Here is a 57,671-nt window from a genome sequence, read left to right on the forward strand (position 1 = left end):
AGCTCATAGTTTTTCCTCGGGTTCTGTTTGTGTGAATACTTACAGTTTACCCCAATGAAACGCTATGAGTTTTTTTGTTGCACTATATTTTACAATTTATCATGAAAAAAGGAGATAAAACAATGAAAAAAGTTTTATTATCATCAGTAGCAGCTCTTTCACTTTTTGCAGCAGCAGCACCTGTATTTGCACAAGGTGAAAACCCAAATGCATCTAACCAATTGATCCAAAAGAAATATGTTTCTGAACGTGACGTTGCTGATGAAGCAAATGCACAAGTGGCAGCACACGATGCAGAAATTCGTGCAGAAGTTGCAAAACAACCTTCAGTAGTAGCAGCTCAAGCAGCTCTTGATGCGGCTAAAGATTACACTGGTCATGACCATGATGTAAAACTTGCTCGCGCTCAAGAAGACTTTGATCGTGTTTACAACGAAGCTTACAATACTGTTCGCAACCGTTACATCCAAGTTCTTCAACAAAAATATCGTGAAGCAGCTCAAAGCCAAGGTAACTACTGGAACGATCCAACTGGTGTAGAAGATAACAAACCTAACCTTACTCGTATTGCAGAAGACATCAAAGCTCAAACTGGTAAAGATGTTACTGTTACTACAGATGAAAATGGTAACGTTGTAGTTAAAGACGAAAAAGGTAACGTTATTGGTACTGTTGACAATAACGGTAACCTAGTTAAAGCTGATGCTAAAGCTGGTAAAACTCTTCCAAAAACAAGCGCAGTTAAATAATTTGATTATTAATTAGCTCGAAACGAATATCACTGAGTCCTAGGGCTCAGTGATATTTTTTAGAGAAAAAATCGTCATAAGGAGATCAACGAAATGAAAAGAGCTGAGAAAAAAGCTTCAAATAAATTGGTTGGAATCATTATTGCTCTTACTGCAGTCGTCGTGATTGTTGCTGGTTTTATTTTCTTCAATCCATTTGGGGGAGGAAAATCTTCTAGCACAGCTAAAAAGTCAACTAGTACAAGCTCAACCAAACAAGCAGCTAAATATGAACCAAGTCAAGAAGAAAAAGATTATTTAAAAAATCGTTTTGCCCAATTAACTGCGGTTAATCCAGAAACAATTGGTTATGTTTATGCACCAGGAACTGAGTTAGATGAGCCTGTTGTTCAAACAGGGGACAATGCTACTTATTTGGATAAAACTTTTGATGGTGGAAACGAACCTCTTATGGGAACTGTTTTCATGGATACAGATAACAAAAAGGACTTTAGCGATCGTTTGACTTGGCTCTTTGGTCATGCACGTGGCAGTAAAGTTGCAGATCATCGCATGTTTAATGATGTTAATTTCTATGATAACCAAGAGTACTTTAATCAGCACCCTTACGTAGTTATTGAAACACCTGAGCGCAAGTATTATTATGAAGCAATGGGCTTGGTCATTGTTCCTGAAACAACAGCTTTCTATCGTACCAGCTTTTCAGATGATGAAGATTTCACTACCCAGTTGAAAAACATCTATGAGTCAGCGCGTACAAAAAATCCAAATATTAAAATCAATGCTTCTGATAAGTACCTAGTCTTGTCTACTTGTCGCGAAGAAGATGAAACGATCCGTTCCAATCTCTACCTTCGTCAAATTCCGGATTCGGAAATGAAGGATTTCTTGGCGAAACATGGTGATCAGTTGAATTATGTTGCAACACGTGGTCAAGAATAGAAAAGATTTGGTAAAATTTATTCAATGAGAGGATTTAGCATGTGCTAAGTCCTTTTTTGATGAGAAAGGCCATTATTGTATCATTTTAGTTGGGACTAGCCCCTTTTTTGCGATGCTTTTCCATTTATAGTATAATGGTGATAGAACTTTTTTGGAGGTGGCTATGGATTTAACAAAACGGTTTAATCAAAATTTGAATCGAATCGAGATTTCTTTGATTCGTCAGTTTGACCAAGCCATTTCTTCTATTCCAGGTGTTTTACGCTTAACCTTGGGTGAACCAGATTTTACAACGCCAGATCATGTAAAGGAAGCAGCAAAAGCAGCTATTGACGCCAACCAGAGTCATTATACGGGGATGAGTGGCTTGCTAGCTCTACGTGAAGCTGCTAGTCAGTTTGTAGCTGAAAAATATAACCTACAGTATCGACCAGAGGATGAAATTTTGGTCACGATTGGGGCAACGGAGGCCCTTTCTGCGACCTTGACCGCTATATTGGAACCGGGAGATGTAGTGCTCTTACCAGCACCAGCTTATCCTGGTTACGAACCTATTATTAAACTGATGGGGGCTAGTGTCGTCGAAATCGATACGACAGACAATCGCTTTATCCTCAGTCCAGAGGCTTTAGAAAAGGCCATAGAAGAGCAAGGAGATCGCATCAAGGCGGTTATTCTCAACTACCCAGCTAATCCGACAGGTGTCACCTACTCTAAGGAGCAGATGCAGGAGTTGGCTAGAGTCTTGAAGAAATATGAAATCTTTGTCGTTTGTGACGAAGTTTATTCAGAGCTAACCTATACAGGTCAGTCTCACGTTTCCTTGGGATCCTATCTACGGGACCAAGCCATTATTATCAATGGCTTATCTAAGTCTCATGCCATGACAGGCTGGAGACTCGGTTTTATCTTTGCGTCGGCTCCCTTGACAGCTCACTTAATCAAGAGTCATCAGTACTTGGTGACTGCGGCGGGGACCATGAACCAGTATGCAGCCATTGAAGCCTTAACGGTTGGTAAAGACGACGCAGAGCCGATGAAACGGGAATACATAGAGCGTCGAGATTATATCATCAAAGAAATGTCTGCCATGGGCTTTGATATCATCCGCCCAGATGGGGCCTTCTATATCTTTGCTAAGATCCCACAAGGATATAACCAAGACTCCTTCGATTTTTTGAAGCTCCTAGCCCAAGAAAAGGCTGTTGCCTTTATCCCAGGAATGGCTTTTGGCCCTTACGGCGAAGGATATGTGCGCTTGTCTTATGCAGTAAGTATGGAAGTGATCCAAGAAGCGATGAGTCGGTTGAAGGAGTTTATGAAAGAACATGCTGGAGAGCATTGAGAGTCGTGGCATTGTCCTCTACCATCGGGATTACCGAGAGGACGATAAGCTGGTTAAAATCTTTACAGAGCAAGCTGGCAAGCTCATGTTTTTCGTGAAACATGCCAATCGTTCTCGGTTGAATTCTATGATCCAACCGTTGACTTTAGCGGATATGTATCTGAAAATCAATGATGACGGACTCAGCTATATCGAAGATATTCATGAGGTTCAAAGTTTCCAAGGGATTAATCAAGATCTTTTTCGTCTTTCCTACGCAACCTATATACTGGCCTTGGCAGATGCTAGTATACAGGATCGTCAACCTGATCCAGCTTTATTTGCTTTTTTAGAGCAGACCTTGCAATTGATGGATCGGGGCTTGGATTATGAAATCTTGACCAATATTTTTGAAATGCAGATTTTATCCCGATTTGGTGTTGCCTTAAACGTCCATGAGTGTTGTGTCTGTCATCGAGTGGGGTTGCCTTTTGATTTTTCATTCCGCTTGGGTGGTGTCCTTTGCCCAGATCATTATAATCGTGACGAAAGACGAGCGCACTGGGATCCAAACGCCCTCTATTTGTTGGATCGTTTTCAAGCTGTGAAATTTAGTGAGTTAGAGACGATTTCCATCCATGATGAGATGAAGAAAGAGTTGAGAAAGTGCCTAGACCAACTCTATGATGAATATGTAGGCATTCATCTAAAATCTAAGAAATTTATTGATTCCCTAGGAAGCTGGGGAGAGATCTTAAAAGATCAGTCTGGAGGTAAGAAATGAAAAAAATTGCAGTTGATGCAATGGGTGGAGATCATGCTCCACAGGCCCTGGTAGAAGGGGTCAATCAAGCCATACAAGAATTTAAGGATATTGAAGTCATTTTGTATGGGGATGAGGCTAAAATTAAGCAATACCTGACAGCAACTGAGCGGGTATCGATCGTCCATACGGATGAGAAAATCAACTCAGATGATGAGCCAACTCGTGCGATTCGTCGGAAAAAGCAAGCCAGCATGGTCTTAGCAGCGCATGCAGTTAAGAATGGAGAAGCGGATGCGATGCTTTCTGCAGGAAATACAGGGGCTCTTCTTGCCTCTGGTTACTTCATCGTCGGTCGGATCAAGGTCATCGATCGTCCAGGTTTGATGTCGACTCTTCCTACCCTTGATGGGAAGGGCTATGATATGTTGGATCTGGGGGCAAATGCTGAAAATACGCCAACACACTTGCACCAATATGCGATTATGGGAGCCTATTATGCAGAGAATGTCCGTGGCATTAAGCGGCCTCGTATCGGTCTCTTAAATAACGGAACAGAGGAAAGCAAGGGTGATCCCCTACGCAAGGAGACCTATCAATTATTAGCAGCAGATCCTTCTCTCAATTTTGTAGGAAATGTGGAAGCGCGTGACTTGATGGATGGAGTTGCTGACGTCATTGTTACAGATGGATTTACAGGTAATGCTGTCCTTAAGACTATGGAAGGAACTGCTCTGGGCCTCTTTAAACAGTTGAAAACGGTCCTTAGTGGTGGTGGGTTGAAAGCCAAGATTGGAGCCTTCCTCTTGAAGAATGATCTACGAGGTTTGAAAAAGACCTTGGATTATTCAGATGTTGGAGGTGCGGTCTTGTTTGGCTTGCAAGCCCCTGTCGTGAAAACCCATGGTTCTAGTGATGCCAAGGCAGTCTATAGCACGATCCGCCAGATCCGGACCATGTTGGAAACAGATGTTATTCGTAAATCTGTGGTTGAATTATCAGAATTGGAGGAAGAGAAATGAGTCGTCATCAAGAAATTTTTAAACTAGTTGAAGGGTTGATTCAAGATAATAAGGGATCTGACTATGAGGTCTCTTTGGATTTGGATTTACGAAAAGACTTGGAAGTGGATTCCGTTGATCTCATGGAATACATTATTTATTTGGAAGAAGCCTATCAAATTAATATCCCAGATAAAGACATTGATGCCATGGCAACTGTTGGAGATATGGTAGACTACGTTTTGAAGAAAACAAGCAAATAAGGTTCGGATTTTACGAACAAACAAGCATCTAAAAATAAGAGGTTGAATCTTTTTGATTCAATCTCTTATTATTTTTGTGTTACAAGCGAACAAGATACGGATTTAACTTGAAAAAACAACCTCTCTGTGATACACTGAAAAGGATAAAAGATGAAAGGCGAACAAGAAGATGTCCGATCAATTAATTTATACGGGGAAAGCAAAAGATATTTATAGTACAGAAGACGAACATGTGATTAAGTCCGTTTATAAGGACCAGGCCACCATGCTGAATGGAGCTCGCAAAGAGACCATTGAGGGGAAAGGTGTGCTCAACAATCAGATTTCGTCTCTTATTTTTGAAAAATTGAATGCTGCGGGTGTGGCTACTCACTTTATCGAACGTATTTCTGACACAGAACAACTCAACAAGAAGGTGACAATCATTCCTTTGGAAATTGTGCTTCGTAATGTGACGGCGGGTTCTTTTTCTAAACGCTTTGGCGTTGAAGAAGGTTTGGACTTGGAGACTCCAATCGTTGAATTTTACTACAAAAATGATGAGTTGGACGATCCATTCATCAATGATGAGCATGTGAAGTTCTTGGATATTGCCAATGATGAGCAAATTGCTTATATCAAGGAAGAAACGCGTCGTATCAATGAATTGTTGAAAGATTGGTTTGCACAAATTGGTCTTCGCTTGATTGACTTCAAATTGGAATTTGGTTTTGATAAGGATGGCAAGATTATCTTGGCAGATGAATTCTCACCAGACAACTGCCGCCTTTGGGATGCTGAAGGGCACCATATGGACAAGGATGTCTTCCGTCGTGATCTTGGTAGCTTGACAGATGTTTACAAGGTCGTTTTAGAAAAATTGCAGGGCTTGAAGTAATCTGTTTGAAAGGGAAAGCCTTCGTCTTCAAGAGCCTATTTGAATAGAAATAAAGGAACTAAAATGGATAAACGTATTTTCGTTGAGAAAAAAGCTGATTTTCGTGTGAAATCGGACTCATTAGTAAAAGAATTACAGCATAATCTTCAGTTGAAAACCTTGAAAGATCTTCGGATTGTTCAGGTTTACGATGTCTTTAATTTGGCAGAAGATTTGTTTGCGCGTGCGGAAAAACACATCTTTTCTGAGCAGGTGACCGATACTGTTTTGGATGAAGCTGCGGTTCAGGCTGATCTTGAGAAGCATGCTTTCTTTGCCATTGAAAGCTTGCCTGGTCAATTTGACCAACGGGCGGCATCTTCACAAGAAGCTTTGCTGTTGTTGGGTAGTTCAAATGATGTAACAGTGAATACAGCACAATTGTACTTGGTTAACAAGGATATTGATGCGAATGAGTTGGAAGCTGTCAAAAACTACCTCTTGAACCCAGTGGATTCTCGTTTCAAAGATATCACTGTTGGCATCGCGAAACAGGATTTCTCTGAGTCTGACAAGACCATTCCAAGCTTGGATTTCTTTGAAACATATACGGCAGAAGATTTTGCACAGTATAAAGCTGAGCAAGGATTGGCCATGGAAGTGGATGACCTTCTCTTCATTCAAGATTACTTTAAGTCCATTGGACGGGTACCAACTGAGACTGAGCTTAAGGTGTTGGATACTTACTGGTCTGACCACTGCCGTCACACAACTTTCGAGACTGAGTTGAAACACATCGATTTCTCAGCTTCTAAATTCCAAAAACAATTGCAGGCGACTTATGACAAGTATATTGCCATGCGTGATGAGTTGGGACGTACTGAAAAACCTCAAACCTTGATGGATATGGCGACTATTTTTGGCCGTTATGAGCGTGCTAATGGTCGTTTGGATGACATGGAAGTGTCTGATGAAATCAATGCCTGCTCAGTTGAAATTGAAGTGGATGTCAATGGTGTCAAAGAACCATGGCTTCTCATGTTCAAGAATGAAACCCACAACCACCCAACGGAAATTGAACCATTTGGTGGAGCGGCTACTTGTATCGGTGGTGCCATTCGCGACCCATTGTCAGGGCGTTCCTACGTTTACCAAGCCATGCGTATCTCAGGTGCTGGTGATATTACAGCTCCAATTTCAGCAACCCGTGCTGGTAAATTGCCACAACAAGTGATCTCTAAAACAGCGGCTCACGGTTATTCTTCATACGGTAACCAAATTGGTTTGGCGACAACTTATGTTCGTGAATACTTCCACCCAGGTTTCGTTGCTAAGCGTATGGAGCTAGGTGCAGTTGTCGGTGCGGCTCCTAAGGAAAATGTTGTCCGTGAAAAACCTGAAGCAGGCGATGTGATCATTTTACTCGGTGGTAAGACTGGACGTGACGGTGTCGGTGGTGCGACAGGTTCATCTAAAGTTCAAACAGTTGAATCTGTTGAAACAGCTGGTGCTGAGGTTCAAAAAGGGAATGCCATCGAAGAACGTAAGATTCAACGTCTTTTCCGTAATGGGGAAGTGACCCGTCTGATCAAGAAATCAAATGACTTTGGTGCTGGTGGTGTCTGTGTGGCTATCGGTGAATTGGCTGATGGTCTTGAAATTGATCTAGACAAAGTGCCATTGAAATACCAAGGCTTGAATGGTACAGAAATTGCTATCTCTGAATCTCAAGAGCGGATGGCTGTAGTGGTTCGTCCAGAAGATGTAGATGCCTTCGTTGCAGCATGTAACAAAGAAAATATTGATGCTGTTGTCGTTGCGACAGTGACGGAGAAACCAAATCTTGTCATGCACTGGAATGGTGAAACCATCGTTGATTTGGAACGTCGTTTCCTTGATACAAACGGTGTACGTGTGGTTGTAGATGCTAAGGTGGTTGACAAGGATGTCAAGCTTCCAGAAGAACGTCAAACATCTGCTGAAACCCTTGAAGCGGATACGCTTGAAGTCTTGGCTGACCTGAACCATGCCAGTCAAAAAGGGTTACAAACTATCTTTGATAGTTCAGTTGGTCGTTCAACAGTCAATCACCCACTCGGTGGTCGCTACCAAATCACACCAACGGAAGCTTCTGTACAGAAATTGCCAGTCCAACATGGTGTGACAACAACTGCTTCTGTTATGGCGCAAGGGTTTAACCCTTATATCGCCGAATGGTCTCCATATCATGGTGCTGCTTATGCGGTCATCGAAGCAACTGCCCGTTTGGTTGCTGCTGGTGCCAACTGGTCTAAGGCTCGTTTCTCTTATCAAGAATATTTCGAACGGATGGATAAACAGGCAGAGCGTTTTGGTCAACCAGTAGCAGCTCTTCTTGGATCCATTGAAGCTCAGATTCAACTTGGTTTGCCATCTATCGGTGGGAAGGACTCGATGTCTGGTACCTTTGAAGAATTGACAGTACCACCAACCTTGGTAGCCTTTGGGGTGACAACAGCAGATAGCCGTAAGGTTCTTTCTCCAGAATTTAAAGCTTCTGGTGAAAATATCTATTACATCCCAGGTCAAGCTTTGGCCCAAGAAATTGATTTTGATCTTATCAAGTCTAACTTTGCTCAATTTGAAGCTATCCAAGCTGCCCATAAAGTGACAGCAGCATCAGCTGTCAAATATGGTGGTGTCCTTGAAGCCCTTGCCCTTGCAACATTTGGGAACCATATCGGTGCCACTGTTGAATTAGCTGCCCTTGACAGCAGCTTGACAGCCCAATTGGGTGGATTCATCTTCACTTCACCAGAAGAGATTGAAGGTGTTGAGAAGATTGGACAAACAGTTGGAGACTTTACACTGCTTGTCAACGGTGTAATGCTCGATGGACACAAACTTGACAATGCCTTCCAAGGTAAGTTGGAAGAAGTTTACCCTACTGAGTTTGAACAGGCTACTGAACTAGAAGAAGTACCTGCAGTGGCATCAGATATCGTGATTAAAGCCAAAGAAATAGTTGAGACACCAGTAGTTTACATTCCGGTGTTCCCAGGTACCAACTCGGAGTATGACTCCGCTAAGGCCTTTGAAAAAGAAGGGGCCAAAGTCAACTTGGTACCATTTGTCACACTGAATGAAGAAGCCATTGTCAAGTCTGTTGACACCATGGTTGACAACATTGAAAAAGCAAACATTATCTTCTTTGCCGGTGGCTTCTCAGCTGCGGATGAACCAGATGGATCTGCTAAATTTATCGTTAACATCTTGCTCAATGAAAAAGTACGTGCGGCCATCGATAGCTTCATCGAAGGTGGTGGTTTGATCATCGGTATCTGTAATGGATTCCAAGCTCTTGTTAAATCAGGTCTTCTTCCATACGGTAACTTTGAAGATGCAAGCAGTACGAGTCCAACTCTCTTCTACAATGATGCCAACCAACACGTGGCTAAGATGGTGGAAACAAGGATTTCCAATACCAACTCACCATGGCTTGCCGGAGTAGAAGTTGGTGACATCCATGCCATCCCAGTATCACACGGTGAAGGTAAATTTGTCGTGACAGCTGAGGAATTCGCAGAGCTTCGTGACAATGGTCAAATCTTTAGCCAATACGTTGACTTCGAAGGTAAGCCAAGCATGGATTCTAAATACAATCCTAACGGATCTGTCCATGCGATTGAAGGGATTACCAGCAAGAACGGTCAAATCATTGGGAAGATGGGTCACTCAGAACGTTTTGAAGACGGTCTCTTCCAAAATATTCCAGGAAATAAAGACCAGCATCTTTTTGCATCAGCGGTTCAATATTTTACTGGAAAATAAAAGGTATACAACATGACATACGAAGTAAAATCTCTTAATGAAGAGTGTGGAGTCTTTGGGATTTGGGGACATCCAGATGCTGCGAAACTCACTTATTTTGGGCTTCACAGTCTCCAACACCGGGGACAAGAAGGAGCAGGAATCCTGGCTAATGACCAAGGAACCCTGAGACGCCATCGAGACACAGGCCTTCTTTCAGAAGTCTTTCGGAATCCATTAAATTTGGAAAAATTAACAGGAAGCTCTGCTATCGGGCATGTTCGCTATGCGACAGCGGGGGAAGCGTCTGTGGATAACATCCAACCCTTCCTCTTCCGCTTTCAAGATACGCAGTTTGGTCTGGCCCATAATGGGAATTTGACCAATGCCCAATCGCTCAAATCTGAATTAGAAAAAAATGGAGCCATCTTTAGCTCAACCTCTGACTCAGAAATACTGGCCCACTTGATTCGACGGAGTCACAACCCTTCCTTTATGGGGAAAATCAAGGAAGCTCTTAATACAGTCAAAGGTGGTTTTGCTTATCTGATGCTGTTTGAAGATAAGCTAATTGCAGCCTTAGACCCCAATGGCTTCCGTCCTCTTTCTATCGGGAAAATGGCTAATGGAGCCTTGGTTGTTTCTTCTGAAACCTGTGCTTTTGAGGTTATTGGAGCGGAATGGATCCGAGATGTGCACCCTGGTGAGCTCGTTATCTTTGATGAAAATGGCATTACTTATGATCGCTATACGGATGATACGCAACTGGCGATTTGTTCCATGGAGTATATCTATTTTGCTCGTCCTGATTCCAATATCCAAGGGGTCAACGTCCATACGGCTCGAAAGCGGATGGGAGCTCAGTTGGCACGAGAATTTAAGAACCAGGCAGATATTGTGGTGGGGGTTCCCAACTCCTCTCTCAGTGCTGCCATGGGCTTTGCGGAAGAATCTGGTTTGCCAAATGAAATGGGCTTGATCAAGAATCAGTATATCCAACGGACCTTTATCCAACCGACTCAGGAATTGCGGGAACAAGGAGTGCGAATGAAACTCTCTGCCGTATCTGGTGTCGTGAAAGGCAAACGGGTTGTCATGATTGATGACTCTATCGTGCGTGGAACCACCTCTCGTCGAATTGTGAAATTGTTGAAAGAAGCAGGTGCTACAGAAGTCCATGTGGCAATTGCCAGCCCAGCTTTGGCTTATCCGTGTTTCTATGGAATTGATATTCAGAGCCGTGAGGAGCTGATCGCAGCCAATCATACAGTGGAGGAAACTTGTGAGATTATCGGTGCGGATAGCTTGACTTACTTGTCCATTGATGGCTTGATTGATTCTATTGGCATTGATACCGATGCACCAAACGGTGGTCTTTGTGTTGCTTACTTCGATGGGAAATACCCAACGCCTTTATATGACTACGAAGAACGCTATGTAGAAAGTTTGAAAGAACACACTTCTTTCTATTAAGAACAGTGCAAAAGAAAAGGAATGAATAAAATGACGAATAAAAATGCTTATGCGCAGTCTGGTGTGGATGTTGAAGCGGGTTATGAAGTTGTTGAACGGATCAAAAAACACGTAGCACGTACAGAGCGTGCAGGTGTCATGGGAGCTCTTGGTGGATTCGGTGGCATGTTTGACCTTTCAAAAACAGGTGTTAAAGAGCCCGTTTTGATCTCAGGAACTGACGGTGTTGGAACCAAGCTCATGTTAGCCATCAAGTATGACAAGCACGATACCATCGGTCAAGACTGTGTGGCTATGTGTGTCAACGACATCATCGCTGCAGGCGCGGAGCCCCTCTACTTCCTAGACTATGTGGCAACTGGTAAAAATGAACCAGCTAAGCTAGAACAAGTGGTTGCTGGTGTGGCTGAAGGTTGTGTACAAGCAGGTGCGGCCCTCATCGGTGGGGAAACTGCTGAAATGCCTGGTATGTATGGCGAAGACGACTATGATTTGGCTGGATTTGCTGTCGGTGTTGCAGAAAAATCTCAAATCATCGACGGTTCAAAAGTAGCAGAGGGAGACGTCCTTCTCGGACTTGCTTCAAGCGGTATCCACTCAAATGGTTACTCACTCGTGCGTCGTGTCTTTGCGGATTACACAGGTGAAGAAGTTCTCCCAGAACTTGAAGGAAAAAAACTTAAAGACGTTCTTTTGGAGCCAACTCGTATCTATGTTAAAGCAGCTTTGCCACTCATCAAAGAAGAATTGGTTAACGGTGTTGCCCACATCACAGGTGGTGGTTTCATCGAAAATGTCCCACGGATGTTCTCAGATGACTTGGCTGCTGAAATTGACGAAAGCAAGGTTCCAGTTCTTCCAATTTTCAAAGCCCTTGAAAAATATGGCCAAATCAAACATGAAGAAATGTTTGAAATCTTCAACATGGGTGTAGGGCTTATGCTTGCAGTGAAACCAGAACATGTTGAACGTGTCAAAGAACTTCTCTACGAACCTGTTTATGAAATCGGTCGGATCGTCAAGAAAGAAAACGAAAGTGTTATCATCAAATGAAAAAAATAGCGGTTTTTGCCTCTGGTAATGGCTCAAATTTTCAGGTGATTGCTGAAGAATTTCCAGTGGAGTTTGTCTTTTCAGACCATCGTGATGCCTATGTGCTCGAGCGTGCCGAAAAGCTTGGAGTTCCTTCCTATGCTTTTGAACTCAAGGAATTTGAGAGCAAAGCAGACTACGAAGGAGCCATTGTCGAGCTCTTGGATGAGCACGAGATTGACCTAGTCTGTTTGGCGGGTTATATGAAAATCGTCGGCCCAACCTTGCTAGCAGCTTATGAAGGCCGTATTATCAATATTCACCCGGCTTATCTCCCTGAATTTCCAGGGGCTCATGGTATTGAAGATGCTTGGAATGCTGGCGTGCCCCAGTCTGGTGTGACCATTCACTGGGTGGATTCTGGTGTGGACACAGGTAAGGTCATCAAACAAGTCCGTGTGCTACGCCTTGAAGGTGATACCCTTGATACTTTCGAAACTCGCATCCACGAAACAGAGTACAAGCTCTATCCAGAGGTGTTGGAACATTTGGGAGTGGAGAGGAAATAAGAAGGAAATCAAGTTTTGATTGTGTAATCTTGGTAGGAGAAAAATGATTAATCTGAAATTAGTAGATGAGAGCAGTTTTCAGGCAGTGCTGGATCTGAAAATATCTGAAGCTGATGAACGAGCACATTTCGTAGCTCCAAATGTGCGTTCTTTAGCTGATGCATGGCTCTACCGAGAGAATGGTGATGTGTTTCCCATGGCAATCTATTGGGATGAGCAAGTGGTTGGCTTTCTCCTGCTGGAAATAGACAAGGATGAAGCGGAATACTTTATCTGGCGGATAATGATTGGCCATCAGTACCAAGGAAAAGGTTATGGACGAAAGGCTTTGGAAGTTCTGGTCAAAGAGGCTCAGATGGATAGAGCTTGCAATCATATTATCGCAGATTATGTAGTTGGAAATGAAAAAATGAAGTACCTGCTGACTAGTTTGGGTTTTCAGGAAACAGGATTTATAGAAGAAAATAACGAAGTCGCTATGCGCTTGGATCTAAAGAAAGAGGAATAGAATGACTAAACGCGCACTAATTAGTGTTTCAGATAAAGCGGGCATCGTTGAATTTGCCCAAGAACTCAAAAAACTCGGTTGGGACATCATCTCAACAGGTGGTACCAAAGTGGCCCTTGACAAGGCTGGGGTAGACACCATTGCCATCGATGATGTGACAGGTTTCCCAGAAATGATGGACGGTCGTGTGAAGACTCTCCATCCAAATATCCACGGTGGTCTTCTTGCTCGTCGCGACCTCGATAGTCACCTAGAGGCTGCTAAGGACAATCAGATTGAATTGATCGATCTTGTGGTGGTTAACCTTTACCCATTCAAGGAAACCATCCTCAAACCAGACGTGACCTATGCGGATGCCGTTGAAAACATCGATATCGGTGGTCCTTCTATGCTTCGCTCAGCAGCGAAGAACCACGCTAGCGTCACAGTTGTGGTAGATCCTGCTGACTATGCTGTTGTGCTTGACGAATTGGCAGCCAAGGGCGAAACCACTTACGAAACTCGCCAGCGGTTGGCAGCTAAGGTTTTCCGTCACACAGCAGCCTACGATGCCTTGATTGCGGAATACTTCACAGCTCAAGTGGGTGAAGAAAAACCTGAAAAACTCACTCTGACCTATGATCTCAAACAAGCTATGCGTTACGGGGAAAACCCTCAACAAGACGCTGATTTCTACCAAAAAGCTTTGCCGACGGATTACTCTATTGCATCGGCTAAACAGCACAACGGTAAGGAATTGTCCTTTAACAATATCCGCGATGCGGATGCTGCTATCCGTATTATCCGCGATTTCAAAGAACGTCCAACGGTTGTAGCTCTCAAACACATGAACCCATGTGGGATTGGTCAAGCTGATGACATCGAGACTGCTTGGGACTACGCTTATGAGTCTGACCCAGTGTCTATCTTTGGTGGAATCGTCGTTCTTAACCGTGAGGTAGATGCTGCGACAGCTGAGAAGATGCACGGTGTTTTCCTTGAAATCATCATTGCACCAAGCTATACGGATGAAGCGCTAGCCATTTTGACCAACAAAAAGAAAAATTTGCGTATCCTTGCCTTGCCATTTGACGCACAAGATGCTAGTGAAGTGGAAGCAGAATACACAGGTGTTGTCGGTGGACTCCTCGTTCAAAACCAAGACGTGATCAAAGAAAGCCCAGCTGACTGGCAAGTGGTAACCAAACGCCAGCCAACTGAGACAGAAGCGACTGCTCTTGAGTTTGCTTGGAAAGCAATCAAGTATGTCAAATCAAACGGTATTATCGTGACTAACGACCACATGACACTTGGTGTTGGCCCTGGTCAAACCAATCGTGTGGCTTCAGTCCGTATCGCCATTGATCAAGCGAAAGACCGTCTTGATGGTGCTGTCCTTGCTTCGGATGCCTTCTTCCCATTTGCGGATAACGTGGAAGAAATCGCCAAAGCAGGTATCAAAGCGATCATCCAACCAGGTGGTTCCGTCCGTGACCAAGAGTCGATCGAGGCTGCTGACAAATATGGCTTAACCATGATCTTTACAGGTGTTCGTCACTTCAGACATTAACCTAAAAAGGCACTCATCGATGGATGAGCGCCTTTATTGTTGGTTAGGAATTCCTTAATTTGGATAGATATAGCTGACCGTTCCCCAGACAATATTCGTGGGGTCAAACCAGCCACGGAAATTGTTGATGGTCCGATTTCCATTGTAATTAGCTTCCTTCACTTGGATCTTTTGATCATGCTCGACCTCCGTCACGACTGCAACGTGGCCATAGCCTCCATTATCCCAACAGGCGATAGCTCCGACCTCTGGGGTATTTCCTGTCCGGAAGCCCGCAGCGCGTGCACTAGTAGCCCACATGCCACCATTTCCCCACCAGTTTTGTGACCAAGGAGCCAGCTCTTTGGCTGCCCAGGTACATTCGCCGACGGGATAGTAATTATCCGATTGGGTGAGCATTGGAGCAGGTTTAGCCCGCTCGACCTGAAATTCAGTGGCAAGTAAACCTTTTAAGTGCCCCTTGTCTTTTTGGTAGACGTGGAGATGAAAGGTTCCTTTCCCTGTATGTTTCTCGGCATTGAAGGATAATTGGTAGCGACCAGGTGCCGTTCTTTTTGCGGGATACCAGATCAGGTCGTCTTGGCCATCTTGTTCAGACCAGATGGGAAAGAAGACCTTCTCCACATCCTCAAAAAGCTGGAGTTGGATCTCAAATAGCTGTGCAGTGCTAGGTCGGACTGTAATCTTGGGTTGGGAAGAAGCCAGATCTTTTTCTTCAATGATTGTCTGTAGAGGAAACAGTCCTTCAATATTTCCGTTAGAATGAATCCCGTAGACATGGATGTGATAAAGTCCTGCTTGATCCAAATGATTGGTCAGAGGCACTCGCAAATCAAATCCATTTTCACCTCGTTGAACAGGATACCAAATGAGGTCGTCCTGTCCATTTTGCTCGGACCAAATGGGGACGCTAACGCTTTGGAAGCGGTCTGGAACGGTCCCGAGGTGGACAACTAATTGTCCTTTTTCCTTGTAGATATAATTGACGTTTTGCTCTGCTCTTGCAACTTGTGAAGCTCCTGTCCAGAAAAGACAAGCTGCTAAGAGTAGTTTCTTCATTCTCTGCATAAAACTCCTTTTTTAAAAAATATTAGAGGTCTCAATTATAATATTCGTAAAAAGGAGCAGAAATTTAAAAAATAATGAAAAAAGTTTGTTTTCTAATGAAAATCATCGGATATTCCTTGAAATATTAGAATAAAACGAACGATTATGATATAATTTAATAAAATAATTCGCAAAAGAGGTTCGAGATGAAACTTTTGGTTGTTGGATCTGGTGGTCGTGAGCATGCGATTGCCAAGAAATTGTTGGAGTCTACAAACGTTGAGCAGGTTTTTGTGGCTCCTGGTAATGACGGGATGCGATTAGACGGTCTGGATTTGATCAATATCGGAATTTCCGAACATTCTAAGCTGATTGACTTCGCAAAAGTCAACGATATTGCTTGGACCTTTATTGGTCCAGATGATGCCCTTGCAGCTGGTATCGTGGATGATTTCAATGCGGCAGGACTCAAAGCCTTTGGTCCGACCAAGGCTGCGGCTGAGCTAGAGTGGTCTAAGGATTTTGCTAAGGAAATCATGGTCAAGTACGACGTTCCGACAGCAGCCTATGGGACCTTTTCAGATTTCGAGGAAGCCAAGGCTTACATCGAAGAAAAAGGCGCTCCAATCGTCGTCAAGGCAGATGGGCTTGCTCTTGGGAAAGGTGTTGTCGTTGCGGAGACAGTTGAGCAAGCAGTTGAAGCCGCTCACGAGATGCTGTTGGACAATAAATTCGGTGATTCAGGTGCGCGTGTGGTCATCGAGGAATTCCTTGACGGGGAAGAATTCTCTCTCTTTGCCTTTGTCAATGGGGACAAGTTCTACATCATGCCAACGGCTCAGGACCACAAACGTGCCTATGATGGCGACAAGGGCCCTAACACTGGTGGGATGGGTGCCTATGCGCCAGTTCCTCACTTGCCACAGAGCGTGGTTGACACAGCGGTTGACACCATTGTCAAGCCAGTTCTTGAAGGCATGATCAAAGAAGGTCGTCCTTATCTTGGTGTCCTTTACGCTGGTCTTATCTTGACAGCTGATGGACCCAAAGTTATCGAGTTTAACGCTCGTTTCGGAGATCCAGAAACGCAAATCATCTTGCCTCGTTTGACATCTGACTTTGCACAAAACATCACGGACATTTTGGATGGCCAAGAGCCAGCCATCACTTGGACGGACAAGGGTGTGACACTAGGTGTGGTTGTAGCATCAAACGGCTACCCACTCGCTTATGAGAAGGGTGTCAAGCTTCCAGCTAAGACAGAGGGTGACATCATCACCTACTATGCAGGAGCTAAATTTGCTGAAAATGGGCAAGACCTTCTTTCAAACGGAGGACGTGTTTACATGCTAGTCACAACAGCAGACACCGTCAAAGAAGGTCAAAATATCATCTACAACGAACTCGACAAACAAAACACAGAAGGCTTGTTCTACCGAAACGACATCGGTAGTAAGGCAAATAAATAATTAGCGACCGTAGGTCGTAAAAGGCGAGCGAAAGCGAGCTAAGGTGATTGTCAAAAAAGGAAGAAAAAGGATAAAAAATGAAACCAGTAATTTCCATCATCATGGGCTCAAAATCCGACTGGGCAACCATGCAAAAAGCTGCTGAAGTCCTTGACAACTTCGGCATCGCTTACGAAAAGAAAGTTGTTTCCGCACACCGGACGCCTGACCTCATGTTCAAACATGCTGAAGAAGCACGTAGCCGTGGCATCAAGGTCATCATCGCGGGTGCTGGTGGCGCTGCTCACTTGCCAGGGATGGTTGCTGCTAAAACAACCCTTCCAGTTATCGGGGTACCTGTCAAGTCTCGTGCCCTTAGCGGTGTGGATTCTCTTTATTCTATCGTTCAAATGCCAGGTGGAGTGCCAGTCGCAACCATGGCAATCGGTGAAGCCGGTGCGACTAACGCTGCCCTCTTTGCCCTTCGTCTCCTTTCAGTAGAGGATCAGGCTATTGCGACAGCTTTGGCGGATTTTGCTGAAGAACAAGGAAAAATTGCAGAGGAGTCTACAAATGAGCTCAACTAAAACCATTGGTATCATCGGTGGTGGTCAACTCGGTCAGATGATGGCGATCTCAGCTATCTACATGGGACACAAGGTTATCGCGTTGGACCCAGCAGCTGATTGCCCAGCCTCTCGCGTGGCAGAAATCATCGTAGCCCCATACGACGACGTGGATGCTCTTCGTCAGTTGGCAGAGCGTTGTGATATTCTCACTTATGAATTTGAAAATGTGGATGCTGACGGTTTGGACGCCGTTATCAAGGATGGTCAGCTTCCACAAGGGACAGACCTACTCCGCATCTCCCAAAACCGTATTTTTGAGAAGGACTTTCTTTCTAACAAGGCCCAAGTCACTGTAGCACCTTACAAGGTCGTGACCTCAAGCCAAGACTTGGCAGATATCGACCTGTCTAAAAACTATGTCCTCAAGACGGCGACCGGTGGCTACGATGGCCATGGTCAGAAGGTCATTCGTTCAGAAGCAGATTTGGAAGAGGCCTATGCTTTAGCTGATTCAGCAGATTGCGTTTTAGAAGAGTTCGTCAACTTTGACCTTGAAATTTCGGTCATCGTGTCAGGTAACGGCAAGGACGTGACAGTCTTTCCCGTTCAGGAAAATATCCACCGCAACAACATTCTTTCAAAAACCATTGTGCCCGCTCGCATTTCTGAAAGTCTAGCTGAAAAAGCCAAGGCCATGGCAGTGCGAATTGCAGAACAACTCAACCTTTCTGGAACTCTTTGCGTGGAAATGTTTGCGACAGCTGATGACATTATCGTCAACGAAATCGCGCCTCGCCCACATAATTCAGGTCACTACTCAATTGAAGCCTGTGACTTTTCACAGTTTGACACGCATATCTTGGGCGTTCTCGGAGCACCACTTCCTGCTATTCACCTCCATGCACCAGCTGTTATGCTCAATGTTCTCGGCCAACACGTCGAGGCTGCTGAAACATATGTGACAGAAAATCCAAGCGCTCACCTCCACTTATATGGTAAACTAGAAGCAAAGCACAATCGCAAGATGGGACATGTGACTTTGTTTAGTGATGCACCAGATAAGGTTGAAGAGTTTGGGGAGTAAGACAGGACCCCAGTTATAAGGTCCGTCGTCTTACCCCTGCAAGGTTGACTAGGCTTGTCGCAGGCGAAAATCGACAAGAGAAGCCAGACAACCACTGCTGGAAAGGGATTGATTTTTAAGTGAAAATAGCGATTCTAGGACTTGGAGTCATCGGGACAACTTATGCCTACGCCTTTCAAAAAGCAGGTCATCAAGTGGAACACGTACTGAGAGATAGTAAGAAAAACAATGCTCCCAAGGAGTTGTTGGTTGATCTGCTAGATGGCCGTTATCATTCCAAAGGTGAGAACAAACACGACACCTATGAGGTTCGTGTGGCAGAAGTCGATTCGGAATATGATTTTATTTTTCTCAGTGTGCGCCATGGGTTTGTCAAAGAAGCTGTGGAGACCTTGCAAAAAAATAATATCAAAGGTACCCTTGTTTTCTTCTGCAATTTCTGGGATACTCGAAAAGAGGTCCAAGAGTGGGCAGGAGATTATGACTATATTCTGGCCTTTCCGACAGCGGGTGGTCACATGCAAGAGGATCATTTGGATGGTGTCTTGTTTGACCATTTAATGTTAGAAGGTGAGCAAAAAGCACACATTTCTAACTATGCTGATCTGACGACTTTACTGACTTCTGCAGATTTGAAGTGGGAAGTACCTCATGATATGGTCGAGTGGATTTGGATTCACATGGCGATTAACGCAGGTGTTACTTCGACAGCTGCACGTTCGGGAAATCTGGAAAATCCAGAAGAATTGGCTTTGAACTTGATGAATAGTTCTTCGGAATTGTCATTGGCCATCAAGGCCATTCGAGAAGCTCTTAAAGTCGTAGAAGCGCGTGGCGTGAATTTGAAGCTTTACAAAGCCGAACTCTTGCCCTACAAAATTCCCGCTTGGATAGCCGGCAAAGCCATGAAAATCATGTTTGCGAAAAATGAGCTGACCCGAAAAATCATGACCTTGCACAATGACAAACAGGACATCTTCTATTGTTGTCAAAGTGTTTATCTGACTGGTCAAGAGTTAGGTGTCAAGATGCCTATTCTGGAAGCAAACATGAAGGGCATTTCGATTTAGGAGGTTTTATGATTCAACTCATCGTCAATGCATTTGTTGAAAAAGAGAAGACTGGAGCAGTCGTCGAAGTCTTATATGCTAGTAGCAATCACGAAAAAGTGAGAGCTAAGTATGAAGAGCTAGTTGCACAATATCCTGAAAACTATTTAGCCATCTATGATCTGCCTCTGGATACGGATTTGAATACACTCGATCACTACCCATCTGTGTGGATTGGGAAAGAAGAATTTGAATAAAACGACTTTTGTTCGTTAAACGGATGTTTCACGCCGTGGGGAAAGCGTAAGCGACGGAAATCTTGAGACTAGAGGCTCAAGATTTAGTCATGAGATTCCGCAGGAAGCTACTGACGTCCGCCCCAAATAAGTGAAACATCAAAAGAAAGGAAAAGAAAACATGATTGATAGATATAGTCGCCCAGAAATGGCGAACATTTGGACTGAAGAAAATAAATACCGTGCTTGGCTTGAGGTGGAAATCTTGGCTGACGAGGCATGGGCTGAATTGGGAGAAATCCCTAAGGAAGATGTGGCTTTGATTCGTGAAAAAGCGGACTTTGACATCGACCGTATTTTGGAAATCGAGCAACAAACTCGTCATGATGTGGTGGCCTTCACACGTGCGGTTTCTGAGACACTTGGTGAAGAGCGTAAGTGGGTTCACTATGGTTTGACTTCTACTGACGTAGTAGATACTGCCTATGGTTACCTCTACAAACAAGCCAACGATATCATCCGCAAGGATCTTGAAAACTTCCTCAACATTATCGCTGACAAAGCGAAAGAACACAAGTTCACTATCATGATGGGTCGTACGCATGGTGTGCACGCTGAGCCGACAACTTTTGGTCTGAAATTGGCAACTTGGTACAGCGAAATGAAACGGAACATCGAGCGTTTTGAGCATGCGGCTGCTGGTGTGGAAGCTGGTAAGATTTCTGGTGCGGTTGGTAACTTTGCCAACATCCCACCGTTCGTTGAAAAATACGTCTGCGATAAATTGGGTATCCGTGCTCAAGAAATCTCTACACAGGTCCTTCCTCGTGACCTTCACGCGGAGTACTTTGCAGTTCTTGCGAGCATCGCAACTTCTATCGAGCGGATGGCAACTGAAATCCGTGGTCTTCAAAAATCTGAGCAACGTGAAGTGGAAGAGTTCTTTGCCAAAGGTCAAAAAGGGTCTTCAGCCATGCCTCACAAGCGCAACCCGATCGGTTCTGAAAACATGACAGGTCTTGCGCGTGTGATCCGTGGTCACATGGTCACAGCTTACGAAAATGTGTCACTCTGGCATGAGCGTGATATCTCTCACTCATCAGCTGAGCGTATCATCGCACCAGACACAACCATCTTGATTGACTACATGCTCAACCGTTTCGGAAACATCGTTAAGAACTTGACAGTCTTCCCTGAAAACATGATCCGCAACATGAACTCTACATTTGGTTTGATCTTCAGCCAACGTGCTATGTTGACTTTGATTGAAAAAGGCATGACGCGTGAGCAAGCTTACGACCTTGTTCAACCGAAGACTGCCCAATCATGGGATAACCAAGTCGACTTCAAACCACTTCTTGAAGCAGACCCAGAAGTGACTTCACGCCTCAGTCAAGAAGAAATCGACGAAATCTTCAACCCAACATACTACACCAAACGTGTGGATGAGATCTTCGAACGCATCGGTTTGGGAGACTAATCGCAACTAAAAACGGGAATTTGAAAAATAGACGAAAAGAGGCTGGGACAAAAGTCCTAGCCTTTTTTCGTCTTTGGATTATCGAGCAAGACGCAGTGGTTGAGTGGGCTCTACTACGCTGATTTCATCAGCTTTTACAGCCCTACTCAACTGTGCGGAGGTGGGACGACGAAATCGAATTCTAATGAATTACCGATTTCTGTCCCACTCTCTTTTTCTTTGTCTAAATCAGGTGCTCTAGACCCTGAATTTATCATAATAAATTTTGACTGATTAAACTATTTATAGGAAGTCTATCACTAATTATAGATTATTCGTTTTACATGTTTTAGGAACTATTTTTTCATGCTATAATTTGTATCATAAAAGTCTGAGGCCAAACCCCAGACTTTGAATGATCAATGATCACGATCACAAGAGATAAATTTGATTTTATAGTAGTCGCCGCGTTTATAGGTTTCGCTATATTCGAGAATTTGACCGGTTGCTTCCAATTTTGTCGTCTTCACTTGACGAACAGTTGGGAAGTTTTCATCGATATTCAACACAGAAGCGATTTTGCTTGGTGTTGGAAATACAATATCATTGATTTCTTCAAAGTGTTCATCATTCATATGGATATGATAATCTTCTTTAAAGCGATCATAAATCGAACTATAGTAATCTAAGCTCGGATAATTTGGGTTAATATATTGCTCTGGGACATAAGTCTGGTGGTAGATATAAGTATCTTCACCAATATGACGGGTCCGATCAATCTTATAATAGAATTGAGTTGGAGCAAGTCCTAGTTTATCCAAGATGTTCAGTGCGTTGCCACGCTTGATAGAGAGAACTTTTACGGTCGCTTTTTGGATAGGGAAGGTTTCAACGTCTGAAAACTCAACCAGCTTGTGTTTTCTAGCGCGCGAAACAAAGGTTCCTTTTCCTTGTTGGCGGACGATGTATCCATCACTAGCCAAATCGTTCAAAGCACGAACAACAGTAATCGAGCTAACATTATAAATCTTAATCAACTCGGCTTCTGTGTAAAATTTATCTCCATTTTCAAATTTACCTGAGATAATTTGTTGCTTCAAATCATCTTTGATGTGTTGGTATTTTGGGATTGCCATGTACTTCACCTCTTTTTTCGATATCTCTTGTTAATATTATTTTAACATATTTTTTTGAAAGTGGTTGACATTTTTTCGTTAATATATTATATTAATAAATGAAAAGGGTTTCTTAGAAGGAGGTTCTCAGTATGGGGGCATTTGAAATCCGTGAAGATTTTTATTTAAATGATCAACCTTTTAAGATTTTATCTGGTGCAATTCATTATTTTCGGATCGATCGTGAGGATTGGTATCATTCCTTATATAACCTAAAAGCTCTAGGTTTCAATACTGTTGAAACCTATGTTCCATGGAATGCTCATGAGCCACAAAGAGGCCATTTTCACTTTGAAGGGAATTTGGACCTGGAGCACTTTATCCAAGTGGCTCAAGAGTTGGATCTGTATGTGATCCTCCGTCCATCACCGTTTATTTGTTCGGAGTGGGAATTTGGGGGCTTGCCAGCCTGGTTAATCGAAGAAGACCTTCGGATTCGTTCATCAGATTCGGCCTTTCTCGAGGAAGTGGCTCGCTATTACGACGAACTCCTGCCACGTGTGGCCAAGTACCAATTGGATCGTGGGGGCAATATCCTCATGATGCAGGTAGAAAATGAATACGGCTCTTACGGCGAAGACAAAGCCTATCTTCGGGCGATCAGAGATCTAATGATCGAGCGGGACATTACCTGTCCACTCTTTACTTCTGATGGACCTTGGAGGGCGACTCTTCGAGCAGGGACTTTGATTGAGGATGGACTCTTTGTAACCGGTAATTTTGGTTCGCGAGCAAATTACAATTTCTCTCAGATGAAAGAGTTCTTTGCGGAGCATGACAAAAAGTGGCCACTCATGTGTATGGAATTTTGGGATGGCTGGTTCAATCGTTGGAAAGAACCCATCATCAAGCGAGATCCAGAAGAGTTGGCAGAAGCAGTCCATGAGGTCTTACAAGAAGGCTCTATCAATCTCTACATGTTTCATGGTGGGACCAACTTCGGATTTATGAACGGTTGCTCAGCACGAGGGACCGTGGATCTACCGCAGGTGACATCCTACGACTATGACGCTCTCTTAGATGAGCAGGGCAACCCGACTCCTAAGTACGATGCAGTCAAGCAGATGATGGCGACCTACTATCCAGAGTATCCACAGATGGATCCGCTTGTGAAGTCGAGTTTATCTGAACGAACATTGGAGTTGACCCAAAAGACTAGTTTGTTCGGCAATTTAAACGAGATTGCTCAAGTCACTAAAAGTCTTTACCCACAGACCATGGAAGAAATCGACCACCCATTAGGCTATCTGCTCTATGAGACAGAAGTGGAAATGGATGCGGAAGAAGAGCGCGTGCGTATCATCGATGCGCGTGATCGGGTACAGGTTTATGCCGATGATCAATTGATTGCCACTCAATACCAAGAAGAAATCGGTCAAGATCTTTTTTTAAACGGAGAAAAGAAAACGATTACAAACCTAAAACTCTTGATCGAAAACATGGGAAGAGTCAATTATGGGCACAAACTTTTAGCGGATTCCCAACGAAAAGGAATCCGAACAGGGGTTTGTATCGATCTTCATTTCAAGCTTCATTGGAAACAATATGCGCTTGATTTTAGCCAGCTGGATCGCTTGGATTTTTCGAAAGAATGGCAAGAAGGTCAACCAGCTTTTTATCAATTTGCTTTTCATCTAGATCAGGTTGAGGATACCTTCCTTGATATGACTGGATTTGGAAAAGGGATCGTTCTTGTAAATGGCCACCATATCGGTCGTTTCTGGGAAGTCGGTCCAACACTCTCCCTCTACATCCCTCATGGTTTTCTCAAAGATGGGGAAAATGAGATCCTCGTCTTTGAGACAGAGGGCACTTGGAAGGAGACCTTAAAACTTGTTTCACAACCTACATTCAAAGAAGTAAAGGGGGAAAACTTATGACTATTGTAGGATGCCGTATCGATGGACGTTTGATCCACGGGCAGGTAGCCAACCTTTGGACTACCAAACTAAATATTTCACGTATCATGGTGATCGATGATGAAGTCGCTCAAAATGATATCGAAAAAAGTGGCTTGAAATTAGCGACACCACCTGGTGTCAAGCTCAGTATCTTGCCAGTAGCAAAGGCTGCAGAAAATATCTTGGCTGGAAAATATGACAGTCAACGTCTCTTCATCGTAGCTCGCAAACCAGACCGCTTCCTCGGTTTGGTAGAAGCAGGGGTGCCACTTGAAACCTTAAACGTAGGGAACATGTCTCAGTCAGACGAGACTCGTCCCGTTACTCGTTCGATCAACGTGGTGGATGCCGATGTGGAAGCTTTCCACAAGCTAGCTGAAAAAGGAGTTAAGCTAACTGCTCAAATGGTTCCAAATGATCCAGTTGAAGACTTCTTGAAGTTGCTCAAATAGTTTATAAATAAAAAGAAAAATTTTAGGAGGAAATTGTCATGATACAATGGTGGCAAATTTTACTACTTACTTTGTACTCAGCTTATCAAATCTGTGATGAGTTGACGATTGTTTCATCAGCAGGATCACCAGTCTTTGCTGGTTTCATTACAGGACTTGTCATGGGGGATTTAAAGACAGGTCTCTTTATCGGAGCTTCTCTTCAATTGACAGTACTCGGTGTTGGTACTTTTGGTGGAGCTTCTCGTATTGACGCGACTTCTGGTGCCGTTCTTGCGACTGCTTTCTCAGTAGCACAAGGGATTGATGCAGAGCTTGCTATTGCTACAATCGCTGTGCCAGTAGCAACTTTGTTGACCTACTTTGATATTCTTGGTCGTATGACTACAACTTACTTCGCTCACCGTGTAGATGCTGCAATCGACCGCTTTGACTACAAAGGTATCGAACGCAACTACCTTCTTGGAGCGATTCCTTGGGCTCTTTCTCGAGCTCTCCCAGTTTTCTTCGCTCTTGCTTTTGGTGGAGCTTTCGTAGAAACTGTTGTTACAGGTCTTGCTAATGTACAATGGTTGGCAAACGGTCTGAAACTTGCTGGTCAAATGCTTCCAGGTCTTGGATTTGCGATCTTGCTTCGTTACCTTCCTGTTCGTCGTAACCTTCACTACTTAGCACTTGGCTTTGGCTTAACAGCAATGTTGACAGTGCTTTATAGCAATGTTCAAAGTGTTGGTAACGCCGTTTCAGCAATGCTTGGAACAGATGCTTTTGCAAAACTTCCAAAAGAACAAATGGTTGCCTTCACAAACAACTTCAAATCTGTATCTATGATTGGTATTGCCATTATCGGTATCTTCCTTGCAGTGCAACACTTTAAAAACAGCCAACGTACGGTTGTAGCTGCTCCAGCAAGCAATGTAGAAAGCGGGGAAATTGAAGATGACGAATTCTAAGAACTACAAACTCACTAAAGAGGATTTCAAACAAATCAACAAACGTAGCCTCTTCACCTTCCAATTGGGTTGGAACTACGAACGGATGCAGGCTTCTGGTTACCTTTACATGCTTCTTCCACAATTGCGGAAAATGTATGGAGACGGTACGCCTGAATTGAAAGAAATGATGAAATTGCATACGCAATTCTTCAATACTTCACCATTCTTCCACACTATTATCACTGGTTTTGATTTGGCCTTGGAAGAAAAAGATGGTGTCAACTCTAAAGATGCAGTTAACGGGATCAAGACAGGTCTCATGGGACCATTCGCTCCTCTTGGGGACTCAATCTTTGGATCATTGGTACCAGCTATTATGGGTTCAATCGCAGCAACTTTGGCTGTTGCAGGAAACCCAGCCGGTATCTTATTGTGGATCGCTGTGGCAGTTGCTTATGACATTTTCCGTTGGAAACAATTGGAATTTGCCTATAAAGAAGGGGTTAACCTCATCAACAACATGCAAAGTACCTTGACAGCTTTGATCGATGCAGCTGCCGTTCTGGGTATCTTCATGGTTGGTGCCTTGATTGCCAGCATGATTGGTGTTGAAGTTTCTTGGACTCCACACATTGGGGACAAAGCGATTGAAATTCAAGATATGCTCAACCTTATCTTCCCACGTTTGGTACCAGCTATCATCACAGGTGTAATCTACTGGTTGCTTGGACGTAAGGGTATGAACTCTACAAAAGCTATCTTGCTCATCATCCTTGCAGCAATCGCATTCTCAGCATTTGGCCACTTCTTCTTTGGAATGGCATAATGGAGTAAGGTATGGCAAAGCACCTAGTATTGGTCAGTCATGGTCGCTTCTGTGAAGAGCTCAAGGCCAGCACAGAAATGATTATGGGACCACAAGACAACATTCATGCCGTGGCCCTCTTGCCAGAGGAAGGTCCTGAGGAGTTTACAGCCAAGTTTGAAGCCTGTGTTGCAGACTTTGAGGACTACATTGTCTTTGCGGATCTTTTGGGAGGCACTCCTTGTAATACGGTTAGCCGTCTGATCCTTGAAGGGCGTGCCATTGACCTCTATGCAGGGATGAACTTGCCAATGGTAATTGAATTTATTAATAACAGCCTGGTCGGAGGAGAAGAAGCTTATCCAGCGCGTGCACAAGAAAGCATCGTGAAGGTTAATGATCTCTTATCCAACTTTGATGACGACGAGGATGAGTAAAATATGATAGCGAAAACCGCTTGAACATTCGGAATGGGGCTGGGACAATTGTCTCGGCCTCTTACCGCTTATAAGGCGAGTAGAAAAGAGGAGAAGCATGCTAGATTATACAAAAGAAGAACTGCTGGAACTGGGAGCTGAGATTACGACGCGTGAAATTTATCAGCAACCGGAAGTTTGGAAAGAAACCTATCGTCTCTATCAAGAGAAAGGCACAGAAATCAAAGAGTTTTTGGAGGCTATTGGGAAGCGTCATGGCTACATCAAGGTTATCTTGACAGGTGCAGGGACCTCAGCTTATGTGGGGGACACCTTGGTTCCTTATCTGCAGGAAGTGCACGATGAACAGCACTGGAATTTTCAATCCATTGCGACGACCGATATCGTGGCGCATCCACAAACCTATCTCAAAAGAGAAGTGCCGACGGTCTTGGTTTCCTTTGCACGAAGTGGCAACTCTCCTGAAAGTGTCGCAACAGTGCAGCTGGCCCAAGACTTAGTTGATGAACTTTATCAGATCACCATTACCTGTGCGGAAGAAGGAAAGCTGGCCCAGCAGGCCCACGGAGATGAGCGTAATCTCTTGCTCTTACAACCAAAAGAAACCAATGATGCCGGCTTCGCCATGACTTCTAGCTTTACCTCTATGCTCTTGACAGCCCTCTTGGTCTTTGATCCAAGTGAGGAAAAAATCAAGGAAAAACGAGTGGAAGAATTGATTCATCTGTCAGAGCAGATCTTGGAGAAAGATCGCGAGGTCAAGGAAGTTGTCGATTTAGATTTCGAGCGCGTCATCTATCTAGGAGCAGGACCTTTCTTTGGCCTAGCTCATGAAGCCCAGCTCAAGATTTTAGAGTTAACTGCCGGTAAAATTGCGACCATGTACGAGAGTCCTGTCGGCTTCCGTCATGGACCGAAATCCCTCATCAATGATCAGACTCTGGTCTTGGTCTTTGGCTCCATTGATCCTTATACACGCCAGTATGATCTAGATTTGGTTGGAGAAGTGGCTGGAGATCAGATTGCTCGTCAGGTCGTTCTCTTGACCGGCCAAGCAGCAGGCATTGAACATGTACGAGAAGTGTTGGTAGAAGCATCAGCAGAGTCTCTGGATATCTACCGTGCCTTCCCATACATTATCTACGGTCAATTGATTTCGCTCTTGACGTCGCTCAAGGTTCAAAATCGCCCAGATACGCCATCACCAACTGGAACGGTCAACCGTGTTGTACAAGGAGTGGTGATTCACCCTTTTCACTAGAATGAATGATCTTGGAGGAGACAACTTGTGAAACACTATCAAAAATATCTATTTGGTCAATTGGATGGTCAAGACGTAGAAGCGTATCGTCTGGAAAATGACCTGGGGTATCAATTGTCTGTCATGACTTATGGAGCTACTATTATAGAGTATGTAACACCAGACAAGCATGATCAATTCGCCAACATTGTATTGGGCTTTGACAATTTTGATGCCTATGTTGGTAATAGCCCCAAGTATGGAGCTAGCATTGGTCCAGTCGCGGGTCGGATTGCAGGGGCCAGCTTTGAGCTCAATGGACAAACCTATCACTTAGAAGCCAATAACTGCGCCAACTGCAACCACAGTGGATCGACTGGCTGGGACAGCGCCTTGTTTAGCGTGGAGTCGGTAACGGACCAAGAAATCACTCTGTACACAGAACGTGCGGATGGCACCGGTGGTTTCCCTGGAAATCTCAAGATTTGGGTGACCTATAGTTTGACGGAAGCAGGGGAGCTGGAAATTAGCTACCGGGTAGAAACAGACCAAGATACCTTAGTCAATCCGACCAATCACAGCTATTTCAACTTGTCTGGAAACTTCACTCAGCCGATTAATGACCATGTCTTTCAGATCAATCATCAGGGGCTTTACCCTATCCACCCAGATGGCGTCCCTCTTCACACTGTGGATAGAGAAAGTCCGATCGTTCAGCATCTCTACCAAGCTATGTTGTTAGAGGATCTCTTTAAGGATTCGGATCCGCAAATCCGCCTGGTAGAAGGATTGGATCATCCTTTCGCTCTACCAGAAGGGCATGAAAATGCAGGCTTCTTCTATCATCAGCCGTCTGGACGCTTTTTGACCTTCAAGTCAGAAGCCCCATCCTTGGTGGTGTATTCTGCCAATTTTGTAGATGAAACCGTTCATCTTCAAGGCAAACCAATGGTTCAACACAATGGCTTGGCCCTCGAATTTCAAACAGTGCCAGATGCCATTCATAGCGACCAAGCTGAAAAAGTCATCTTGAGAGCAGGTCAAGTCTTCACTAGCAAGAGCAGCTATCATGCCATCGCTAAGAAATAATGAGGACAGGGGAGTGGCCAAACAAGGATGTGAAATCTTTGCTTGAAACCTCCTCTTTTTTAGAAAATATTTTTTGAAAATAACTATAAGGAAACTTTAAGTTTCCTATCGTATACTAATACCATCATCAAAGACCTCCTAACTTTGAATGATAAAACTCCTAAAACTTTTTCATAATAATCTCCCTATAAGAGCCACCAAAACCGGTGGCTTTTTTTCTGGGAGTGAGACAGAACAATTTTTTAAAATTGTTCGTTGTCTCACCCCCGCACAGTTGATTAGGTAATCTTTGGAGCTATAAGAGCGAACAAAGATACCAATCAACCACTGCGTTATGTAATTATTACTAAACCTATTTCATCTAACCAAGCCTGATAGGAACGTAGACGAGTTTAGGTACGTTGACGTAGTTCGAACGCTAGTGAGAACTGCGATCTTTAGAAAATTGAATGAGGTGAACTCAGAGAGTTCAACCGAATTTAGAGATATTGACGCAGTTTAGGTGGAGCGAAAACTACGTTCCTTATTCTTTGCGAGCATCAGCGAGTTTAGGTATGTTCCTTAAAAAGAAACGAGGTAGTTTAAGAGAGAAATCGATTCCTAACACCCGACAATCAATAATAAGTGATAGATCAAATAGAATATGATTTTAAATCATCAGAGGCATCATTTTTTGCTATAATAGACTGTATGAGTAGAATTTTAGACAATGAAATCATGGGCGATGAAGAGGCCGTTGAACGGACGCTACGCCCGCAATATTTACATGAATATATTGGTCAAGATAAGGTTAAAGACCAGCTAAAAATCTTTATCGAGGCAGCCAAGCTTCGGGATGAGGCGCTGGATCATGTCCTTCTTTTTGGCCCTCCGGGACTAGGGAAGACTACGATGGCTTTTGTCATTGCCAATGAACTGGGCGTCAATCTAAAGCAGACTTCCGGTCCTGTCATTGAAAAGGCTGGTGACTTGGTAGCTATCCTTAATGACTTAGAGCCGGGCGATGTTCTCTTTATCGATGAGATCCACCGTCTGCCTATGTCAGTCGAAGAAGTGCTCTACAGTGCTATGGAAGATTTTTACATCGATATCATGATTGGTGCTGGCGAGACTAGCCGGAGTGTCCATCTAGACCTCCCTCCTTTCACTTTGATTGGGGCGACGACTCGAGCGGGTATGCTGTCCAATCCCTTGCGCGCTCGCTTTGGAATTACGGGCCATATGGAATACTACGAGCAAGATGATTTGACAGAGATTGTCGAGCGGACCGCCGAGATTTTTGAGATGGAGATTACCCACGAAGCCGCTGAAGAGCTTTCTCTTCGTAGTCGTGGGACTCCCCGGATTGCCAACCGTTTGCTCAAACGGGTGCGCGATTTTGCCCAGATTATGGGCGATGGCTTGATTGATGACACCATTACCGACAAGGCCCTTTCCATGCTGGATGTGGACCATGAAGGGCTGGACTATGTCGATCAAAAGATCCTGCGCACTATGATTGAAATGTACGGAGGTGGCCCGGTCGGCCTTGGGACCCTATCGGTCAATATTGCTGAAGAACGCGAGACCGTAGAAGACATGTATGAACCTTACTTGATTCAGAAAGGCTTTATCATGCGGACCCGGACAGGGCGCGTGGCGACCCGCAAAGCTTATGAACACCTGGGTTATCCCTACAATGGAGACTAAAAGAAGATGCTGACGGAAAAAGCGATAGTAGAGCAAATCCAAGCGGACCAAGAGATGATGACTGTCTTGGCCATTATTCGGGATCTCAACCTGGCAGACGCTTGGCTTGCAGCTGGTGCGGTGCGCAATTTCATCTGGAACCAGCTCTCTGGAAAATCAGGGTTTGATGCGACGACGGATCTGGATCTGGTCTTTTATGACCCTGCGATCAGCTATGAGGAGACTCAGCAGATCGAGCAGACATTAAAGAAGACCTACCCTCAGTACGCTTGGGAAGTCAAAAACCAAGTCTACATGCACCAACATAGCCCAGGGACATCTCCCTACAACAGTGCCTGTGATGCTGTTTCCAAATACCCTGAGCAGTGTACGGCACTTGCGGTTCGCTTAAGGAAAGATGGTCAGTTGGAGCTTTTTCTCCCCTATGGGACCAGGGATATCGAAGACTTTATCGTTCAGCCGACACCACATTTTTTAGCCAGCCCAGAGCGTTTGGCGGTTTATACAGAACGCATGAAAAAGAAAGATTGGAAACGCAAATGGCCAGCCCTTCAGATCATCCTGCCTGAATAAAAAAGAAAGTCAGCCCGCCTCAACGGTGGACAGGCTTTTTTCGTCTTGCCTCAAAATTATAATTTTAGCAGATTATATTTTTCTTACATTCTGTTATAATAGAAAGGAGGTGCTGTCATGAAAAACATCGTATTTGTGTGTTTAGGAAATATTTGTCGGAGCCCTATGGCGGAGTTTGTCATGAAGGATTTGACCAACCAGTATGAGATTGAAAGCCGTGCCACTTCTAACTGGGAGCACGGGAACCCTATTCACCAAGGGACTCAAAAGATTTTTCGTAGTCATGGCGTGCCCTATGATGCTTCTAAAACATCCCTTCAAATCAGTGACCAAGATTTTCATACCTTTGATCTGATTTTAGGAATGGATGAAAACAATGTGGCTGACCTCAAACGAATGGCACCGCCTGGAACAGAGCATAAGATTCATCTCTTTGCAGGAGAAAGTGTCCCAGATCCATGGTACACAGGAGATTTCGAAGAGACCTATCGTCGAGTTCTAGCTGGTTGTCAAGAGTGGTCGAAACGATTAGAAGATTAGTTTCAGACTTGCTTCTTAAAGGACTAACCGGTTGAAGATAAAAAGAATGATCAGAATATGGAAAAAATAAAAGAATTATATAAGACCTATAAGGTCTATGTTACGAGAGAGAATATTGAACGATTGTCCTTGGGGATTATTGTTCTGTCTGCTTTGTGGGTATTTCTTTCCTCCATTCCTTTCGGAGGTGTGTTGACCCTCGATCAGGGAGCTATTCGCTACGACGGAAGTGTCGTTCGAGGCAAGATGAATGGCCAAGGGACGGTGACCTTTGAGAATGGAGACACCTACAAGGGCAATTTTGTCAATGGGACCTTTAGTGGTTATGGAACCTTTACAGCCAAGGCTGGTTGGAAATATGAAGGGCAATTTGTCAATGGCCAACCTGAAGGCCAGGGAACCTTGACGACAGAACAAAATGTCGTCTATAAGGGAACGTTTAAACAAGGAATTTATCAAAATGCGAATTAAATGGTTTTCATTGGTACGGATAACGGGACTCCTTCTCGTTCTTCTCTACCATTTCTTCCAAAAAGTTTTTCCTGGTGGATTTATTGGAGTCGATATCTTCTTTACTTTCTCAGGATTTTTGATCACGGCTCTTCTGATCGATGAGTTTGCCCGTCATCAAAAAATTGATCTCAAGGGCTTCCTTAGACGACGCTTCTACCGGATTGTTCCTCCTCTAGTCTTTATGGTCTTGCTGGTCATGCCTTTTACCTTCTTGGTCAGACGAGACTTTATTGCTGGGATTGGGACACAGATTGCGGCCGTCTTTGGCTTTGTGACCAACTTCTATGAGATGTTAAGTGGCGGAAGTTACGAAAGTCAGTTCATCCCCCATCTTTTCATTCATACTTGGAGTTTGGCTCTTGAAGTTCATTACTACGTCCTCTGGGCGCTCTTGGCTTGGTTTCTGGGTAAAAAAGCTAAGTCAGTTGGCCAATATAGAGGCTATATCTTCCTATCTTCGACAGGTCTCTTTTTGGTAACCTTCCTGACCTTCTTTGTCGGAGCACTGGTCACCAAGAATTTGTCCAATGTCTACTTTTCTAGTATCGCTCACGTCTTTCCTTTCTTTGTGGGGAGTGCTTTAGCGACAGTGACAGGGATTACGACGACCAGCCCAAATCTTACTCAATTAGTGAAGAAGTTGTCTCTACAGAAGACATTAGCGATTTTAGCGGGTGCTTTTCTAGTTTTGTTGGTCTTGACCTTTATCCTTCCCTTTGATAGTGTTTGGACCTATTTATTTGGATTTTTAGTAGCGACTCTTGCTGCATCTGTGATGATTGTGATGACGCGTGTCCTTCATGAAAAGACGCCAGATCAGAAGGAGCCTGCAGTAATTACCTTTATTGCGGATACAAGTTATGGGGTCTATCTCTTCCACTGGCCATTTTACATCATCTTTTCTCAATTAATGACCAATGGATGGGCTTCTCTGCTAACAACACTAGTATCTTTTAGTCTTGCTGCCTTAAGTTTTTATATTATTGAACCAACTTTGGCTGGACGTGAACCAAAGATTTTTGGCATCACTATGGATCTCAGAAGTTTCACGAAACCACTCTTTTACAGCGCGATTCCCTTGACCTTGCTCATGTTTGGGATTGCACTCTTTGCGCCACGCGTCGGAGCCTTTGATGAAAACCTGATTACCGAAGGGCTTCGTCAATCTGACAGCAAGATGCAGATCACGCGTGCCCAAGTTGACAATGCTTCAGCGACTTCCTACAATGTATCAGATGGCGTGACCATGATCGGGGATTCTGTAAACCTCCGGGCATCAGATTATCTGAAACAAGTACTGCCAGATATCCAATTAGATGCTTTGGTGAGCCGCAATCTGGACTCGGGCTTAAAAGTATATGAAACAGATATTGCCAATAGAGTCTTACTCAAGAACGTGGTAATCGCACTTGGAACCAACTCTTCTAATAATTATCAAGAATTGTTGGATAAGTTTGTTCAAGAATTACCAAAAGGACATCGCTTAATCTTTGTGACCCCATATGATGGGCGTGAAGCTAATGATAGCAAGAGCGTCACCGTTCAGACTCGAAAGTATGAGCTAGAGTTAGCTAAAAAATACGATTATGTCTATGTAGCGGACTGGCATAAAGTTGCTGTCGAAAATCCAGCTATCTGGGCTGGAACGGATAGTGTCCACTTTGGTTTAGAATCAGATGGCTCCATCGATGTTGGGGGAAATCTATACGCTAACGTCGTAAAAGAAGCAGTTGATCAAGCAAGTAGAGGGCCAGTTAAGCCGTAAAAATTACTAAACGACTTAAGCAATTTTCACTTGAAGAAAATTGCTTTTTTTAGTAAAATTAAGAAAACGCTTACAAAAATTGCGTGAAAATATTTGTTTGTGAAATTGAAGTGCTTTCTCAAAAAAATCCTTCAATTTTTTCTTGAAAATACTCCTGTATAGAAGGAGAAGGAGGGTTCATGGAAAAAAGTTAAAAAAATCTTTGTGAAACTATTTACAAATTTTCTAAAATAGAGTACAATAATATTGTGAAAAAATTAACAAATCGAAATTTCTTACACTATTCTTGAAAGTTTCTGAAAACAGGAAAAAGTTCCGGAAAAGGATAAGGGTTTCAAACATTGGAGGAAAGCATCAAATGGCTGATAAAAAAACTCTCTCACCTGAAGAAAAGAAACTCGCTGCTGAAAAACACGTAGACGAGTTGGTGCAAAAAGCACTTGTTGCGCTTGAAGAAATGCGCAAATTGGATCAGGAGCAAGTAGACTACATTGTGGCGAAAGCATCTGTAGCAGCTCTTGACGCACACGGTGAGCTCGCTCTTCATGCCTATGAAGAAACTGGTCGTGGAGTCTTTGAAGACAAGGCGACTAAGAACTTGTTCGCTTGTGAACACGTAGTAAATAACATGCGTCACACGAAAACAGTTGGTGTCATTTCAGAAGATGACGTCACTGGTTTGACCCTTATTGCTGAGCCTGTCGGAGTTGTCTGCGGGATCACTCCTACAACCAACCCAACTTCAACAGCAATCTTTAAAGCTTTGATTTCCTTGAAGACACGGAACCCTATCGTCTTTGCCTTCCACCCATCAGCTCAAGAATCATCTGCTCATGCGGCACAAATCGTCCGCGATGCAGCGATTAAAGCAGGAGCTCCTGAAAACTGTGTGCAATGGATTACGCAACCATCTATGGAAGCAACCAGTGCCCTGATGAACCACGAAGGAGTTGCGACTATCCTTGCGACCGGTGGTAACGCCATGGTTAAAGCAGCATACTCATGTGGGAAGCCAGCTCTTGGGGTCGGTGCCGGAAACGTTCCTGCCTATGTTGAAAAATCAGCTAACATCCGCCAAGCAGCACACGATATCGTCATGTCTAAATCATTTGACAATGGTATGGTCTGTGCGTCTGAACAAGCGGTCATCATCGATAAAGAAATCTACGATGAGTTTGTTGAAGAATTCAAATCTTACCACACTTACTTTGTTAACAAAAAAGAAAAAGCCCTTCTGGAAGAGTTCTGCTTCGGCGTAAAAGCCAACAGCAAAAACTGTGCGGGTGCGAAGTTGAATGCGGACATCGTTGGGAAACCAGCAGCATGGATCGCTGAACAAGCTGGCTTCTCTGTACCAGAAGGAACCAATATCCTTGCGGCAGAATGTAAAGAAGTTGGTGAAAAAGAGCCTTTGACTCGTGAAAAATTGTCACCAGTCATCGCTGTCTTGAAATCTGAAAGCCGTGAAGACGGAATTAACAAAGCTCGCCAAATGGTTGAATTCAACGGTCTTGGTCACTCAGCTGCCATCCATACAGCTGACGAAGAATTGACCAAAGAATTTGGTAAAGCAGTTAAAGCCATTCGTGTGATCTGCAACTCTCCTTCGACTTTCGGTGGTATCGGGGATGTTTACAATGCCTTCTTGCCATCATTGACACTTGGATGTGGTTCTTACGGACGCAACTCTGTTGGGGACAACGTTAGTGCCATCAACCTCTTGAATATCAAAAAAGTCGGACGCCGGAGAAATAACATGCAATGGATGAAACTTCCTTCAAAAACATACTTTGAACGTGATTCAATTGAATACCTACAAAAATGTCGTGACGTTGAACGTGTCATGATCGTTACAGACCACGCTATGGTAGAGCTTGGTTTCCTTGATCGTATCATCGAACAGCTTGACCTTCGTCGCAATAAGGTAGTTTACCAAATCTTTGCAGACGTTGAACCAGATCCAGATATCACAACTGTTGAACGTGGTACAGAGATCATGCGTGCCTTCAAACCAGATACTATCGTCGCTCTCGGTGGTGGATCTCCAATGGATGCGGCTAAAGTAATGTGGCTCTTCTATGAACAACCAGAAGTGGACTTCCGTGACCTTGTTCAAAAATTCATGGATATCCGTAAACGTGCATTCAAATTCCCATTGCTTGGTAAGAAGACTAAATTCATCGCAATCCCAACGACATCTGGTACAGGATCTGAAGTAACACCATTTGCCGTTATCTCTGATAAAGCAAACAACCGTAAATACCCAATCGCTGACTACTCATTGACACCAACTGTGGCAATTGTAGACCCTGCTTTGGTATTGACAGTTCCAGGATCTGTTGCTGCAGATACTGGTATGGACGTATTGACTCACGCGACTGAAGCTTATGTATCTCAAATGGCCAGTGACTACACAGATGGTCTTGCCCTTCAAGCCATCAAACTTGTCTTTGAAAACTTGGAAAGCTCAGTGAAGAACGCGGACTTCCATTCACGCGAAAAGATGCACAATGCGTCAACTATCGCAGGTATGGCCTTCGCCAATGCCTTCCTCGGTATTTCTCACTCAATGGCCCATAAGATTGGTGCGCAATTCCATACCATCCACGGACGGACCAATGCGATCTTGCTTCCATACGTTATCCGCTACAACGGTACACGCCCAGCTAAGACAGCAACATGGCCTAAGTACAACTACTACCGTGCAGATGAGAAGTATCAAGACATCGCTCGTATGCTAGGACTTCCATGCTCTACACCAGAAGAAGCAGTTGAAGCTTATGCAAAAGCTGTTTACGAACTCGGTGAGCGCGTAGGTATCGAAATGAACTTCAAAGCACAAGGAATCAATGAAAAAGAATGGAAGAAACATTCTCGTGAATTGGCCTTCCTTGCTTACGAAGATCAATGTTCACCAGCTAACCCACGTCTTCCAATGGTAGACCACATGCAAGAAATCATCGAAGATGCATACTATGGTTACAAAGAACGTCCAGGACGTCGTAAATAAGACGCTACTGAACAAATAATGTTTATCAGCTATCCCTCGCTCAAAAGAGCGGGGGATTTTTCTTTGTTTTAACGATAGAAATTGATTTTTGTGATCGAAAATTATCTTTTAAAGAAATCTAATAAATATGTTGCAAGCGCTTACTTTGTATGTTATAATATTCACAAAGTAAAAACTGTAATAAAATGGTTTGATAAAACCAACAAAAAAGGAGTCGCTTATGAAAGCAGCAACATATGTATCCGCAGGAAATCTTCAGTTGATTGATCAACCAAAACCGGTGATCAAGAAACCAACTGATGCGATTGTTCGTTTAGTGAAAACGACCATTTGTGGAACAGACCTCCATATTTTGGGTGGTGATGTTCCAGCTTGTAAAGAAGGGACCATCCTGGGTCACGAAGGAATTGGGATTGTCGAAGAAGTCGGCGATGCGGTTACGAACTTTAAGGTGGGAGACAAGGTTATCATCTCTTGCGTAACAGCTTGTAACACTTGCTACTACTGTAAGCGTGGTTTGCCTTCCCACTGTGAAGATGGGGGCTGGATCCTTGGCCACTTGATCAACGGTACCCAAGCAGAGTATGTCCATATCCCTCACGCAGACGGCAGTCTTTATCATGCACCAGCTTCTGTAGATGACGAAGCCCTGGTTATGCTCTCTGATATTCTGCCTACTTCCTATGAGATTGGAGTGCTCCCTTCTCACGTGAAACCTGGAGACAACGTTTGTATCGTTGGTGCAGGGCCAATCGGTTTGGCAGCTCTCTTAACCGTACAATTCTTTTCACCAGCTACCATTATCATGGTAGACTTGTCAGAATCACGTCTCGAAGCTTCTAAGAAGTTTGGAGCTACTCATACCATCTGTTCAAGTGATATTGATGAAATCAAGGCCTTTATCAATGAAGTGACCGATGGTCGTGGTGTTGATATCTCGATGGAATGTGTGGGCTATCCAGCTACCTTCGATGTCTGCCAAAATATTATCTCGGTCGGCGGTCATATTGCCAACGTCGGAGTGCATGGGAAGCCAGTTAGCTTCAATCTTGATGACCTTTGGATCAAGAACATTACGCTCAACACTGGTTTGGTCAATGCCAATACAACTGAGATGCTTCTTAACGTATTGAAATCTGGTAAGATTGATGCGACGAAGTTGGTGACCCACCACTTCAAATTGTCAGAAGCAGAAAAGGCATACGAAATCTTCAAACATGTTGGCGAAAACAATGCCTTGAAAGTCATTATTGATAACGACCTCAGCTAAGAAGTTGGATGGTTCCATTACCTAAATAAGAGAAAAATGAGAGTGGGACAGAAATCGGTAATTCGTTAGAATTCGATTTCGTCGTCCCACCTCCGCACAGTTGAGTAGGGCTGTAAAAGCTGATGAAATCAGCGTGGTAGAGCCCACTCAACCACTGCGTCTTGCTCGACAATCAAAAAATAATTGAGAGGCTAGGACTTTTGTCCCAGCCTCATTTTTTTTTGCTTAAAAAGATCGTTTTAGCAATAGAACATCCCAGCTATAGAATGATAGCTGGGATTTTTTGTACTGTTTAGTGAGATGATAAAGAAGTGTTACTATTTGCCTCGTTTGCGAGCGTATTCGTCAAAGGCGCCAGCGAAGGTTCCCATGAGTAGGGGAGTTGCGATTAGTCCAACAGTGATCCATACGGATCCACCATCTACATGGCTGAGTTCCTGCTCGGACAAGCTTCTAAAACGTGTTTCTTCGAGTTTCATGCTTGCTCCTTTCTAGTGCATGATGCCATTGATGATACTACGGCCAAAATCACGTCCGGAATTGTATAAAATATTCCATGTTTGAACGATGAATTTTGCCGAGTCAAAGACGGAGGCTCCTCCATCAATGGTCGCCAGTTCAGCTTCTGTTAGGCAAGTATAATGGATGCTTGTATCCATAAGTGTCCTCCTTAATGTAAGATTGTGTAGAGTAAATCAATTGCCTCGTTCAGAATGGTGAAAGTGACCATGAAGGCAATAGCAAATTTAGGAAAGTACCCTTCTACCTGTTTGGGTGCTTTTTTATCAAGAATGCAGTATCCTGTCAAAAGGATGAGGGTGATAAATACCAGACTCATAGGTCTCCTCCTTTACCATTTCCGTGTCATATTACTATGAAATGCATCGATCAGTTTTGTTGTCCCGATATAAGCAGAAGAAAAACCGTAAGCGAAAACTAACAGAAAAGGGAGTCCTCCACCATTAATATCACTTAATTCTTCATGCGTGAGATCTTTAAATTGTACTTGGTCTATCATTGCTTTTCTCCTTCAAATTAATTATTTAAATGCTCCCCAAATGGCAGTTCCGACAGCTGTTACACCACCAGCAATAGAGCCAGATAGATAGGGATGAGCAAGGATCCAAGCGATCAATGGGATAGCTCCCCCATCGACTTGTGTCAATTCTTCTTCTGTTAAGGGTGTGAATTTTTGTGTGAATTCTGTTGTCATTTACTTTTCCTCTTTCTTGTTTGTCGCCATCTAGCATCAACTGCTAGATAGATTGTAGCCGCAATGGCTAAATTAATCTGTGGTTGAAACGCAATCAGGTGTGCATCATGTAGAACAGTTAATGCGATGATGATTGCAAAGATTATAGTGTGGATAGGCCATCTCATATTTTAATAATCCTAATTTTTGTTGAGAAGCAAAGCTAGGGTAATTTTCCAATAGAGCTAGCTTGTATGGGTAGCCTTTTATTCATCTTGTGTCAGCTAAGCTGATTAGATGCAACAAGGATAAGGTTAAATAGCCAATGCAGTGTTTAACTTACGTTTCAAGTTTTTGTTTAAAATAAAATCAATGAAAGCAAGATCAATAAAACAAAAGCTTTGGTATTCTGTTTCATGTTTGGTATTCCCTTTCCTTATTTATTTACGGAAGAAGTAATACAAAAACCATGGGATGATAATGGGAGTATAGTACATCTGTGGACATCCTTTCTTTTTGTTTGGTCACTTATACTATTCGTATAAAAATCTGGAAATGGTAAAAATTTCTTAAAAAATTTTAGAATGTTAGCATCTCTGAAACTAGTTTCAGAGGAATGGAAGAATAGTTTAAAATATGAAACTATAATCAAAATGGCTCCAGAATATTGTAAGCGCTTTAAAAATACTATATAATAACCTTACAAGTACTCGAGTTGACGTAATAAACAAAGGAGATGGAATGTATGTCCAAGATCACAAAAGAAGAATTAATTCAACAGATCAAAGACGGCATTATCGTTTCTTGTCAGGCGCTTCCTCATGAACCTCTCTACACAGAGGCAGGAGGTGTGATTCCTCTCTTGGTCAAAGCAGCTGAGCAAGGAGGGGCGGTTGGAATCCGGGCGAATAGTGTCCGTGATATCAAAGAGATCAAGGAAGTGACAAAGCTTCCGATTATCGGAATCATCAAGAGAGATTATCCTCCTGAAGAACCATTCATTACTGCTACCATGAAAGAAGTAGATGAATTGGCCGAATTAGATATCGCAGTGATTGCCCTGGATTGTACCAAACGTCCGCGTCATGACGGTCTATCGATTGTCGACTTTATCCAGCAAGTGAAGGAGAAATATCCTGATCAACTCTTGATGGCAGATATCAGCACCTTTGAAGAAGGCTTAACAGCTGTCGAAGCAGGGGTTGACTTTGTCGGAACAACCTTATCGGGCTACACAGATTACAGCCCGAAAGTAGACGGACCTGACATTGACTTGATTCGCCAACTTTGCCAAGCGGGTGTCGATGTGATTGCGGAAGGTAAGATTCACTATCCTGTACAAGCAAAAGAAATTCATGACCTGGGTGTCAGAGGGCTTGTGGTAGGGGGAGCCATTACGCGACCTAAAGAAATTACAGAACGCTTCGTTGCGGCTTTAAAATAGAAAAAAGAACAGTAAAACGAGACAAGGAGGAAGCTAGGAAGAGAGAAATCATCCAGTAGAAATGAGAATATTTAATAATCACCGTCCTCAGTGAGGATATACTAAGTAAGAGAAATCTTACCGCAAACGTGAGGAGAAATCACATGAAAATGAAAAAAGTACTGTGCTCGTTGGTAGCTGGTGCAGCGGTGCTAGCACTTGCAGCTTGTGGATCTGGAGGAGGATCTAAGTCTGAATCTTCAAGCGATAACTCTGGTAAAACAGAAATCACTTGGTGGGCCTTCCCAGTCTTTACTCAAGAGAAAGCTGATGATGGTGTAGGAACCTACGAAAAATCAATTATCGAAGCCTTCGAAAAAGCCAATCCTGATATCAAAGTCAAACTAGAAACCATCGACTTCAAATCTGGTCCTGAAAAGATTACGACAGCTATCGAAGCTGGAACTGCTCCAGACGTGCTCTTTGACGCACCAGGGCGGATTATTCAATACGGTAAAAATGGTAAATTGGCTGACTTGAACGACCTCTTTACAGAAGATTTTGTAAAAGATGTCAACAACGACAATATCATCCAAGCTAGTAAAGCTGGCGACACTGCCTACATGTACCCAATCAGTTCAGCACCATTCTACATGGCGATGAACAAGAAGATGTTGGAAGATGCAGGAGTTCTAGACCTTGTCAAAGAAGGCTGGACAACAGACGACTTTGAAAAAGTCTTGAAAGCTTTGAAAGACAAAGGTTACACACCAGGATCACTCTTCAGTAACGGTCAAGGTGGAGACCAAGGTACTCGTGCCTTTATCGCTAACCTTTACGGTGGTTCTGTAACAGATGAAAAAGTAACCAAGTATACAACAGATGATCCAAAATTTGTCAAAGGTTTAGACAAAGCTTCTAAATGGATTGAAGATGGTTTGATGATGAATGGTTCCCAATTCGACGGTGGAGCAGACATCCAAAACTTCGCTAACGGTCAAACTTCTTACACCATCTTGTGGGCACCATCACAAAACGGTATCCAAGCGAAATTGTTGGAAGCAAGTAAAGTAGAAGTTGTGGAAGTACCATTCCCATCTGATTCAGGAAAACCTAAATTGGAATACCTTGTCAATGGATTTGCGGTCTTCAATAACAAGGATGAAAAGAAAGTAGCAGCAGCCAAGAAATTTATTCAATTTATTGCTGATGACAAAGAATGGGGTCCAAAAGACGTTGTTCGTACAGGAGCATTCCCAGTTCGTAACTCATTTGGTAAGTTGTACGATGACAAACGGATGGAAACCATCAGCACTTGGACTCAATACTACTCACCATACTACAACACAATCGATGGCTTTGCAGAAATGCGTACACTTTGGTTCCCAATGTTGCAATCTGTTTCAAACGGGGATGAAAAAGCAGAACCAGCTTTGAAGACCTTTACTGAAAAAGCAAACGAAACGATCAAGAAAAAATAGATCATCTATGAAACTCAAATGATCCTTTCATAGAAATAAGAAAGCATAGGCCCCCTCGATTTCTTATCTCCATGTGTAGATTGAAAGAGGGGGCCTTCGTGTTTTCGCTCTCCTAATTATCATATGTAGGAAGGGGCAGTGCCATCCGTTCCACATAGGAATCAAGGAAAAATAGAAAAAGAACATCAGGAGGTGCCTTATTGTGAAGGTAAACAAAATCCGAATGAGGGAGACGCTGGTTTCCTACGCATTCTTAGCACCCATTTTAATCTTCTTTATTGTCTTTGTATTAGCACCAATGATTATGGGGTTTGTCACTAGTTTCTTCAACTACTCGATGACCTCCTTCAAATTTGTTGGTCTTGAAAATTACTCCCGCATGTTTGCGGATAAGGTCTTTATCAAGTCCTTGATCAATACTGTCATCATCGTTATCGGATCCGTTCCAATCGTAGTATTGTTCTCCTTGTTTGTGGCTTCTCAGACCTATCATCAAAATGCGATTGCGCGTTCCTTCTATCGCTTCGTCTTCTTTCTTCCAGTTGTTACAGGGAGTGTAGCGGTAACGGTTGTGTGGAAATGGATCTATGATCCGCTATCAGGGATTTTGAACTTTGTATTGAAATCTGGACATGTCATCAACCAAAACATTTCTTGGTTGGGGGACAAGCACTGGGCTTTGATGGCCATCATTATCATCTTGTTGACCACCTCTGTTGGTCAACCGATTATCCTCTACATCGCTGCTATGGGAAATATTGATAATTCTCTCGTAGAAGCAGCGCGTGTCGATGGTGCGACAGAACTTCAAGTTTTCTGGAAGATCAAATGGCCAAGCTTGTTGCCAACAACTCTTTATATTGCGATCATTACGACCATTAACTCTTTCCAATGTTTCGCCTTGATCCAATTGTTGACATCCGGTGGTCCAAACTACTCAACGAGTACCCTCATGTACTACTTATATGAAAAAGCCTTTAAGCTCTCTGAATACGGTTATGCCAACACCATGGGTGTCTTCCTTGCGGTGATGATTGCTATTATCAGTTTTGCGCAATTCAAGATCCTCGGAAACGACGTAGAATACTAAAGAAAGGAGCCTCAGATGAAACCAACACAAAAGAAACCCATCACTGCCTTTACAGTGATTTCAACGATCATTTTGCTCCTTTTGACAGTCTTGTTCATTTTCCCATTTTATTGGATTTTGACAGGGGCCTTTAAGTCTCAGCCAGATACCATTATGATCCCACCTCAATGGTGGCCAAAGACACCAACCATGGAAAATTTCCAACAGTTGATGGTACAAAACCCAGCCTTGCAATGGTTGTGGAACAGTGTCTTCATCTCTCTAGCAACCATGCTTTTGGTGTGTATGACCTCTTCCTTGGCAGGATATGTCTTGGCTAAGAAACGCTTCTATGGGCAACGAATTCTCTTTGCTGTCTTTATCGCAGCCATGGCCCTTCCAAAACAAGTTGTCTTGGTTCCATTGGTACGTATTATCAACTTTATGGGAATCCATGATACTCTAGCAGCGGTTATTCTACCATTGGTTGGATGGCCATTCGGGGTCTTCTTGATGAAGCAGTTTAGTGAAAACATCCCAACAGAACTCTTAGAATCTGCTAAGATTGATGGTTGTGGAGAGTTGCGGACTTTCTGGAGCGTTGCCTTCCCAATTGTCAAGCCGGGATTTGCAGCCCTTGCCATCTTTACCTTCATCAACACCTGGAACGACTACTTTATGCAATTGGTAATGCTGACCTCTCGTCAAAACTTGACTATTTCACTAGGGGTTGCGACCATGCAGGCTGAAATGGCCACCAACTATGGCTTGATCATGGCTGGAGCAGCTTTGGCTGCGGTGCCAATCGTTACGGTCTTCCTGGTTTTCCAAAAATCCTTCACTCAAGGGATTACCATGGGAGCGGTCAAAGGATAAGTCGTCTGCTTGGACAAATGATAGTTGTGTACAGATACTTTTTTCTAGGCTGAGAGGTGTGGGATTTTGCGAGCTCCACACCTCATCGTGCCCTAGAAGGGGCTAGGGAAGAAATCACTTGTTTTCTTTTCTTGTCGCTAAGAAGTGTCGAAAGGAAAAGTGTATGATATTTGATGATTTAAAAAACATCACCTTTTACAAAGGGATCCATCCCAATCTAGATCAGGCCATTGATTTTCTCTATGAGCATCGGAAGGATTCTTTTGAATTAGGGAGATACGACATTGATGGAGATAAGGTCTTTCTCGTCGTTCAAGAAAACACCCTCAATAAAGAAGAAAGCAATCGCTTTGAGCATCACAAAAAATATGCCGATTTGCATTTTTTGGTAGAAGGACATGAGTTTTCGAGTTATGGATCTCGTGTGACAGGTGAGGCGCTCGCCTTTGATGAAGCATCGGACATCGGTTTTGTCCATTGCCAGGAGTCTTATCCACTTCATCTGGGGTATCATAATTTTGCGATTTTCTTCCCAGGGGAACCTCATCAGCCCAATGGCTATGCGGATCAAGAAGAAGTCGTTCGAAAACATTTAGTGAAAATTTTAATCGATTAAGAGAGTCAGAAAGGAGACGGTATGTCACAAAGAGAAACAGGATTGATCAAAACAGTTTTTAATACTGACAATCTGGTGATGCGAATCAGCGAGAAAATAGCGGACTTAGTCACAGTCAATCTTCTTTTTGTGCTGAGCTGTCTGCCGATTGTCACCATCGGGATCGCAAAGATTAGTTTGTATCAAACGGTTTTTGCCATCAAACACCAGCGTCGCCTACCAGTCATTCGGACCTACATCAGCGCCTTTCGTGAAAATTGGAAGTTGGGCCTTCAGCTCGGAGGGATAGAGTTGCTCATTTCAGGGATCTGTCTCTTTGACTTGTTCCTCTTTTGGAGCCAGACAGCCTTGCCAATGCAGGTGTTAAAAGCTGTTTGTCTAGGGCTCTTTATCTTCCTAGTTCTGGTCATGCTAGCGGCCTATCCAATTGCGGCGCGTTATCGATTGACTTGGACAGAGTGTCTACAAAAAGCTCTGATTGTATCCGGTTTGTATTTCCCATGGTTCTTCGTTATGGGGGCTCTCTTGTTGCTAGTAGCTATGGTGTTTGTGACTTCTGTCTTAAGCTTTTTACTAGGACTCATGGTCTTCTTCTTGATTGGTTTTTCTAGCCTGACCTTCCTACAGGTTGGATTGATGGAAAAGATATTTGCTCGTTTTAAAGAATGATAAATTGCACTTATTCTTGCAATTTATCTTTCCCAATAGCTATTGAAAATTCTTTCTTTACGCTCCCGATCCATTTCGAGAAAGTGAGCATAGATTAAATCAATCGTGGTTAAGAAGGGAAGGGTTGCCGTAATACGGTCGATATAGGTGCTTCCAGGTAGGGGAGCAACTGGTAAAATTTCCGTAAAGTCATCTTTGATAGCGTCTGGTTGAGCAGTAAGAAGAACGGTTTTTGCTCCCATTTCTTTAGCATCCAGAAGGCTGTGGATAATCGAGCGGGTAGTTCCCGATAGAGAGAAGGCAATGACCAGGCAGGATTTATCCAAGATACTGGTCGTCCATGCAAAGCCGTCTTGATCGGTTAAGGCCTCGCAAACAACGCCCAATCGTAGGAAGCGAAGTTTCATCTCGGAGGCGACTAGACCCGAACTTCCTTTTCCGAAGAAGTAGACCCGATCTGCTTGAGTGATTAAGTTAGCGACTTCTTTGATTTGGTCATCTTTTGCTAGGGTTTCTGTAGCCTGAAGGACCTGCTGGTAGCGACGCAAGACATCCTGGGTTAATTCGTCGTGCGGGGATTGTTGCTTTTGAGATTTGGTTTCTTCGTTAAAGTGATAAATAAATTCACGGTAGCCTGAGAAGCCACACTTTTGGGAAAAACGGGTCAAAGCGGCTTTTGATACATGCAAAAGTTCTGTCACTCTAGACGAGGAAAGAGAGTGTTGCTGCGCTTCAGGAGATAAAAAATAGCGGGCAATGTCTAACTCTAGCTCCGTCATTTCTTCTTGATGGCTCTTAATAATGCTTCGGAGATCACGATCTTGTTTCACAGCAGTCCTCCTTTCAACCTAGGTTACACCTGGAGAAAATCCTATAATATATTTCACAGTATAACATAAAAAGCTGTGATATACAAGGAATACGACCAGCGAACGACTGAAAGAAGGAACAGAATCCGCATCTTTTTTGAATCACCTTTGTTAAAAAAATAACCTCTGGAAACAAAGGAAAGACGCTGAAAAAAGTTTATGAAATATGTTATAATTTACACAAGAATTTGTTCCTTCTCATAAAGGAAGAGGTAAGGAGGTGGAGTGATGGCCAACGCAACTCTCGAAATGATGCAAGAGATTGAAATGGCAGCAGAAGCCGTTGTCACAAGTTACGAGGATCAGGTCCAAGATTTGCGCCAACAGCTAGGTGATCACCTACAGGAGGTAGCAGCATCCTATGACAAAGAGACTGCTAAGCTGGTCGCAGAGCGGGAAGAGTCCTCGAAAGCAACGATTGCTAGCTTGGAAGCTGACCTGGCAGTGACCAGTCAACGCAATGACGAAAAGGTGCAGCAAGCCATGACAGATAAGCGTGCAGCTTTGGTAGACGAAATTGTAGAAAAGGTGGTAGCAACCTATGGCAATTAGTCCAATGCAACACCTTTCTCTGGTTTTGCCCACAAATCTAATGGACGAGCTTCTCTTGTCGCTCCAGTCAGAGGAATCCGTCCAAATCTATGATTTGAGCGAGCAAGAGGATTGGCAAGTTGCCTTTCAGACGAGTGATGGGTCCAAAGGATCAGCTCTAAGAATGGATGAACTAAGACGTCGAGAAGAGCAGTTAGAAAAGGCCATACAGGCCCTGGAGCCTTTTATTCCTCAGAAGAAGGGATTAGAAAAACTAAAAGAAGCTCCCTTGTCCTTGTCTTTTCACGATTTAGAGTCTCATGGGGTCATCCGTGATGAGCAACGTCTTTTACAGTCCGTACAAAAACAATTGGCTGTTTTAGCAAAGGCTCGGGATCGTATCCAGCAAGCCCAAGAAGAAATCGCCTCTTTAGAAAAATGGGCTGCCTTGACGACAACACCTGACCAGCTCAAGCGTTTCCGTTATGTTCGTGGCTTAATCGGTACCATTCCGAATAGTGAACAGGATCAGGCGCGACAAGCCTTGCTAGCACACCCTGATGTAGAGGTCGATGTGGTCTTCAGCTCAGAAACGGAGCATGGGGTGGTAGTCTTGTATAAGTCTGGGGATTTAACAGACCTTCAAGATACGCTGACCAGTTCGCATTTCAAAGAGTTTGACTACCAAGGAGAGACGCTACCAAAAGAACGTTTGGAGCAACTCAAGAGAGAGATCAAAGAACAAGGTGCTGTCGAAACAGCTACTTTGGAAACGCTCAGTCAAGCCAAGGAAGACCTCAACCAACTCAAGTACCAACTCGATTATGTCTTGAGTCTAGGAGCCCGGGAAGAGGCCAAAGGCTCTCTTGCCAGTACAGCCCATTTGGTTGCCATAGAGGGATGGATCGAAACAGCTCAACTAGAAGCTTTAAAAGACAAACTTCAAAGGGAATTTGGGAGCCAAGTCGTCTTGCAGACGCGTGAAGTTGCTCAAGAAGAATGGGACCAGGTACCCATCAAACTGAAAAACAATGCCTTGGTGGAGCCCTTCGAGTTAGTGACGGAAATGTATGCTCTGCCCAAGTATTACGAGAAAGATCCGACCCCAATCGTCTCTCTCTTCTACTTTGTTTTCTTCGGCATGATGGTAGCAGATATCGGCTATGGTCTCTTGTTGACGCTGGCAACTGGCTTTGCTCTAAAAGCTTTCCAGCTTCAGCCGAGCGCAGCAAAAAACCTTCGCTTTTTCTGCCTTTTAGGAATCTCGGTAGCCCTTTGGGGAGTCGTCTACGGTTCCTTCTTCGGCTTTGAGATGCCCTTTGCTTTGATCAGTACGACGACCAATGCCATGACTATCTTGATCCTATCGGTTGTCTTTGGTTTCATCACCGTTTTGGTCGGTCTCTTCCTAGGTGGAATGAAAAACGTTCGCCTGAAAGACTATACGGAAGCCTACAACGCAGGCTTTGCCTGGGTCTTGATCTTGTTAGGCTTGATGCTCTTAGCAGTCGGAAACATCCTACCAGGTTTATCCTATCTAGTCCCCATTGGCCAGTGGCTAGCCATTCTCAATGCGATTGGCATTTTGGTCGTGTCCATTGTCAGTGCCAAGAAATTATCAGGACTTGCAGCAGGTCTCTTCAATCTTTACAACGTCAGTGGCTATGTCGGAGACTTGGTCAGCTTTACTCGTTTGATGGCGCTTGGTTTATCAGGGGCCAGCATCGGTTCAGCCTTTAACCTGATTGTCAATCTCTTCCCAACCCTGGGACGATTCACCGTCGGCCTTGTCCTCTTTGTCCTCCTCCATGCCATCAACATGTTTCTGTCCTTTTTATCAGGCTATGTGCATGGAGCGCGTTTGATCTTTGTCGAGTTCTTTGGTAAGTTCTACGAGGGTGGTGGCAAACCCTTCCAACCTCTAAAACCGTCGGAACGCTATGTCAAAACAAAAAAATAATTCAGTAAATCAATCATAAAAAATTTTATAGGAGTATATTCATGGAATCTTTAGCTTCATATTTCTCAACCCATGGGGGTGCCTTCTTTGCAGCACTTGGTGTAGCCATTGCAGTGGCTCTTAGTGGAATGGGTTCAGCTCTCGGTGTTGGTAAGACCGGTCAAGCAGCTGCCGCACTCTTGAAAGAACAACCAGAAAAATTTGCCCAAGCCTTGATCTTGCAATTGTTGCCAGGTACACAAGGTTTGTACGGTTTCGTTATCGGGATCTTGATTTGGTTGCAAATTAAACCAGATATGGCTCTTGAAACAGGAGTTGCTTACTTCTTCACAGCCCTTCCAGTAGCGATTGTCGGCTATTTCTCAGCAAAACACCAAGGAAATGTCGCAACTGCTGGGATGCAAATCTTGGCAAAACGCCCTGAAGACATGATGAAAGGGGTTATCCTTGCGGCCATGGTTGAAACCTATGCCATCTTGGCCTTCGTTGTGTCCTTCCTTTTGACTCTTCGCGTCGGCTAATCTAGACACACCTCAGTCAAAGAAGAGGAATGTTCTCTTCGTCAATTATCGGTGGCGAAGAACTCCAAAGGAGGAAATAAAAACAATGACGGATTATTCCCAATTAAAGGATTCCATCCTTGAACAGGCCCATGAAAAAGGTCGGAAATTAGTAGCGGAAGCAACGGCTAAGGTTCAAGAAGAGTCCCAGTTGCAGGAAGCTCGTTTGGTAGAAGAAAAGTTACACCAACGGGCGGTTCAATTGCAAACCATTGAGCGCCGCTTGCAACGTGAAAGCCAACAAATAGAAAATCAAAAGCGCCAATCGACATTGGTCACCAAGCAACGGGTCTTAAAAGAGTTGTTTGCGGATGCCTACCAGAAAATGGCGACTTGGTCACGCCAAGAAGAGCTCGCATTTCTTCACCGCGTTCTTCCTCGCTATGCAGATCAAGCAATGGTCTTAACACTGGGTGCTGTGACGGCAGAAAAATTTACAGATCAAGATCGTCAGGATTTGATAGAGGCCTATCCACAGCTTCAATTAGCTAAAGAAACACTTGCCCAAGAGGCTGGTTTTGTCCTTTCCTTTGGCAAAGTGGATGCCAGCTACCTCTACCGTGATTTGGTTGATGCTGTACGGGAGGAGCAGAGCTTCCATATGGCAGCCAGCATTTTTAAAGAAGAGAAAAACTAGGAGGGGCTATGAGTGAACGGACGTATTCTCAAGTAAATACCGGGATTAGTGTACGTGAAGCTAGTTTTTTGAGCCCGGCTCAGTTTGATGCCCTTCTGAATAGCTCCGATGCAGAAGCGCGTGCTAATCTCTTGCAAGGGACGGCCTATGCCTTGGAGGCAGATCAACTGCGTCAAGTCCAAGTGGTCGAGCAAGCCTTGATGAAGCACCTTCTGGCAGAGTACGATTGGGCTTATCAGGTAGCTCCGAACCCTGCGGTAGTCGACCTCTTTGCCCTCAAGTACACCTATCACAATCTCAAGGTCTTCTTGAAAGAGCGAGCAACGGGGCGGGATTTGAACTTCCTATTATTGGATGCAGGGCCCTATTCGCTTGCGGTTCTTGAACAAGTAGCCAAGACCTTTTCTTCAGAGAACTGCCCAGAGTTTATGGCTCAAGAAGTCGCAGCGACCTGGCAGGAATATGTCGACTATCAGGATATTCGGGTTCTGGAAATCGGCATGGATCTGGCCTACTTTGATCATCTCAAACGCTTGGCGAAAGATCTGGACCATCCACTTTTAGAATCTCTGGTCACCTTGACCATTGATTGTTACAATGTCATCACAGTTGAACGAGCCCTCAGTTTGAAAAAACCGAACAGCTTTATGAAGCAACTCTTGTCCGATGCAGGGACCCTCTCAGCAAGAGAAGTCATCCAGTGCGTCGAGCAGGGCAACCTCATCAGTTGGTTCCAACAAGTCAATCCCTTGCCTTATGATGTGGAATTGACACAGTATGAGGAGCAGATGCGAGCAGGCAGAGTAACTGCTGAGACAGTGGAATACCTGGAGCATGTGCTTAAGTACCGAATATTGGAACAAGCTTCCTTTGAGACAGATGGGCCCTTGCCTTTAGCTCGCTATCTCTTTGGAAAAGAGCTGGAGGTGAAGAACCTTCGTTTGGTCTTGACGGGTCTGGATAATCAGCTCCCGATTGACAAAATAAAAGAAAGGATGAGACCAATCTATGGCCAGTAAAACGCAAAAAATTGCCGTTGTGGGAAACCGAGATGCCATCCTTCCTTTTCAAATGATTGGCTTTCAGACCTTTCCCGTAGCAGAGGCTCAGGAAACCATCAATACCTTACGTCACTTGAGCCAAGAAGATTTTGGCATCATCTATCTGACGGAGGATATGGCTCAGGAAATCCCAGATACCATTGCCCACTATGATCGCCAAGTAACCCCAGCCGTCATCTTGATCCCTACTCATAAGGGAACGACTGGACTGGGACGGCAGCGAATTCGAGACAATGTCGAAAAAGCAGTTGGACAGGATATTTTATGAGAACAAATGAATTTGGCCAAGCGATTGGCGATGCACTGCCTGATTTTACACCAGGGCGTCTGCCAGCTATTGAGCGGATCGAGGGTCGCTATACTGTGATCGAACGCCTCTCAAAAGAAAAACATGGAGCAGATCTTTATCATGTCTACGGGCCGGACTCTCCAGCAGCGATGTGGACCTTTCTGTTCAAAGGCCCTGCCCGCAATGAAGAGGAGTTGGACCGCTTATTAGATGATCTCATGACAGATCAAGGTCGCTTTTACTATGCGATTGTAGACAAAGATTCAGGCAAGGCTTTGGGGACTTTCTCTCTGATGCGGATCGATCAAGCTAATCGGGTGATCGAAGTCGGAGCAGTGACCTACTCACCAGCGCTCCAAAAAACACGCATGGCTACGGAAGCCCAGTATCTGTTAGCGCGCTACGTGTTTGAAGATTTAGGCTACCGCCGCTATGAGTGGAAATGCGATACCTTAAACCAAGCATCTCGCAAAGCAGCTGAGCGCTTAGGGTTCACCTATGAAGGCTGTTTCCGTCAAGCTGTTGTTTATAAAGGTCGTACCCGTGATACAGACTGGTTGTCTATCATTGACCAAGAATGGCCAGCTATCAAACAGCGCTTCGAAGCCTGGTTGGATCCAAGCAATTTCGATGCCAATGGCCAACAAAAGCAAGCTCTAAGAGAGATAGCACAAAAGTAAAACAAAGAAACAAAGGATTCCCAGGAGGAATACATGACTCAAGGAAAAATTATTAAAGTTTCCGGTCCCTTGGTGGTCGCATCAGGGATGCAGGAGGCCAATATCCAAGACATTTGCCGGGTCGGCGATCTTGGTTTGATTGGCGAAATTATTGAGATGCGGCGGGACGAAGCCTCTATCCAAGTATATGAAGAAACGTCTGGAGTCGGTCCAGGAGAGCCAGTGGTCACAACCGGAGCCCCCCTTTCTGTCGAGTTGGGACCAGGCTTGATTTCTCAGATGTTTGACGGGATCCAACGCCCCTTGGAACGCTTCCAAGAAGTCACTGCCAGTGACTTCCTTATTCGTGGGGTGCAAGTTCCAAATCTAGATCGGGACACTAAATGGGCCTTCGAACCAAGCGTGACTGAAGGGACAGAGGTGGTTGCCGGAGACATCGTCGGTACGGTTCAAGAGACCAATATGGTGGAGCACCGTATCATGGTACCGTTTGGTGTTAGTGGACGTGTGACCAAGATCGAAGCAGGTTCTTACACAGTGGAAGAGTCAGTTTATGAGATCGAGCAGGCAGATGGTAGCCTCTTTACTGGGACCCTGATGCAAAAATGGCCAGTTCGTCGAGGCCGTCCCTTTGCACAAAAACTGATTCCGGTAGAGCCTTTGGTCACAGGTCAACGGGTTATTGATACCTTCTTCCCTGTTACGAAAGGTGGAGCTGCAGCTGTTCCTGGTCCTTTCGGAGCTGGAAAAACCGTTGTGCAACACCAGGTGGCCAAGTTTGCCAATGTAGACATCGTGATTTATGTCGGTTGTGGGGAACGTGGAAATGAAATGACGGACGTTCTGAATGAATTTCCAGAATTGATCGATCCAACGACCGGTCAATCCATCATGCAACGGACGGTTCTGATTGCCAATACTTCGAACATGCCAGTAGCAGCGCGGGAAGCTTCTATCTACACAGGGATCACCATTGCGGAATACTTCCGTGACATGGGATATTCTGTTGCTATCATGGCCGATTCGACATCGCGCTGGGCAGAAGCTCTCCGTGAAATGTCTGGTCGTCTAGAAGAAATGCCCGGAGATGAAGGTTACCCAGCCTATCTTGGTAGCCGGATCGCCGAATATTACGAGCGGGCCGGTCGAGTCAAGACACTTGGAACTACTGCGCGCGAAGGTTCGATTACGGCGATCGGTGCCGTTTCCCCTCCAGGTGGAGATATTTCAGAGCCGGTAACGCAAAATACCTTGCGAATTGTTAAGGTTTTCTGGGGCTTAGATGCTCAATTGGCCCAACGTCGCCACTTCCCAGCTATCAACTGGTTGAGTTCTTATTCCCTTTATCAGGATGAAGTTGGTCGCTATATCGATTTACATGAACAAATCAGCTGGTCTGAAAAAGTGACCCGTGCTATGAACCTGTTGCAAAAAGAAAGTGAATTGCAAGAAATCGTTCGCCTGGTTGGTCTGGATTCCTTGTCTGAAAAGGACCGCTTGACCATGAATGCGGCCAAGATGATCCGCGAAGACTACCTGCAACAAAATGCCTTTGATGAGGTGGACACCTATACTTCTTTCAGCAAGCAGGTGGCCTTGTTGACCAACATTTTGACCTTTGACCAAGAAAGTCAAAAAGCACTAGAATTAGGGGCTTACTTCACAGAAATTATGGAAGGAACCGTAGCTCTTCGAGACCGCATTGCCCGGAGCAAGTTCATCCATGAGGATCAGTTGGCAACCATTCAAGCCTTGAAAGAAGAAATCGTAGAAACCCTACACCAAATCGTCGCAAAAGGAGGAGTAGACAATGAGCGTGATTAAAGAATACCGTACTGTCAGCGAAGTTGTTGGCCCCTTGATGATTGTCGATCAGGTCGAGGGGGTTCACTACAATGAACTCGTAGAAATCAAGCTCCATGACGGAACAACCCGTCAGGGACAAGTCCTCGAAGTCCAAGAAGACAAGGCCATGGTCCAACTCTTTGAAGGATCTAGCGGGATTAATTTGGAAAAAGCCAAGGTTCGCTTTACCGGACGTCCCCTAGAACTCCCTGTGTCTGAAGACATGGTGGGCCGCATCTTTAACGGGATGGGCAAACCGATCGACGGTGGTCCAGAGATTATCCCAGAGAAGTACTTGGACATTGATGGCCAAGCCATCAATCCTGTTTCGCGGGACTATCCGGATGAATTTATCCAGACAGGGATCTCAGCCATTGACCATTTGAATACCTTGGTTCGGGGCCAAAAACTCCCCGTGTTCTCAGGTTCTGGTCTCCCTCACAAGGAGTTGGCAGCTCAGATTGCTCGTCAGGCGACGGTTCTTAATTCCGAAGAAAACTTCGCCGTGGTCTTTGCGGCTATGGGGATTACCTTTGAAGAAGCCGAGTTCTTTATGAACGACCTTCGGGAAACAGGAGCTATTGACCGCTCTGTCCTCTTTATCAACCTAGCCAACGACCCAGCTATCGAGCGGATTGCGACTCCTCGGATTGCCTTGACTGCGGCAGAATATTTGGCCTATGAAAAAGACATGCACGTCTTGGTCATCATGACGGACATGACCAACTACTGTGAGGCCCTTCGGGAAGTATCTGCTGCCCGCCGGGAAGTTCCAGGTCGTCGGGGCTATCCAGGTTACCTCTATACCAACCTCTCAACCCTCTACGAACGTGCAGGACGTTTGGTTGGGAAAAAGGGATCGGTGACCCAAATTCCGATCCTCTCCATGCCAGAAGATGACATCACCCACCCTATCCCTGACTTGACAGGCTACATCACAGAGGGTCAGATTATCCTGTCCCGCGATCTCTACAATAGTGGTTACCGCCCACCGATCAATGTTCTTCCATCCCTTTCTCGTTTGAAGGACAAGGGTTCTGGTGAAGGCAAGACTCGGGAAGACCATGCGGCGACCATGAACCAGCTCTTTGCGGCTTACGCCCAAGGGAAACAAGCCAAAGAGTTAGCCGTGGTGCTTGGAGAATCCGCCTTGTCCGATACAGACAAGCTCTATGTTAAGTTTACCGATCGCTTTGAGAAGGAGTACATCAACCAAGGCTTTACTACCAATCGGACCATTCAAGAAAGTCTGGATCTAGGTTGGGAATTGCTGGCTATCTTGCCACGGACAGAGCTCAAGCGGATCAAGGATGACATGATTGACGAATACCTCCCAAAAACTTCTCAGGAAGCACAAGCCTAGGAGTAGAAAGGAGGAAGTCAGATGGCACGATTAAATGTCAAACCCACTCGGATGGAGTTAAACACCCTCAAAGAGCGTCTGAAAACGGCAACCAGAGGGCATAAACTTCTCAAGGACAAACGAGACGAGCTCATGCGACGCTTCATCGAATCGGTCCGTGAAAATGACCGCCTCCGTCAGAAGGTTGAAGCCGCTCTCATTGGCAATATGCAAGAATTTGTCCTGGCCAAATGTCTGGAAAACGACCTCATGGTCCAGGAAATCTTTGCAGTTCCGACGCGGGAAGTCAGCCTGCATATCGAGACGGAGAACATCATGAGTGTGCGCGTGCCCAAGATGCATGCCCATATTGACAATCCATATGGAGACGATGAGGGAGATGTGGTCTACAGTTACGTGGCTTCCAATAGCCAGATGGACAATACCATTCAAGAAATGGAAGAGCTCCTTCCAGACCTGTTGCGCTTAGCAGAGATTGAAAAAACTTGTCAGCTCATGGCCAATGAGATTGAAAAAACGCGCCGTCGAGTCAATGGATTGGAATATGCGACGATTCCAGACCTCAAAGAAACCATCTACTATATCGAAATGAAACTCGAAGAAGCCGAACGCGCCAACCTGGTCCGAATGATGAAGGTCAAATAAGATACAAAGCCGTTAAGCAACTCAAAGGAAAATAGGGAGCAGGACAGAAGCACTGTTGTATAGAATGCTTCGTTGTCCTGCCCCCACAAGGCTGATTAGGATTTTTCCGAGCTCTTAAAGCGAGAGAAAAATCCAATCAGCTACTGTGCCTTTGAAGTTAGTACTATTACAGTTTGCGTTTTGCACACAGCATTTAGGGCGTGTTCAATTAATAAGATACAGGCCGTTAAAAATAGCACCCCAAGTGATGTCTACAGGACACGAACTTGGGGTGTTTTTTAGCCTCTATTCAACTGAAAAATCTTCTAAAATCCCTTCATTCAGGGCTCTCAAAGGCTTCTGATACAATGAATTTGTTTGATTATCCAAATAGTACTAACTGTCGTTAATTGTTAAGAGATTGTAACAAGAAAGGACTAATGTTACAAATTAGGGTCAGTTAGATTAAAAGAAAAGAAGAGCCATTTTAAAGACAAAAAATGTGGTAGAATATTAAATGTATCTGTCTGGAGATAAATCTCCGATAATAAGAAAACGAGGAAAGAACGTATGAAGAAAGTAAATAAAAAGGCTTTAATTGCTTCGACTGTTGCTATGGCGGTCTTGCCATTTACAACTGGTAAAGCAGAATCAAATGGGGATTGGGTTGCCCGTTCTGTAGATGAAATTCGTGCAGATATTTCAACTTCAGAAAACAAACAAACCTACACCATCAAATATGGGGATACCCTAAGCACGATTGCGGAAGCTTTGAATGTTGACGTAACTGTTTTGGCAAACTTGAACCAAATCAGCAACATT

58 protein-coding genes (1 of these 58 running past the window's edge) are annotated in these 57,671 nt (G+C 44.2%); 50 read left to right on the forward strand and 8 right to left on the reverse strand.

Annotated features, from left to right (window positions below; all coding sequences use genetic code 11):
* The first annotated feature begins 122 nt into the window (after window positions 1–122).
* The 13 genes from abpA to purH all read left to right on the forward strand — a co-directional run bounded on the left by abpA (window position 123) and on the right by purH (window position 14,818).
* Window positions 123–749: an amylase-binding adhesin AbpA gene (gene abpA, locus K1J10_RS01590; protein WP_042361305.1), complete on the forward strand. Its 627-nt coding sequence runs from the start codon at window positions 123–125 to the stop codon at window positions 747–749.
* Between the two features lie 93 nt (window positions 750–842).
* Window positions 843–1,691, forward strand: coding sequence for a class B sortase, LPKTxAVK-specific (srtB, locus tag K1J10_RS01595; protein WP_023027444.1), 849 nt, complete (start codon window positions 843–845; stop codon window positions 1,689–1,691).
* A gap of 163 nt (window positions 1,692–1,854) precedes the next feature.
* Window positions 1,855–3,036, forward strand: a complete 1,182-nt coding sequence (locus K1J10_RS01600; RefSeq protein ID WP_023027445.1) for a pyridoxal phosphate-dependent aminotransferase — start codon at window positions 1,855–1,857, stop codon at window positions 3,034–3,036.
* Entirely contained in the window at window positions 3,020–3,799 is a 780-nt protein-coding gene (gene recO / locus K1J10_RS01605) for a DNA repair protein RecO (RefSeq protein WP_223355656.1), read from the forward strand. Before K1J10_RS01600 ends, recO begins: the two co-directional genes overlap by 17 nt.
* Entirely contained in the window at window positions 3,796–4,800 is a 1,005-nt protein-coding gene (gene plsX, locus K1J10_RS01610) for a phosphate acyltransferase PlsX (protein ID WP_048687892.1), read from the forward strand. The genes recO and plsX overlap by 4 nt, the downstream gene beginning before the upstream one ends.
* Window positions 4,797–5,042 carry a phosphopantetheine-binding protein gene (locus tag K1J10_RS01615; protein ID WP_048687889.1) on the forward strand — a complete coding sequence of 82 codons (246 nt, stop codon included), beginning with the start codon at window positions 4,797–4,799 and terminating at the stop codon, window positions 5,040–5,042. The genes plsX and K1J10_RS01615 overlap by 4 nt, the downstream gene beginning before the upstream one ends.
* Before the next feature lie 169 nt (window positions 5,043–5,211).
* Window positions 5,212–5,919 (forward strand): phosphoribosylaminoimidazolesuccinocarboxamide synthase, encoded by a 708-nt coding sequence (gene purC, locus K1J10_RS01620; protein WP_223355657.1) that lies wholly within the window; start codon window positions 5,212–5,214, stop codon window positions 5,917–5,919.
* A gap of 63 nt (window positions 5,920–5,982) precedes the next feature.
* On the forward strand, window positions 5,983–9,708 hold the full coding sequence (locus K1J10_RS01625) for a phosphoribosylformylglycinamidine synthase (RefSeq protein WP_223355658.1): 3,726 nt from the start codon (window positions 5,983–5,985) through the stop codon (window positions 9,706–9,708).
* Between the two features lie 12 nt (window positions 9,709–9,720).
* Window positions 9,721–11,160, forward strand: a complete 1,440-nt coding sequence (gene purF / locus K1J10_RS01630; RefSeq protein ID WP_126403568.1) for an amidophosphoribosyltransferase — start codon at window positions 9,721–9,723, stop codon at window positions 11,158–11,160.
* Between the two features lie 30 nt (window positions 11,161–11,190).
* Window positions 11,191–12,213 (forward strand): phosphoribosylformylglycinamidine cyclo-ligase, encoded by a 1,023-nt coding sequence (purM, locus tag K1J10_RS01635; RefSeq protein ID WP_223355659.1) that lies wholly within the window; start codon window positions 11,191–11,193, stop codon window positions 12,211–12,213.
* Complete coding sequence (gene purN / locus K1J10_RS01640; protein WP_223355660.1) at window positions 12,210–12,761, forward strand: phosphoribosylglycinamide formyltransferase; 552 nt, start codon at window positions 12,210–12,212, stop codon at window positions 12,759–12,761. Before purM ends, purN begins: the two co-directional genes overlap by 4 nt.
* A gap of 43 nt (window positions 12,762–12,804) precedes the next feature.
* Window positions 12,805–13,269 carry a GNAT family N-acetyltransferase gene (locus tag K1J10_RS01645; protein ID WP_223355661.1) on the forward strand — a complete coding sequence of 155 codons (465 nt, stop codon included), beginning with the start codon at window positions 12,805–12,807 and terminating at the stop codon, window positions 13,267–13,269.
* Window position 13,270: 1 nt separating this feature from the next.
* Window positions 13,271–14,818, forward strand: a complete 1,548-nt coding sequence (purH, locus tag K1J10_RS01650) for a bifunctional phosphoribosylaminoimidazolecarboxamide formyltransferase/IMP cyclohydrolase (protein WP_223355662.1) — start codon at window positions 13,271–13,273, stop codon at window positions 14,816–14,818.
* 54 nt (window positions 14,819–14,872) lie between these two features.
* Here purH and K1J10_RS01655 read toward each other — a convergent pair whose 3' ends face one another.
* Complete coding sequence (locus K1J10_RS01655; protein WP_223355663.1) at window positions 14,873–15,877, reverse strand: GBS Bsp-like repeat-containing protein; 1,005 nt, start codon at window positions 15,875–15,877, stop codon at window positions 14,873–14,875.
* 194 nt (window positions 15,878–16,071) lie between these two features.
* Here K1J10_RS01655 and purD point away from each other — a divergent pair, with 194 nt between their 5' ends.
* The 6 genes from purD (at window position 16,072) to purB (ending at window position 21,731) form a co-directional block, all read left to right on the forward strand.
* The gene (purD, locus tag K1J10_RS01660; protein ID WP_223355664.1) at window positions 16,072–17,334 is read left to right on the forward strand and encodes a phosphoribosylamine--glycine ligase; all 1,263 of its coding nucleotides are present in this window, start codon (window positions 16,072–16,074) and stop codon (window positions 17,332–17,334) included.
* A gap of 77 nt (window positions 17,335–17,411) precedes the next feature.
* On the forward strand, window positions 17,412–17,900 hold the full coding sequence (purE, locus tag K1J10_RS01665) for a 5-(carboxyamino)imidazole ribonucleotide mutase (RefSeq protein ID WP_048717071.1): 489 nt from the start codon (window positions 17,412–17,414) through the stop codon (window positions 17,898–17,900).
* Window positions 17,887–18,966: a 5-(carboxyamino)imidazole ribonucleotide synthase gene (gene purK / locus K1J10_RS01670; protein WP_223355665.1), complete on the forward strand. Its 1,080-nt coding sequence runs from the start codon at window positions 17,887–17,889 to the stop codon at window positions 18,964–18,966. Before purE ends, purK begins: the two co-directional genes overlap by 14 nt.
* Window positions 18,967–19,085: 119 nt before the next feature.
* The gene (locus K1J10_RS01675) at window positions 19,086–20,036 is read left to right on the forward strand and encodes a ketopantoate reductase family protein (RefSeq protein WP_223355666.1); all 951 of its coding nucleotides are present in this window, start codon (window positions 19,086–19,088) and stop codon (window positions 20,034–20,036) included.
* An 8-nt stretch (window positions 20,037–20,044) separates the two neighbouring features.
* Window positions 20,045–20,272, forward strand: coding sequence for a hypothetical protein (locus K1J10_RS01680; protein WP_061564568.1), 228 nt, complete (start codon window positions 20,045–20,047; stop codon window positions 20,270–20,272).
* Between the two features lie 160 nt (window positions 20,273–20,432).
* Window positions 20,433–21,731, forward strand: a complete 1,299-nt coding sequence (gene purB / locus K1J10_RS01685) for an adenylosuccinate lyase (RefSeq protein WP_061564569.1) — start codon at window positions 20,433–20,435, stop codon at window positions 21,729–21,731.
* Between the two features lie 398 nt (window positions 21,732–22,129).
* Here the strand turns inward: purB and K1J10_RS01690 are convergent, their stop codons facing one another.
* Window positions 22,130–22,846: a GntR family transcriptional regulator gene (locus tag K1J10_RS01690; protein WP_006595289.1), complete on the reverse strand. Its 717-nt coding sequence runs from the start codon at window positions 22,844–22,846 to the stop codon at window positions 22,130–22,132.
* Between the two features lie 131 nt (window positions 22,847–22,977).
* Between K1J10_RS01690 and K1J10_RS01695 the strand changes: the two genes are divergently transcribed.
* The 14 genes from K1J10_RS01695 (at window position 22,978) to K1J10_RS01760 (ending at window position 39,104) form a co-directional block, all read left to right on the forward strand.
* The gene (locus tag K1J10_RS01695; RefSeq protein ID WP_061564570.1) at window positions 22,978–24,765 is read left to right on the forward strand and encodes a glycoside hydrolase family 35 protein; all 1,788 of its coding nucleotides are present in this window, start codon (window positions 22,978–22,980) and stop codon (window positions 24,763–24,765) included.
* On the forward strand, window positions 24,762–25,238 hold the full coding sequence (locus tag K1J10_RS01700) for a PTS system mannose/fructose/N-acetylgalactosamine-transporter subunit IIB (RefSeq protein WP_006595287.1): 477 nt from the start codon (window positions 24,762–24,764) through the stop codon (window positions 25,236–25,238). Before K1J10_RS01695 ends, K1J10_RS01700 begins: the two co-directional genes overlap by 4 nt.
* A 38-nt stretch (window positions 25,239–25,276) precedes the next feature.
* Window positions 25,277–26,191, forward strand: a complete 915-nt coding sequence (locus tag K1J10_RS01705; RefSeq protein WP_061564571.1) for a PTS mannose/fructose/sorbose/N-acetylgalactosamine transporter subunit IIC — start codon at window positions 25,277–25,279, stop codon at window positions 26,189–26,191.
* Window positions 26,178–26,999 (forward strand): PTS system mannose/fructose/sorbose family transporter subunit IID, encoded by an 822-nt coding sequence (locus tag K1J10_RS01710; RefSeq protein WP_061564572.1) that lies wholly within the window; start codon window positions 26,178–26,180, stop codon window positions 26,997–26,999. The genes K1J10_RS01705 and K1J10_RS01710 overlap by 14 nt, the downstream gene beginning before the upstream one ends.
* A gap of 11 nt (window positions 27,000–27,010) precedes the next feature.
* Window positions 27,011–27,415: a PTS sugar transporter subunit IIA gene (locus K1J10_RS01715; protein ID WP_006595284.1), complete on the forward strand. Its 405-nt coding sequence runs from the start codon at window positions 27,011–27,013 to the stop codon at window positions 27,413–27,415.
* Between the two features lie 97 nt (window positions 27,416–27,512).
* On the forward strand, window positions 27,513–28,676 hold the full coding sequence (locus tag K1J10_RS01720) for an SIS domain-containing protein (protein ID WP_223355667.1): 1,164 nt from the start codon (window positions 27,513–27,515) through the stop codon (window positions 28,674–28,676).
* Window positions 28,677–28,703: 27 nt separating this feature from the next.
* Window positions 28,704–29,744, forward strand: coding sequence for an aldose epimerase family protein (locus tag K1J10_RS01725; protein ID WP_223355668.1), 1,041 nt, complete (start codon window positions 28,704–28,706; stop codon window positions 29,742–29,744).
* 690 nt (window positions 29,745–30,434) lie between these two features.
* Complete coding sequence (gene ruvB, locus K1J10_RS01730; protein ID WP_045760104.1) at window positions 30,435–31,433, forward strand: Holliday junction branch migration DNA helicase RuvB; 999 nt, start codon at window positions 30,435–30,437, stop codon at window positions 31,431–31,433.
* Window positions 31,434–31,439: 6 nt separating this feature from the next.
* Window positions 31,440–32,006 (forward strand): nucleotidyltransferase family protein, encoded by a 567-nt coding sequence (locus K1J10_RS01735; RefSeq protein WP_223355669.1) that lies wholly within the window; start codon window positions 31,440–31,442, stop codon window positions 32,004–32,006.
* A gap of 117 nt (window positions 32,007–32,123) precedes the next feature.
* Window positions 32,124–32,546, forward strand: a complete 423-nt coding sequence (locus K1J10_RS01740; protein ID WP_223355670.1) for a low molecular weight protein-tyrosine-phosphatase — start codon at window positions 32,124–32,126, stop codon at window positions 32,544–32,546.
* A gap of 57 nt (window positions 32,547–32,603) precedes the next feature.
* Entirely contained in the window at window positions 32,604–33,017 is a 414-nt protein-coding gene (locus K1J10_RS01745) for an MORN repeat-containing protein (RefSeq protein WP_223355671.1), read from the forward strand.
* A complete protein-coding gene (locus K1J10_RS01750) occupies window positions 33,007–34,824 on the forward strand; it encodes an acyltransferase family protein (RefSeq protein ID WP_223355672.1) in 1,818 nt (605 codons plus the stop codon). The genes K1J10_RS01745 and K1J10_RS01750 overlap by 11 nt, the downstream gene beginning before the upstream one ends.
* A gap of 358 nt (window positions 34,825–35,182) precedes the next feature.
* Window positions 35,183–37,834, forward strand: coding sequence for a bifunctional acetaldehyde-CoA/alcohol dehydrogenase (gene adhE / locus K1J10_RS01755; protein WP_223355673.1), 2,652 nt, complete (start codon window positions 35,183–35,185; stop codon window positions 37,832–37,834).
* A 220-nt stretch (window positions 37,835–38,054) separates the two neighbouring features.
* Window positions 38,055–39,104, forward strand: coding sequence for a zinc-dependent alcohol dehydrogenase family protein (locus K1J10_RS01760; RefSeq protein WP_223355674.1), 1,050 nt, complete (start codon window positions 38,055–38,057; stop codon window positions 39,102–39,104).
* 317 nt (window positions 39,105–39,421) lie between these two features.
* Here K1J10_RS01760 and K1J10_RS01765 read toward each other — a convergent pair whose 3' ends face one another.
* From K1J10_RS01765 to K1J10_RS01785, 5 genes are read right to left on the reverse strand one after another with little or no spacing between them, the layout of a single operon-like run.
* A complete protein-coding gene (locus K1J10_RS01765) occupies window positions 39,422–39,583 on the reverse strand; it encodes a hypothetical protein (protein WP_006595272.1) in 162 nt (53 codons plus the stop codon).
* A gap of 12 nt (window positions 39,584–39,595) precedes the next feature.
* Window positions 39,596–39,763 (reverse strand): hypothetical protein, encoded by a 168-nt coding sequence (locus K1J10_RS01770; protein ID WP_023024913.1) that lies wholly within the window; start codon window positions 39,761–39,763, stop codon window positions 39,596–39,598.
* An 11-nt stretch (window positions 39,764–39,774) separates the two neighbouring features.
* On the reverse strand, window positions 39,775–39,942 hold the full coding sequence (locus K1J10_RS01775) for a hypothetical protein (RefSeq protein ID WP_006595270.1): 168 nt from the start codon (window positions 39,940–39,942) through the stop codon (window positions 39,775–39,777).
* 12 nt (window positions 39,943–39,954) lie between these two features.
* Window positions 39,955–40,122, reverse strand: coding sequence for a class IIb bacteriocin, lactobin A/cerein 7B family (locus K1J10_RS01780; RefSeq protein ID WP_006595269.1), 168 nt, complete (start codon window positions 40,120–40,122; stop codon window positions 39,955–39,957).
* A 21-nt stretch (window positions 40,123–40,143) separates the two neighbouring features.
* Window positions 40,144–40,317, reverse strand: a complete 174-nt coding sequence (locus K1J10_RS01785; RefSeq protein WP_223355675.1) for a Blp family class II bacteriocin — start codon at window positions 40,315–40,317, stop codon at window positions 40,144–40,146.
* A 724-nt stretch (window positions 40,318–41,041) separates the two neighbouring features.
* Here K1J10_RS01785 and K1J10_RS01790 point away from each other — a divergent pair.
* The 6 genes from K1J10_RS01790 (at window position 41,042) to K1J10_RS01815 (ending at window position 46,430) form a co-directional block, all read left to right on the forward strand.
* Entirely contained in the window at window positions 41,042–41,740 is a 699-nt protein-coding gene (locus tag K1J10_RS01790) for an N-acetylmannosamine-6-phosphate 2-epimerase (RefSeq protein WP_126403596.1), read from the forward strand.
* A gap of 143 nt (window positions 41,741–41,883) precedes the next feature.
* The gene (locus K1J10_RS01795; RefSeq protein ID WP_223355676.1) at window positions 41,884–43,200 is read left to right on the forward strand and encodes an extracellular solute-binding protein; all 1,317 of its coding nucleotides are present in this window, start codon (window positions 41,884–41,886) and stop codon (window positions 43,198–43,200) included.
* 202 nt (window positions 43,201–43,402) lie between these two features.
* A complete protein-coding gene (locus K1J10_RS01800) occupies window positions 43,403–44,290 on the forward strand; it encodes a carbohydrate ABC transporter permease (protein ID WP_048717104.1) in 888 nt (295 codons plus the stop codon).
* A gap of 15 nt (window positions 44,291–44,305) precedes the next feature.
* On the forward strand, window positions 44,306–45,145 hold the full coding sequence (locus K1J10_RS01805; protein ID WP_118398162.1) for a carbohydrate ABC transporter permease: 840 nt from the start codon (window positions 44,306–44,308) through the stop codon (window positions 45,143–45,145).
* Window positions 45,146–45,308: 163 nt separating this feature from the next.
* A complete protein-coding gene (locus K1J10_RS01810; RefSeq protein ID WP_061564586.1) occupies window positions 45,309–45,761 on the forward strand; it encodes a YhcH/YjgK/YiaL family protein in 453 nt (150 codons plus the stop codon).
* Between the two features lie 21 nt (window positions 45,762–45,782).
* Window positions 45,783–46,430: a YesL family protein gene (locus K1J10_RS01815; RefSeq protein ID WP_061564587.1), complete on the forward strand. Its 648-nt coding sequence runs from the start codon at window positions 45,783–45,785 to the stop codon at window positions 46,428–46,430.
* A gap of 23 nt (window positions 46,431–46,453) precedes the next feature.
* Here K1J10_RS01815 and K1J10_RS01820 read toward each other — a convergent pair whose 3' ends face one another.
* On the reverse strand, window positions 46,454–47,260 hold the full coding sequence (locus tag K1J10_RS01820) for a MurR/RpiR family transcriptional regulator (RefSeq protein ID WP_223355677.1): 807 nt from the start codon (window positions 47,258–47,260) through the stop codon (window positions 46,454–46,456).
* A gap of 267 nt (window positions 47,261–47,527) precedes the next feature.
* Here K1J10_RS01820 and K1J10_RS01825 point away from each other — a divergent pair, with 267 nt between their 5' ends.
* The 11 genes from K1J10_RS01825 to K1J10_RS01875 form a co-directional block, all read left to right on the forward strand.
* Window positions 47,528–47,851, forward strand: a complete 324-nt coding sequence (locus K1J10_RS01825) for a hypothetical protein (protein ID WP_125336213.1) — start codon at window positions 47,528–47,530, stop codon at window positions 47,849–47,851.
* Complete coding sequence (locus K1J10_RS01830; RefSeq protein WP_223355678.1) at window positions 47,841–49,790, forward strand: V-type ATP synthase subunit I; 1,950 nt, start codon at window positions 47,841–47,843, stop codon at window positions 49,788–49,790. Before K1J10_RS01825 ends, K1J10_RS01830 begins: the two co-directional genes overlap by 11 nt.
* Window positions 49,791–49,831: 41 nt before the next feature.
* A complete protein-coding gene (locus K1J10_RS01835) occupies window positions 49,832–50,311 on the forward strand; it encodes a V-type ATP synthase subunit K (protein ID WP_023024938.1) in 480 nt (159 codons plus the stop codon).
* 85 nt (window positions 50,312–50,396) lie between these two features.
* Entirely contained in the window at window positions 50,397–50,987 is a 591-nt protein-coding gene (locus tag K1J10_RS01840) for a hypothetical protein (RefSeq protein WP_223355679.1), read from the forward strand.
* An 8-nt stretch (window positions 50,988–50,995) separates the two neighbouring features.
* Window positions 50,996–52,006, forward strand: a complete 1,011-nt coding sequence (locus K1J10_RS01845) for a V-type ATPase subunit (protein ID WP_223355680.1) — start codon at window positions 50,996–50,998, stop codon at window positions 52,004–52,006.
* Window positions 51,996–52,316, forward strand: a complete 321-nt coding sequence (locus K1J10_RS01850) for a V-type ATP synthase subunit F (protein ID WP_048717121.1) — start codon at window positions 51,996–51,998, stop codon at window positions 52,314–52,316. The genes K1J10_RS01845 and K1J10_RS01850 overlap by 11 nt, the downstream gene beginning before the upstream one ends.
* Complete coding sequence (locus K1J10_RS01855) at window positions 52,313–53,017, forward strand: GNAT family N-acetyltransferase (RefSeq protein ID WP_223355681.1); 705 nt, start codon at window positions 52,313–52,315, stop codon at window positions 53,015–53,017. Before K1J10_RS01850 ends, K1J10_RS01855 begins: the two co-directional genes overlap by 4 nt.
* 33 nt (window positions 53,018–53,050) lie before the next feature.
* Entirely contained in the window at window positions 53,051–54,841 is a 1,791-nt protein-coding gene (locus tag K1J10_RS01860) for a V-type ATP synthase subunit A (protein WP_223355682.1), read from the forward strand.
* Entirely contained in the window at window positions 54,828–56,225 is a 1,398-nt protein-coding gene (locus tag K1J10_RS01865) for a V-type ATP synthase subunit B (RefSeq protein WP_154859272.1), read from the forward strand. Before K1J10_RS01860 ends, K1J10_RS01865 begins: the two co-directional genes overlap by 14 nt.
* 21 nt (window positions 56,226–56,246) lie before the next feature.
* Window positions 56,247–56,870 (forward strand): V-type ATP synthase subunit D, encoded by a 624-nt coding sequence (locus K1J10_RS01870; protein WP_223355683.1) that lies wholly within the window; start codon window positions 56,247–56,249, stop codon window positions 56,868–56,870.
* 549 nt (window positions 56,871–57,419) lie between these two features.
* On the forward strand, window positions 57,420–57,671 hold the 5' end (the start) of the coding sequence (locus K1J10_RS01875; RefSeq protein ID WP_006595247.1) for a LysM peptidoglycan-binding domain-containing protein. It continues 921 nt past the right edge of the window; the window shows 252 of its 1,173 coding nt (coding positions 1–252); it begins with the start codon at window positions 57,420–57,422; its stop codon lies off the right edge, out of view.

This window comes from Streptococcus australis, from assembly GCF_019930045.1.
Classification (GTDB): Bacteria; Bacillota; Bacilli; order Lactobacillales; family Streptococcaceae; genus Streptococcus; species Streptococcus australis_D.

Coding starts and splice junctions, on each gene's coding strand:
- K1J10_RS01745 (WP_223355671.1), top strand. CDS start 32,604: ATGGAAAAAATAAAAGAATTATATAAGACCTATAAGGTCTATGTTACG.
- K1J10_RS01870 (WP_223355683.1), top strand. CDS start 56,247: ATGGCACGATTAAATGTCAAACCCACTCGGATGGAGTTAAACACCCTC.
- K1J10_RS01785 (WP_223355675.1), bottom strand. CDS start 40,317: ATGACAACAGAATTCACACAAAAATTCACACCCTTAACAGAAGAAGAA.
- purN (WP_223355660.1), top strand. CDS start 12,210: ATGAAAAAAATAGCGGTTTTTGCCTCTGGTAATGGCTCAAATTTTCAG.
- K1J10_RS01850 (WP_048717121.1), top strand. CDS start 51,996: ATGGCCAGTAAAACGCAAAAAATTGCCGTTGTGGGAAACCGAGATGCC.
- K1J10_RS01810 (WP_061564586.1), top strand. CDS start 45,309: ATGATATTTGATGATTTAAAAAACATCACCTTTTACAAAGGGATCCAT.
- K1J10_RS01700 (WP_006595287.1), top strand. CDS start 24,762: ATGACTATTGTAGGATGCCGTATCGATGGACGTTTGATCCACGGGCAG.
- K1J10_RS01835 (WP_023024938.1), top strand. CDS start 49,832: ATGGAATCTTTAGCTTCATATTTCTCAACCCATGGGGGTGCCTTCTTT.
- plsX (WP_048687892.1), top strand. CDS start 3,796: ATGAAAAAAATTGCAGTTGATGCAATGGGTGGAGATCATGCTCCACAG.
- K1J10_RS01790 (WP_126403596.1), top strand. CDS start 41,042: ATGTCCAAGATCACAAAAGAAGAATTAATTCAACAGATCAAAGACGGC.
- K1J10_RS01845 (WP_223355680.1), top strand. CDS start 50,996: ATGAGTGAACGGACGTATTCTCAAGTAAATACCGGGATTAGTGTACGT.
- K1J10_RS01795 (WP_223355676.1), top strand. CDS start 41,884: ATGAAAATGAAAAAAGTACTGTGCTCGTTGGTAGCTGGTGCAGCGGTG.
- srtB (WP_023027444.1), top strand. CDS start 843: ATGAAAAGAGCTGAGAAAAAAGCTTCAAATAAATTGGTTGGAATCATT.
- K1J10_RS01775 (WP_006595270.1), bottom strand. CDS start 39,942: ATGAGTCTGGTATTTATCACCCTCATCCTTTTGACAGGATACTGCATT.
- adhE (WP_223355673.1), top strand. CDS start 35,183: ATGGCTGATAAAAAAACTCTCTCACCTGAAGAAAAGAAACTCGCTGCT.
- K1J10_RS01655 (WP_223355663.1), bottom strand. CDS start 15,877: ATGAAGAAACTACTCTTAGCAGCTTGTCTTTTCTGGACAGGAGCTTCA.
- K1J10_RS01600 (WP_023027445.1), top strand. CDS start 1,855: ATGGATTTAACAAAACGGTTTAATCAAAATTTGAATCGAATCGAGATT.
- K1J10_RS01720 (WP_223355667.1), top strand. CDS start 27,513: ATGCTAGATTATACAAAAGAAGAACTGCTGGAACTGGGAGCTGAGATT.
- K1J10_RS01855 (WP_223355681.1), top strand. CDS start 52,313: ATGAGAACAAATGAATTTGGCCAAGCGATTGGCGATGCACTGCCTGAT.
- K1J10_RS01860 (WP_223355682.1), top strand. CDS start 53,051: ATGACTCAAGGAAAAATTATTAAAGTTTCCGGTCCCTTGGTGGTCGCA.
- K1J10_RS01805 (WP_118398162.1), top strand. CDS start 44,306: ATGAAACCAACACAAAAGAAACCCATCACTGCCTTTACAGTGATTTCA.
- K1J10_RS01705 (WP_061564571.1), top strand. CDS start 25,277: ATGATACAATGGTGGCAAATTTTACTACTTACTTTGTACTCAGCTTAT.
- K1J10_RS01830 (WP_223355678.1), top strand. CDS start 47,841: ATGGCAATTAGTCCAATGCAACACCTTTCTCTGGTTTTGCCCACAAAT.
- purB (WP_061564569.1), top strand. CDS start 20,433: ATGATTGATAGATATAGTCGCCCAGAAATGGCGAACATTTGGACTGAA.
- K1J10_RS01765 (WP_006595272.1), bottom strand. CDS start 39,583: ATGAAACTCGAAGAAACACGTTTTAGAAGCTTGTCCGAGCAGGAACTC.
- K1J10_RS01750 (WP_223355672.1), top strand. CDS start 33,007: ATGCGAATTAAATGGTTTTCATTGGTACGGATAACGGGACTCCTTCTC.
- K1J10_RS01615 (WP_048687889.1), top strand. CDS start 4,797: ATGAGTCGTCATCAAGAAATTTTTAAACTAGTTGAAGGGTTGATTCAA.
- K1J10_RS01625 (WP_223355658.1), top strand. CDS start 5,983: ATGGATAAACGTATTTTCGTTGAGAAAAAAGCTGATTTTCGTGTGAAA.
- purE (WP_048717071.1), top strand. CDS start 17,412: ATGAAACCAGTAATTTCCATCATCATGGGCTCAAAATCCGACTGGGCA.
- purF (WP_126403568.1), top strand. CDS start 9,721: ATGACATACGAAGTAAAATCTCTTAATGAAGAGTGTGGAGTCTTTGGG.
- K1J10_RS01760 (WP_223355674.1), top strand. CDS start 38,055: ATGAAAGCAGCAACATATGTATCCGCAGGAAATCTTCAGTTGATTGAT.
- K1J10_RS01740 (WP_223355670.1), top strand. CDS start 32,124: ATGAAAAACATCGTATTTGTGTGTTTAGGAAATATTTGTCGGAGCCCT.
- recO (WP_223355656.1), top strand. CDS start 3,020: ATGCTGGAGAGCATTGAGAGTCGTGGCATTGTCCTCTACCATCGGGAT.
- ruvB (WP_045760104.1), top strand. CDS start 30,435: ATGAGTAGAATTTTAGACAATGAAATCATGGGCGATGAAGAGGCCGTT.
- K1J10_RS01680 (WP_061564568.1), top strand. CDS start 20,045: ATGATTCAACTCATCGTCAATGCATTTGTTGAAAAAGAGAAGACTGGA.
- K1J10_RS01710 (WP_061564572.1), top strand. CDS start 26,178: ATGACGAATTCTAAGAACTACAAACTCACTAAAGAGGATTTCAAACAA.
- K1J10_RS01865 (WP_154859272.1), top strand. CDS start 54,828: ATGAGCGTGATTAAAGAATACCGTACTGTCAGCGAAGTTGTTGGCCCC.
- purM (WP_223355659.1), top strand. CDS start 11,191: ATGACGAATAAAAATGCTTATGCGCAGTCTGGTGTGGATGTTGAAGCG.
- purC (WP_223355657.1), top strand. CDS start 5,212: ATGTCCGATCAATTAATTTATACGGGGAAAGCAAAAGATATTTATAGT.
- K1J10_RS01690 (WP_006595289.1), bottom strand. CDS start 22,846: ATGGCAATCCCAAAATACCAACACATCAAAGATGATTTGAAGCAACAA.
- K1J10_RS01645 (WP_223355661.1), top strand. CDS start 12,805: ATGATTAATCTGAAATTAGTAGATGAGAGCAGTTTTCAGGCAGTGCTG.
- purH (WP_223355662.1), top strand. CDS start 13,271: ATGACTAAACGCGCACTAATTAGTGTTTCAGATAAAGCGGGCATCGTT.
- K1J10_RS01715 (WP_006595284.1), top strand. CDS start 27,011: ATGGCAAAGCACCTAGTATTGGTCAGTCATGGTCGCTTCTGTGAAGAG.
- K1J10_RS01815 (WP_061564587.1), top strand. CDS start 45,783: ATGTCACAAAGAGAAACAGGATTGATCAAAACAGTTTTTAATACTGAC.
- purK (WP_223355665.1), top strand. CDS start 17,887: ATGAGCTCAACTAAAACCATTGGTATCATCGGTGGTGGTCAACTCGGT.
- purD (WP_223355664.1), top strand. CDS start 16,072: ATGAAACTTTTGGTTGTTGGATCTGGTGGTCGTGAGCATGCGATTGCC.
- abpA (WP_042361305.1), top strand. CDS start 123: ATGAAAAAAGTTTTATTATCATCAGTAGCAGCTCTTTCACTTTTTGCA.
- K1J10_RS01840 (WP_223355679.1), top strand. CDS start 50,397: ATGACGGATTATTCCCAATTAAAGGATTCCATCCTTGAACAGGCCCAT.
- K1J10_RS01825 (WP_125336213.1), top strand. CDS start 47,528: ATGGCCAACGCAACTCTCGAAATGATGCAAGAGATTGAAATGGCAGCA.
- K1J10_RS01695 (WP_061564570.1), top strand. CDS start 22,978: ATGGGGGCATTTGAAATCCGTGAAGATTTTTATTTAAATGATCAACCT.
- K1J10_RS01780 (WP_006595269.1), bottom strand. CDS start 40,122: ATGATAGACCAAGTACAATTTAAAGATCTCACGCATGAAGAATTAAGT.
- K1J10_RS01735 (WP_223355669.1), top strand. CDS start 31,440: ATGCTGACGGAAAAAGCGATAGTAGAGCAAATCCAAGCGGACCAAGAG.
- K1J10_RS01770 (WP_023024913.1), bottom strand. CDS start 39,763: ATGGATACAAGCATCCATTATACTTGCCTAACAGAAGCTGAACTGGCG.